The following is a 57,671-nucleotide window of genomic DNA, read 5'->3' as shown; positions in this document are numbered from 1 at the left end:
GGCTGCCTCGTCGTGGTGACCAGCCGCACCCGACTGGTCGGGCTGGTCGCGGCCGAGGGCGCCTGGCCCCTCACCCTCGACCTGCTGTCGGCCCGCGAGGCCCGCGAGTTCCTGGCCCACCGCCTCGGCGCGGCCCGGGTGGCGGCCGAACCGGAGGCCGCCGACCAGCTCGGCGAGGTGTCCGCCCGGCTTCCGCTCGCCCTCGCGGTCGTGGCCGCCCGCGCCGCCACCTGTCCGCACTTCCCGCTCGGCGCCGTGGTCGAGGAGTTGCGGGACGCCTGCGGGGGCCTGGACGCGCTGCACAGCGGAGACCCGGCCACCGACCTGCGCACGGCGTTCGCCCGGTCGTACCGCCTCCTCAGCCCGCAGGCCGCCCGGCTGTTCCGCCTGCTCGGCCTCCACCCGGGGCCGGACATCACCCCGTCCATCGCCGTCGGCCTGCTGGGCGAACCGCTACGGCGGGCCCGCGCGCTGCTCGCGGAGCTGAGCCGGGCCCATCTGGTGTCCGAGGACGCACCGGGCCGGTACCGCAGCCACGACCTGCTCCGCGCGTACGCCCTGGAGCTCACCCTCGTCCACGACACCGACGAGGACCGCCGGGCCGCCCTCCACCGGCTGCTCGACCGCCCTGCGCACCCCGCGCACCGGGCGGCTCTGCCGCTCCCCGCCCCGGGGCCCGCCCCGGCCGAGATCGGCTGCCCCCGTCCGTGACGGGGGCCGGGAGCGTGAGCCTCAGCCGCTCGTCTCCGGGCGGTCGGGGTGGGACCAGTGGGTGTGGAAGGTGCCGGGGCGGTCCGTGCGCCGGTAGGTGTGGGCGCCGAAGTAGTCGCGCTGGCCCTGGAGGAGCGCGGCGGGCAGGCGGTCGGCGCGCAGGGTGTCGTAGTAGGCGAGGGCCGTGGAGAAGGCGGGCACGGGGATGCCGCGGCGGGCGGCGGAGGCCACGATCTCGCGCCAGGGTACCTGGGCGTCGGTGATCTCCGCGGCGAAACTCTCCTCGCCCACCAGGCTGACCAGCTCCGGGTCGGCGGCGTACGCGGCGCGGACGCGGTCCAGGAAGGAGGCGCGGATGATGCAGCCGCCGCGCCAGATCCGGGCGACCGCCCCGAGGTCGATCTTCCAGCCGTACTCGGCCGCCGCGTCCTGGATCATCTTCCAGCCCTGGTCGTACGCGATGACCTTGGAGGCGTACAGGGCGTGCTCGACCTGTGCGGTGAACCGCGCGGCCTCGGTGCGGCTGAGCGGGGGCGTGGTGCCACCGGGCAGACCGCGGTAGGCGGCGCGCAGTTCGGCCTGGCCGGAGGCGGCGCGGGCGAACGTGGCCTGGGCGATGGCGGTGACGGGGGAGGCCAGATCCAGGGCGGTCTGCACGGTCCAGCGGCCGGTGCCCTTCTGGCCCGCGGCGTCGGCGACGATGTCCACGAAGGGGTTGCCGGTGTCGGCGTCGGTGTGGGCGAGGACCTCGGCGGTGATCTCGATCAGGTAGGAGCCGAGCCGGCCCTCGTTCCAGGCGCGGAAGATGTCCGCGATCTCGGCCGGGGTGTATCCGGCGACCTGGCGGAGCAGGTCGTACGCCTCGGCGATGAGCTGCATATCGGCGTACTCGATGCCGTTGTGGACCATCTTGACGAAGTGTCCGGCGCCATCGGTGCCGATGTGGGTGGCGCACGGCTCGCCGTCGATCTTCGCGCTGATGGTCTCGAACATCGGGCCGAGGACGGTGTACGACTCCGCCGATCCGCCGACCATGATGGACGGGCCGTTGAGAGCGCCCTCCTCGCCGCCGGAGATACCGGTGCCGACGAAGTGGAGGCCGCGCTCGCGCAGCGCGGCCTCGCGGCGGCGGGTGTCGGTGAAATGGGCGTTGCCCCCGTCGATGATCATGTCGCCGGATTCCAGCAGTGGCGCGAACTCGTCGATGACGGCGTCGGTGGCCGCACCCGCCTGCACCATGATCACCAGACGGCGGGGGCGCTCCAGGGCGGCCACGACCTCCTCCGCCGTCTCGGCGGCCACGAAGGTGCCCTCGTGGCCGAACTCCTCGATGAGCGCGCGGGTGCGGTTCACGGTGCGGTTGTGGACGGCGACGGGGAAGCCGTGGCGGGCGAAGTTGCGGGCCAGGTTGCGGCCCATGACTCCCAGGCCGGTGACGCCGAGGGAAGCGGAGGTGTTCATGGGGCAGTTCCTTGACTGTGGCGGGTGGTCAGGTTGGGCGCGGGCGATCCCGTGACAGCAGATACGGAGCGGGGGCCGTGACGTTTCAACACCGGCGGCGACGACCGACAGCGCGCCCGGACAGGCGGCGTCCCGCGGTCCGCGGACGGGCACGACCGCGGCGAAGTAGCCGAGCCGGTGTTCGAAGTGATTCCGTATTTTTCTGCCAAATGCGTCTTCTGAAATTTGCGCTGAATCGCTAAAATCTCGGCATGTCGAATCCACATTCCGCGGCCGACCCCAGGGCGCAGGACATCCATGCGGGCCAGGCGTACTACACCAAAGGGCTGCTCACCGTATACGACTTCATGGTGTTAGGTCTGAGCTGCCGCTTCGCCTGGGGCTGCGGCAAGAAGGAAATCATGCGCAACTATGAGAGCGCGCTGGGCGCACGCCATCTGGAAATCGGCGCGGGGACCGGATATTTCCCGGCCAAGGCGCGGTTTCCGGTGGACCGCCCGGAGATCACGCTACTGGATCTCAACCCGAAGACACTGGAGTACGCCGGCCGGCGACTGGCGCGGCTGCACCCTCGAACCGTCCAGGCCAACGCGCTTGACCAGCCCTCTTCGTGGCACGGGGTGACTGAGGGAGGCTTTGACTCCGTGGCGCTGAATCTCCTGCTGCACTGCATTCCCGGCACCATCGCCGAAAAGGCGGACAAGGTCTTCGCGAATGTGGCGGCGATCGGCCGATCGGGTGCCCGGGTGGCGGGGAGCACCGTTCTGGCAAAGGGAGTCCCCGTATCTCGCGCGGCCCGTACCCTGATCCGCGATTACAACAAGCGGGGCTCCTTCCATAACGCCGATGACAGCCTCGGCGATCTGGAGATGATGCTCGGCAAGCATTTCTCCGAGCACCAGATCACCGTGCGCGGCTGTACGGCGCTGTTCTCCGCGGTTGTGCCCTGACAAACAACGAGCAAAAAGGGGAAGCGGGGCGGTGGACCGGACGAGACCGGTCCACCGCCCCCGCTGTTCAAAGGGTCAACCTCGCAGCAGCTCCTTGACGAGGTATTCGGCCAACGCCGCGGGCGTGGGGAAGTCGAAGGCCACGGTGGCCGGCAACGTCAACCCGGTGACGACAGCCAACCGGCGCCGCAACTCGACCGCGGTGACCGACTCAAGCCCCAGTTCCCGTACGCCCTCCTCCGGGCCGATGCTGTCAGGGCTCTCATGGCCGAGCACCGCTGCCAGTTGCTCCCGAACGGCGCCGAGCAGCAAGCCGTACCGCTCCTCGTCGGGCAGCGCGGCAAGCCGCTCCGGCCCTGCCGTCCGCTCCGGCTCCTGTCCGTGCCGCCCGCTCCCCGCGACCGCCGCGCGGCGGTCGCGGATCTCCGGGATACCGTCGAACAGCGCCGTCGAAGGGCGCTCCGCCAGGTAGTCCGCGACATCGCGCCACTGGATGTCGGCGCAGGCGAAGGACTCGCCGCGGCCTTCCACGAACGCGCGCTCCCACACGATTCCGAGCAGTTCCTGGGGCAACGGCCGCTGCCAGCCGCCGAGGACCGCACCGATGCCGTCGATACCGGCAGCGGCAGCGGTACCGGCCGCGGCAGCGTGGGTGGCCAAGAGGCCCAGGGCGAGCAGGGACCCGGCCCGGCCCTGCACACGGCGGCGTTCCACCAGCGCGCTCAGCCACATCGCCGCGGGCGCCTGCCATGCGTGGTCCGGTGCCCCCAGGAACCCGGCCAGCGGCACGCACACCACGAAGGACTTCAGATCCAGGTCCCCGGTGAGCGCGTCGAGGTGGCGCACCGGTGCGGTGAGCGCGTGGGTCGGCTCGTTCGGCTCGTTCGGCCCGTTCGGTCCGGCCGGGACGAAGCACACCACGCGGGTCAGCGGACACTCCACAGGTATTTTGGCCAGGACCTCCGCGACAGCCGCGCGATCGGACAGGTCGCAGGAGAGCACCGTGGCCTCCGCCCCCGCCGCGTCGGCCGCGGCCGTCAGCCGGGAGCGAGCCGCGTCGGCCTCCCCGCCCTCCGGCACCAGAACCATCACGTGCTCCGTGTCCTGACTCGCCAGCCACCGCACGGCCGGCTCGGCGGCCGGGTCCAGACCGTTGACGACCAGCGTGGTGCCGCTCAGCCCCAGGCCATCGCTCAGCCCCGGGCCATCGCTCACCTCCCGGCCGCCGCCTTCCCGGCGGGGCGCCGCGGCCAGCCGCCGCGCGAAGAGACCGCTGTCCCGGACAGCGAGCTGATCCGCGCCGGCACCCCCGGCGAGCACCCGCGCCAGGGCGGCGGCCACGGGCGGGCGAGCCCCCACCGGCAGGTCCACCACCCCACCCCAGCCGGCCGCCCGCTCGAGGCCGAGCCCCTGGGCCAGTCCCCAGAGGGCGGCTTGGTGGGGGTCGGGTGCGGGGTCGCTGGGGGTGGTGGTGACGGCGTTGTGGGTGATGAGCCACAGGGGGGCGGTGATGTGGTGCTGGTCGAGGTCGCGGAGGAGTTGGACGGTTGCGGCGAGGGGGTCTGGGGTGTGGGTGAGGGCGAGGAGGGACAGTACGCCGGTGATGGGTTGGCCCTCCGGGGTGTTGGTGAGCTCGTGTGGGGTGTTGCGGTGGGGGTCGCCGATGGGCAGGGGTACGGCGTGGGCGCCGTGGGTCGTCAGGGCTCGTGCGCACAGTTGTACGAGGGGGTGGTCGAGCCGGTCGTGTGGCGCTGCCACCAGCCAGCGTCCCGACAGCACTGCCGGGCCATCGGCCACCACCGGACTCCACTCGACCCGGTAGCACCAGGAGTCAGCCTCCGCACTCCGGCGCTGCGCTCGCCGCCACGACGCCAGAGCCGACACCATGGGCTGCAGCCCCTCGGGATCGGCGGTGCCGTCCAGACCCAGGGTCCGGGCGAGGGCCGACACGTCACCGGTCTCCAGCATCTCCCACAGCTGAGCATCCATGGACTCCCGCACCGTGCCCTGCTGGGGCGGCATGGTGGCGGGTGTGGTCGGGGGCCAGTAGCGCTGGTGTTGGAAGGCGTAGGTGGGGAGGTCGATCCAGGGGTGGTGGTGGGTGGTGTGCCGGTTGATGGGGGTGCCGTGGACGGCGAGTTCGGCGAGGGAGAGGGTGAGTTGGGTGTGGGTGCCGTGGTCGCGGCGGAGTGATCCGGTGACCACGGCGCGGGTGTTCAGGGCTTCGGCCGTTTCCTGGATGCTGGTGGTGATTACTGGGTGGGGGCTGATTTCGACGTATGCGCCGAAGCCCTGGTGCAGCGCGGTGGTGATCATGGGCGCGAATCGGACGGGTTCGCGGAGGTTGCGGAACCAGTATTCGGCGTTCATGTCCGAGCCGTCGGTGAGGCGTTCGTGGAGGGTGGACCAGATGGGGATGTTGCCGGGGCGTGGCTGTATGGGGGTGAGGCCCTTGAGGAGTTGGTCGTGGACGGTGTCGATGTGGGGGCTATGGGAGGCGTAGTCGACCGCGATCGACCGGGCTCGTATCTGTTGTTCCTCGCATGTGGCCATGACCTGGGTCAGGGCTTCTGGGTCGCCGGAGATGACGGTGGTGGTGGGGCCGTTGACGGCGGCGATGCACACCCGGCCCTCCCATGGCTTGATCAGCTCGTTCGCCTGGTCGGCGTCGGTGGCGAGGGAGGCCATGCCGCCGGCTCCGGTGAGGGTCAGCAGTGTGCGGCTGCGGAGTGCCACGACGCGTGCCGCGTCCTGGAGGCTGAGGGCTCCGGCGACGCAGGCGGCGGCGATCTCTCCTTGGGAGTGGCCGATCACGGCGGCGGGGGTGATCCCTTGGTTCTGCCACCAGGCTGCCAGGGAGACCATGACTGCCCACAGGGCGGGCTGGACGACGTCCACGCGGGTCAGGGCGTCCTCATCGGCCAGCACGTCCCGCAGTGACCACGGCACGAACTGTGAGAGGGCCTGTTCACATTCGGTCAGGCGGGCCGCGAACACCTCGCTGGTTTCGGCGAGTTCCAGTCCCATGCGTACCCATTGGGCACCTTGGCCGGGGAAGACGAACACCACCTGATCGGCGCCTGGTACCGGCGTGCCGTGCACGACACCGGTCGCCGGGCGGCCGGTTGCCAGGGCTTCCAGTCCGGTCAGGAAGCCTTCGCGGTCTTCGGCGACGACCGCTGCGCGGGTGTCCAGGGCGGCGCGACGGGTGGCCAGGGCATGCCCGACCGCGGCCGGGTCGAGGTGGTCTTGCGTGCTTAGCCAGTCCCGCAGGCGTGCGGCCTGGCCTCGTACGCCGCCTTCGCCGCGGCCTGATATCAGCCAGGGCACTGCCCCTGGCACGGGGGCCGTGCCGGCCTCCTCGGCCGGTGTGTGCGGTGCTTGTTCGAGGATGACGTGGGCATTGGTGCCGCTCATACCGAAGGAGGAGACGGCGGCGCGGCGGGGACGATCGGCTGCCGGCCAGGCGCGGTGTTCGGTGAGGAGTGACACGGCGCCCGCCGACCAGTCAACCTCTTCCGAGGGCCGTTCCACATGCAAGGTGCGTGGCAACTCGCCGTGTTGGAGCGCCATCACCATCTTGATCACGCCCGCCACGCCGGAGGCGGCTTGGGCGTGCCCGATGTTCGACTTGAGCGAGCCGAGCCACAGCGGGCGGTCCTCCGCGCGTCCTTGTCCGTAGGTGGCCAGGAGTGCCTGGGCTTCGATGGGGTCGCCGAGTCGGGTGCCGGTGCCGTGTGCTTCGACGGCGTCGATGTCGGTTGCGGTGAGTCCTGCGTTGGTGAGTGCTTGTCGGATGACTCGTTGTTGGGATGGGCCGTTGGGGGCGGTGAGGCCGTTGGAGGCGCCGTCCTGGTTGACGGCGGAGCCCCGTACGACGGCGAGTACCCGGTGGCCGTTGCGCCGGGCGTCCGACAGCCGCTCCAGCAGCAGCAACCCCACGCCCTCGGCCCATCCCGTGCCGTCCGCGTCCGCCGAGAACGCCTTGCACCGGCCGTCCGGGGAGAGCCCCTGCTGCCGCGAGAACTCCACGAAAGCTCCGGAGGTGGACATCACCGCGACGCCGCCCGCGAGCGCGAGTGAGCATTCGCCGGAGCGGAGGGATTGGGTGGCGAGGTGGAGGGCGACGAGGGAGGAGGAGCAGGCGGTGTCGACGGTGACGGCGGGTCCTTCGAAGCCGAAGGTGTAGGCCACGCGGCCGGAGACGACGCTCGCGGCGTTGCCGGTCAGCAGGGTGCCGGTGGTGCCTTCGGGGGTGTTCATGAGCAGTGTGGCGTAGTCCTGGCCGTTGGTGCCGGCGAATACTCCGGTGTCGGTGCCGTGTAGTGAGCGGGGGTCGATGCCGGCGCGTTCGAACACCTCCCATGCCGTTTCCAGGAGCAGTCGCTGCTGTGGGTCCATGGCGGTGGCTTCGCGTGGTGAGATGCCGAAGAAGCCGTTGTCGAAGAGTGGGCTGTCGTAGAGGAAGCCGCCGGAGTGTGCTGTGCTTGTTGCGCTGTTGCCTGCCGCGGTGCCGAGCAGTTCCTTCAGGTTCCAGCCGCGGTCGTCGGGGAAGGGACCGATGGCGTCCACACCGGTCGCCACCAGATCCCACAGTTCCTCCGGGGCGCGTACTCCGCCGGGGTAGCGGCAGCTCATTCCCACGATCACCACGGGATCGACGTCCGCACGAGCGTCACCGGACCGCGCCACCACGCGCCCGGGCTCCTCGTCCTCAGTACCAGTGAGCTCATGACGCAGATGGCGGGCGAGAGCCGTGATCGTCGGCTGGTCGAAGGCGAGGGTCGGCGGCAGCAGAAGGCCGGTGACCTCGGTCAGACGGTCTCGGAGCTCTACGCCGGTCACCGAGCTGAAACCCAGGTCCTGGAAGGCGCGATCGACTTCGACTTCGGCTTCCGGATAGTGGAGCACCTGGGCGGCTTCGGCCCGTATGAGCCTGATCAGGTGGCGCTCCTGTTCGGCCGGGGAGAGCGGGGAGAGCCGGGCCAGCAGCCGTTCGGTGGTCTCGGAGCCCGCTCCGGCCAGTGGTTTGACGGCGTCCTCGGTGGTGGGATCGACGAGGGCATCGACCTCCACGGCCTCGGCATCAGCGCCCGTTCCCGTGCGTGTGTGCGTGTCCGTGCAGGCGACCCAGTAGTGCCTGCCCTGGAAGGCGTAGGTGGGCAGGTCGTGCCAGCCCGCCCAGGTGGCTGCGGCGCTCCCGTAGACGGCGTCCCAGTCCACCGGAACGCCGTGGACGGCCAGCCGGGTCAGGCCGGTGACCAGTGTGGCGGCCTCCGGCCGGTCACGGCGCTGCATGGCGACGGCCAGGATCGGGCCGGAAGCCCCGGGCAGCCGGTCGGCGACCGTCTGCTCCACCATGCCGGACAACACCGCATCCGGACCCAGCTCCACGAAGCCGGTGGCGCCGGACTCAGCGGCTGTGGCGATCGCGTCGGCGAACCGCACGGTGCAGCGGACCTGGCTTACCCAGTACGCGCGGTCATTCCACTCGCCACCCACCGTCGTACCCGTCACGGTGGAGACGACCGGCAGTTTCCGTTCCCGGAAGGAGACATGTGCCAGTGTCTCCGCGAAGGCCCCGGTCATCGGAGCCATGAGCGGAGAGTGGAAGGCATGGCTGCCCCGCAGTCGCTTCACTCTGCGGCCCCGCTCCTGCCAGGCGCGTGCCAACCGCTCCACCGCCGCCTCGTCACCGGAGAGCACCACCGAGTCCGGCCCGTTGACGGCGGCGACGGCGACGCTGTCCTCGTAGCCGGTCAGCCGCTCCCGGGCCTCCTCGGCGTCGGCCTGCACCGCGACCATGGCGCCGCCGGCGGGCAGTTCCTGCATCAGCCGACCGCGGGCGGCCACCATGCGCGCCGCGTCCTCGAGCGACAGCACTCCCGCCACATGCGCGGCGGCGATCTCGCCCACCGAGTGGCCGATCAGGAACCGGGGCCGTACGCCCCAGGACTCCACCAGCCGGTACAGGGCCACTTCAACGGCGAACAGGCCCGTCTGCGCGTAGACGGTCTGGTCCAGCAGCTGCGCCGCGTCGCTCCCCGGCTCGGCCCAGACGACCTGCCGCAGCGGGCGGGGTACGGAGCCGGAGAGCTCCCGGTCCACGGCCGCGCACACCGCGTCGAACGCGTCGGCGAACACGGGATGGCGCCGGTGCAGGCTCCGCCCCATGCCGGGCCACTGCGCGCCCTGGCCCGGGAAGACGAATGCCAGCTGGTGGGCGTCGGCGGCCACGGTCCCGCGTACGAGACCGGGCGCCGGTTCGTCCGCGGCGAGGGCTTCCAGCCCGGCGAGGAAGCCCTCGCGGTCCGCGGCCACTACCGCCGCCCGGGTGTCGAGGCCGGCGCGGCGGGTGGCGAGCGCGTGGCCGACGCCTGCCAGGTCGACGGTGTCCATGCTCTCGTGTGCGGCCAGCCATTCCCGTAGCCGTGCGGCCTGGCCGCGCACACCTGCCGGGCCCCGGCCGGACACCAGCCATGGCACCTCCCCGGCCACCGGGGCGCTTCCGGTGCCGGTGCCGGCCGGGCGGGCAGTGGCCGGCTCGGCCCGGGTTGCGGGAGGCTGTTCCAGGATGACGTGGGCATTGGTGCCGCTGACCCCGAAGGAGGAGACACCGGCGCGGCGGGGACGATCGGCTGCCGGCCAGGCACGGTGTTCGGTGAGGAGCGACACCGCGCCCGCCGACCAGTCGACCTCCGCGGAGGGGCGGTCGATGTGCAGGGTGCGCGGTAGTTCGCCGTGCTGGAGCGCCATCACCATCTTGATGACACCGGCGACGCCTGCGGCGGCCTGGGTGTGGCCGATGTTGGACTTCACCGAGCCGAGCCACAGCGGTCGGTCCGCGGTGTGCTCGCGGCCGTAGGTGGCCAGGAGTGCCTGGGCTTCGATGGGGTCGCCGAGTCGGGTGCCGGTGCCGTGTGCTTCGACGGCGTCGATGTCGGTTGCGGTGAGTCCTGCGTTGGTGAGTGCTTGTCGGATGACTCGTTGTTGGGATGGGCCGTTGGGGGCGGTGAGGCCGTTGGAGGCGCCGTCCTGGTTGACGGCGGAGCCCCGTACGACGGCGAGTACCCGGTGGCCGTTGCGCCGGGCGTCCGACAGCCGCTCCAGCAGCAGCAACCCCACGCCCTCGGCCCACCCGGTGCCGTCGGCGTCGGCGGAGAACGCCTTGCACCGGCCGTCCGCCGCCAGGCCGCCCTGCCGGGAGAACTCCACGAAGGCGCGCGGGGTGGCCATGACGGAGACCCCGCCGGCCAGCGCGAGTGAGCATTCGCCGGAGCGCAGGGATTGGGTGGCGAGGTGGAGGGCGACGAGGGAGGAGGAGCAGGCGGTGTCGACGGTGACGGCGGGTCCTTCGAAGCCGAAGGTGTAGGCCACACGGCCGGAGACGACGCTCGCGGCGTTGCCGGTCAGCACGGCGCCCGTGGCCGCTTCGGGGGCGTCCATCACCAGCGTTGCGTAGTCCTGGCCGTTGGTGCCGGCGAATACTCCGGTGTCGGTGCCCTGGAGCGACCGTGGGTCGATGCCGGCGCGTTCGAACACCTCCCATGCCGTTTCCAGGAGCAGTCGCTGCTGGGGGTCCATGGCGGTGGCTTCGCGTGGTGAGATGCCGAAGAAGCCGCCGTCGAAGAGCGGGCTGTCGTAGAGGAAGCCGCCGGAGTGCGCTGTGCTTGTTGCGCTGTTGCCTGCCGCGGTGCCGAGCAGTTCCTTCAGGTTCCAGCCGCGGTCGTCGGGGAAGGGACCGATGGCGTCCACACCGGTCGCCACCAGATCCCACAGTTCCTCCGGGGCGCGTACTCCGCCGGGGTAGCGGCAGCTCATTCCCACGATCACCACGGGATCGACGTCCGCACGAGCGTCACCGGACCGCGCCACCACGCGCCCGGACCCCTCGTCCTCAGTACCAGTGAGCTCATGACGCAAATGGCGGGCGAGAGCGTCGGGGGTCGGGTAGTCGAAGACCAGAGTGGCGGGCAGCCGCAGCCCGATGGCGCTGTTCAGCCGGTTCCGGAACTCCACCGCGGTCAGCGAGTCGAACCCGAGGGTGTTGAACGCGCGCTTCGGGCCGATGGCCGCGGCCTCGGCGTGGCCGAGCGTCCCCGCGGCAGCGGTCCGGACCAGCTCGAGCAGCACCTCGTCCTGCTCCGCGCCGGGCAGCCCGGCGAGCCGCTGCCGTAGCCCCGCGGTGCCGTCGGCCGACGTGGCCGCCGACGCGGGTGTGTCCGCGTGTTCCATGGCCTGGCGTACGTCAGGGATCTCCGAAAGCAACCGGCCCGGCCTACCGCCGGCCCGCGACACGAAAGCCGCCCAGTCGATGTCGGCGACGGCGAGATACGTCTCGTCGTTGTCCAGGGCCTGCTGCAGGGCGGTGAGCGCCAGCTCCGGGCGCATACCGGGGAACCCGCCGCGCCGCAGCCGCTCGCCACGTCCGGGGTGGTCGGCCAGCCCCTCGCCGGCCCAGGCGCCCCAGGCCACGGAGGTGGCCGGGAGACCGGCGGCGCGGCGCCGGTGGGCCAAGGCGTCGAGGAACGCGTTGGCCGCCGCGTAGTTGCCCTGCCCCGGGCTGCCCAGCGTGCCGGCGGCGGAGGAGAACAGCACGAACGCCGACAGGTCGTGCTCCCTGGTCAGCAGGTCCAAGTTGACCGCGGCACGCGCCTTCGGGCCCAGGACGCGGTCGAAGCGCTCGGGTGTCAGCGACTCGACCACGCCGTCGTCGAGAACCGCCGCCGTGTGCACCACCGCGGTCAGCGGATGCTCGGCCGGAATCCGGTCGAGCAGTGCGCGCAGGGCTTCGCGGTCGGAGACGTCACAGGACGCGACGGTCACCCGGGAGCCGAGCTCGGTCAGCTCGGCCACCAGCTCAGCCGCGCCGGGGGCCGAACCCCCCTGCCTGCTGGTGAGCAGCAGGTGCGGGGCGCCGCTCCGGGCCAGCCAGCGGGCCACATGCCCGCCCAGGGCGCCGGTCCCTCCGGTGATCAGCGCGGTGCCGCGCGGTGCCCAGGCGCCTGCCGGACGGCCGTCCGCCGAGGCACGGACCAGCCGCGGGGCGGACAGTCCGGCACCCCGGACGGCCAGTTGGTCCTCGTCCGCGCGCCCTGCCAAGGCCATGGCGAGCCAGGATTCCGACCGGTCGTCAGGCATCTCGGGCAGGTCGACCATCCCGCCCCAGCGGTGCGGGTGTTCCTGCGCGATGACACGGCCCAGTCCCCAGAGGGCGGCTTGGTGGGGGTCGGGTGCGGGGTCGCTGGGGGTGGTGGTGACGGCGTTGTGGGTGATGAGCCACAGGGGGGCGGTGATGTGGTGCTGGTCGAGGTCGCGGAGGAGTTGGACGGTTGCGGCGAGGGGATCTGGGGCGTGGCTCAGGGCGAGGAGGGACAACACGCCGGTGACGGTGTCGGTCGGGCAGGGGAGTTGTTGGTGGGTCGCTGCGTCGGCGGGGTCGCCGATGGGCAGTGGTACGGCGTCGGCGCCGTGCGTGGTCAGGACTTGTGTGCACAGTTGTACGAGGGGGTGGTCGAGCCGGCCGTGTGGCGCTGCCACCAGCCAGCGTCCCGACAGCACCGCCGGGCCATCGGCCACCACCGGACTCCACACGATCCGGTATCGCCATGAGTCGACCACCGCACGGTCACGCTGTTCCTGCCGCCAGGACGCCAGGGCGGGCAGCACGGTGTCCAGGGAGGGTTCCCCGGAGTCGGTGTCCAGGCCGAGGGTCTCGGTCAGTTCGCCGACGTCACCGGACTCGAGGATCCGCCACAGCCGTGCGTCCGCCGCCTCGCTTCCGCTGTCGGTGGAGGGAAGGGCGGTGGGTGTGGTCGGGGGCCAGTAGCGCTGGTGTTGGAAGGCGTAGGTGGGGAGGTCGATCCAGGGGTGTTGGTGGTGGGTGGTGTGCCGGTTGATGGGGGTGCCGTGGACGGCGAGTTCGGCGAGGGAGACGGTGAGTCGGGTGTGGGTGCCGTGGTCGCGGCGGAGTGATCCGGTGACCACGGCGCGGGTGTTCAGGGCTTCGGCCGTTTCCTGGATGCTGGTGGTGATCACGGGGTGGGGGCTGATCTCGACGTATGCGCCGAAGCCCTGGTGCAGCGCGGCGGTGACCACGGGCGCGAATCGGACGGGTTCGCGGAGGTTGCGGAACCAGTATTCGGCGTCCATGTCCGAGCCGTCGGTGAGGCGTTCGTCCAGTGTGGACCAGATGGGGACTTCGCCCGCCCGGGGCCGTACGGGCGCGAGGTCCTTGAGGAGCCGGTCGTGCACGGCGTCCACGTGGGGGCTGTGGGAGGCGTAGTCCACCGCGATCCACCGGGCTCGCACCCCCCGCCCCTCGCACTCGGCCACCACCTCGGCCAGGGCGTCCTGGTCGCCGGAGATCACGGTGGCCGACGGGCCGTTGACGGCGGCGATGCACACCTGCCCCGACCATGCCTCGATGAGTCCGGCCACGGTGTCGGGGTCGGTGGCGAGGGAGGCCATGCCGCCGGCTCCGGTGAGGGTCAGCAGCGCGCGGCTGCGGAGTGCCACGACGCGTGCCGCGTCCTGGAGGCTGAGGGCTCCGGCGACGCAGGCGGCGGCGATCTCTCCTTGGGAGTGGCCGATCACGGCGGCGGGGGTGATCCCTTGGCTCTGCCACCAGGCTGCCAGGGAGACCATGACTGCCCACAGGGCGGGCTGGACCACATCCACCCGCGCCAGCGCGTCCTCATCGGCCAGCACGTCCCGCAGCGACCACGGCACGAACTCCGACAGGGCCGCTTCACACTCCGCCAGACGCGCTGCGAACACCTCGCTGGTCTCCGCCAGTTCCAGTCCCATCCGCACCCATTGGGCACCCTGGCCGGGGAAGACGAACACCACCCGATCGGCACCCGGCACCACCGCCCCGTTGACGACCCCAGGTGAGGGTTCTCCAGCGGCGATCGCCTCCAGTCCGGTCAGGAAGCCTTCGCGGTCTTCGGCGACGACCGCTGCCCGGGTGTCCAGGGCGGCGCGACGGGTGGCCAGGGCGTGACCGACCGCGGCGGTGTCCACGTCGCTTCGAGCGCTGAGCCAGTCCCGCAGGCGTGCGGCCTGGCCTCGTACGCCGCCTTCGCCGCAGCCTGATATCAGCCAGGGCACTGCCCCCGGCGCGGGGGGCGTGCCGGCCTCGTCGGCCGGTGTCTGTGGTGCCTGTGGTGCCTGTTCGAGGATGACGTGGGCATTGGTGCCACTGGCGCCGAACGAGGAGACCCCCGCGCGGCGGGGCCGGTCCACCTCGGGCCACGCGCGGTGCTCGGTGAGGAGCGACACCGCGCCCGCCGACCAGTCGACCTCACCCGACGGACGTTCCACATGCAACGTGCGCGGCAACTCACCGTGCCGCAGCGCCATCACCATCTTGATGATCCCGGCGACACCGGCCGCGGCCTGCGCATGCCCCATGTTCGACTTCAGCGTCCCCAGCCACAGCGGCCGGTCCTCCGCACGCCCCTGGCCATAGGTGGCCAGGAGCGCCTGGGCCTCGATGGGGTCGCCCAGCCGGGTACCCGTACCGTGCGCCTCGACGGCGTCCACCTCGGCCGGCGACACCCCCGCGTTCGCCAGCGCCTCCCTGATCACCCGCTGCTGCGACGGACCATTGGGCGCCGTCAATCCGTTGGACGCACCGTCCTGGTTCACCGCCGAACCCCGTACGACGGCGAGTACCCGGTGGCCGTTGCGCCGGGCGTCCGACAGCCGCTCCAGCAGCAGCAACCCCACGCCCTCGGCCCATCCCGTGCCGTCCGCGTCCGCCGAGAACGCCTTGCACCGGCCGTCCGGGGAGAGCCCCTGCTGGAGTGAGAACCCCACGAACGTCTGCGGGGTGGACATCACCGTCACCCCGCCCGCCAGCGCGAGCGAGCACTCGCCCGCCCGGAGCGACCGGGCGGCCAGGTGGAGGGCCACCAGCGACGACGAGCACGCGGTGTCCACCGTCACCGCGGGCCCTTCGAAGCCGAAGGTGTACGACACCCGGCCTGATGTGAAGCTGCCTCCGCTGCTGTTGCCGAGGAGTCCTTCGAGCTCCTTCGGCGCGCCGGCCACATCGGTGCCGTAGTCGTGGTACATCAGGCCGGCGAACACGCCGGTGCGGCTGCCCCGCAGCGACTCCGGGGGGATGCCGGCCCGCTCCAGCACCTCCCAGGCGGCCTCCAGCAGCAGCCGCTGCTGGGGGTCCATGATGAGGGCCTCGCGCGGCGAGATGCCGAAGAGGTCGGGGTCGAAGTCGGCGGCCTCGTACAGGAAGCCTCCTTCGGCGGCGTAGGTCTTGCCGGGGACCCCGGGCTCCGGGTCGTACAGCCGGCCGACGTCCCATCCCCGGTCGGTCGGGAAAGGGCCGACCACATCGGCGCCCGAGGCCACCAGACGCCACAGGTCCTCCGGCGAGCGCACCCCGCCGGGGTAGCGGCAGCTCATGCCCACGATCACCACCGGGTCGTCCGCCGGGTCGGGCGCGGTGGGCCGCTCGGGCGGCGCGGCGGGGGCGGGCGGCCCGGCCGGGCCGCCGGTCAGCTGGGTGTCCAGCCAGCGCGCCAGCTCCTCGGGGCTGGGGTAGTCGAAGACCAGCGTGGCGGGCAGCCGCAGCCCGGTGACGGCGTTGAGCCGGTTCCGCAACTCGGTCCCGGTGAGGGAGTCGAAGCCCAGTTCCTTGAACGGCCGGGCGGCCTCCACCGTCCCGGTCGAGTCGTGGCCCAGGATGGCGGCGGTCTCGGCGCGCACCGCGTCCAGCAGGGTCCGGTGCCGCTGGTCGTCGTCGAGGCCGGCCAGCCGCTGTGCCAGTTCACCGGAGGCGCCCGGCCCGGTGTCCGCGCCCGTGCCGGCGCCGGCGCCGGCGCCGGGGCGGACGGTGTCGCGGCGCGGGGCGGGGAGGAGGGGGCGCAGCATGGCGGGTACGTCGGCGGGGTCCAGCGCGCGCAGCGCGCCCAGGTCGATCGAGGCGGTGACCGCGAGCGGGTCCGCGGCTGCCAGGGCGGTGTCGAACAGGTCGAGCGCGGTCTCGGTGGACATCGGCATCATGCCCATACGGGTCAGCCGGGCCAGGTCCTGTTCGGTGAGGTGTGCGGTGAGGCCGCTGCGTTCGGCCCAGAAGCCCCAGGCGAGGGAGAGGGCGGGGTGGCCCTGGGCGGTGCGCCGCTGGGCGAAGGCGTCCAGGAAGGCGTTCGCCGCCGCGTAGTTGCCCTGCCCGGCGCCGCCCAGCACTCCGGAGGCCGAGGAGAAGACCACGAAGGCGGACAGGTCGCGGTCGCGGGTCAGCTCGTCCAGCAGCAGTACCGCGTCCAGCTTGGGGCGCAGTACCCGCTCGAAGTGCCCGCGGGTCAGGGATTCGAGGACCGTGTCGTCCACGGCGCCGGCCGTGTGGACGACGGCCGAGACGGGCCACCGGCCGAGGAGCCGGGTGAGCACGGCCCGGTCGGCCGCGTCACCGGACACGGTGGCGACCTCGGCGCCGAGCCCGGCGAGCTCGGCCGAGTACTCCTCCGCTCCGGGCGCGGCCAGGCCCCGGCGGCTGAGCAGGACCAGCCGCCGCACCCCGTGGGCGGTGACCAGGTGCCGGGCCACGATCCGGCCGAGCGTGCCGCTGGCGCCGGTGACCAGCACGGTGCTGTCGGGGCCGAAGGCCGCGGGGGTGTCCTCGCGGAGTTGGCCGCGCCGCAACTGGGGCGCGTAGGCGGTCCCGGCACGCAGGGCGAGTTGCGGTTCGGTGGCGTCCGTGACGTCACGCAGGGCCGTCCACGAGGCCGGCTCCCCGTCCACGTCCACGGCGAGGAAGCGCCCGGGGTGCTCCGACTGCGCGGCGCGCAGCAGCCCCCACACAGGAGCCTGCACCAGGTCGGGCTCCTCTTCCGGGGACGCCGCCACCGCGCGCCGGGTCAGTACCACGAGGCGCGACGCGGCGAGGCGTCCGTCCGTGGCCCATCGGCCGAGCAGTTCGGCGGTGCGCGTGAGCACATCGCGTACGGCGGCGCCCGTGGACTGCCCGGCCGGTCCTGTTGCTTCCGCGCCCGGAGCGGGGCACGGGGCGAAGACCAGGTCCGGTGCCGGGTGTCCCGCCTCGACCGCGGCGGCGAGCTCCGAGACGTCGGCGTACACCTCCGTTCCGGCCGGCGTCCCGGTCAGTTCCGCGGGCAGTCCGTCCGTGCCCCGGCCGAGGACCGCGGTCCGGATGGCGGGCTTCTCCGCCGTGGTGGCGGCCGAGGTTCGCGGGGTCCACTCGACGCGGAAGAGCGACGGGTGCCCACGGCGGGCGGCGCGCAGCCGGTCGGCGGTCACCGGACGGGAACGCAGCCCCCGGACCTCGGCGACGGACTCTCCCGTCGGCGTCGTCATCGCCACGACCACCTGGTCGCCGCCGTCCGCCACGGTCAGCCGGACGCGGAGGGAGGTGGCTCCCGCGGTGTGTACGGTGACGCCGTGCCAGGCGAACGGCAGCCTGATCCCGTCACGGAGCGCCTCGGGACCGTCTTCGACGGCGGCGAGGACCACCGGATGGAGGGCGGCGTCGAGCAGCGCGGGGTGGATTCCGTATCCGGAGGCGTCCTGGTCCTGTTCCAGCGCCACCTCGGCGAACAGCTCGTCGCCGCGGCGCCAGGCGGTACGCAGCCCCTGGAACGCGGGACCGTATTCATAGCCCTGCTCGGCGCACCGCTGGTAGAAGTCGCCGACGCTCAGCGGCACCGCGTCACGCGGCGGCCAGACGGCGCCGACCGCCGATGGTCCTTCCCCACGCCGGGGCGGCGGTCCCGCGGGGACCAGGTAGCCCGTGGCGTGGCGGGTCCACGGCTCGTCGTCGCCGTCGCCCTCCGCACCGGCGTAGACGTCGACCGGCCTGCGGTCGGCCTCTCCGGCGCCGACCACCACCTGGATCCGCACCGCCCCGTGCTCGGGCAGCACCAGGGGCGCCTCCAGGGTCAGCTCGGCCACCTGCGAGCAGCCGACGTGGTCACCGGCCCGGACGACCATGTCCACGAACGCCGCGCCCGGCAGCAGGACCACGCCGTGCACCGCGTGGTCCCTCAGCCAGGCCTGGGCGCCCAGCGACAACCGGCCCGTGAGCACCACGCCTTCCCCGTCGGCGAGTGTCACCACCGCCCCGAGCAGGGGATGGTGGGCCGAACCCAGGCCCGCGCCGGTGAGGTCGGCGGCGCCGTCGGAGGCATTCGCCCAGTACCGCTCGCCCTGGAAGGCGTAGGTGGGCAGGTTCACCCACGGCTGGTCCTGGCCTCCGTGGACGGCGTGCCAGTCGACGGGCGTGCCGTGGACGGCCAGTTCCGCCAGGGAGAGCGTCAGCTGGTCGCGGGTGCCCCGGTCACGGCGGAGGGACCCGGTGACGACCGCCCGGACCTGCGACGCCTCGGCCGCTTCCTGGATGCTGGTGGTGATCACCGGGTGCGGGCTGATCTCGACGAACGCGCCGAAGCCCTGGTGCAGCGCGGCGGTGACCACGGGCGCGAACCGGACGGGTTCGCGGAGGTTGCGGAACCAGTACTCAGCGTCCATGTCCGAGCCGTCGATGAGGCGTTCGTCCACTGTGGACCAGATGGGGACCTCGCCCGCCCGGGGCCGTACGGGCGCGAGGTCCTTCAGGAGCCGGTCGCGCACGGCGTCCACGTGGGGGCTGTGGGAGGCGTAGTCCACCGCGATCCACCGGGCCCGCACCCCCCGCCCCTCGCACTCGGCCACCACCTCGGCCAGGGCGTCCCGGTCGCCGGAGATCACGGTGGCCGACGGGCCGTTGACCGCCGCCACCGACACCCGGCTCTGCCGGTCTCCGAGCCATCCGGACACCTGCTCGGCCCCGGCGGCGACGGACACCATGCCACCCGCACCCGAGAGGGACAGCAGCGCTCGGCTGCGGAGTGCCACCACCCGGGCCGCGTCCTGAAGGCTCAGCGCACCCGCCGCACACGCGGCGGCGATCTCCCCCTGGGAGTGCCCGACCACCGCGGCAGGAGTGACCCCCTGCGCCTGCCACCAGGCCGCCAGCGACACCATCACCGCCCACAACGCGGGCTGGACCACATCCACCCGCGCCAGCGCGTCCTCATCGGCCAGCACCTCCCGCAGCGACCACGGCACAAACTCCGACAGGGCCGCTTCGCACTCCGCGAGGCGGGCGGCGAACACCTCGCAGGACTCCGCCAGCTCCAGCCCCATCCGCACCCACTGCGCGCCCTGACCGGGGAAGACGAACACCACCCGATCGGAGCCCGGCACCACGGAGCCACGCACCACACCGGCCGCCGGACCACCCGACTCCACAGCCTCCAACCCGGCCAGGAAACCGGTCCTGTCCACCGCCACCACGGCCGCCCGGGTGTCAAGCCCCGCCCTGCGCGTGGCCAGGGCATGCCCCACCGCGGCCACCTCGACCTCACCCCGCGCGCCCAGCCACTCCCGCAACCGCGCGGCCTGTCCCCGCACGCCCCCTTCACCACGGCCCGACACCAGCCACGGCACCGCCCCGGGGGCCGGAGCGCTCGTCGGCCGGGTGGACTCCGGTGCCTGGGGGGCCTGTTCGATGATGACGTGGGCGTTGGTGCCGCTGGCGGCGAACGACGAGACCGCCGCCCGGCGGGGCCGGTCCGCTTCCGGCCACGGCCGGTGCTCGGTCAGCAGCGACACCGCGCCGGACGACCAGTCGACCTCGGCCGACGGCCGCTCCACGTGCAGGGTCCGCGGCAACTCGCCGTGCCGCAGCGCCATCACCATCTTGATGATCCCGGCCACCCCCGCCGCGGCCTGCGCGTGCCCGATGTTCGACTTGAGCGAGCCCAGCCACAGCGGCCGCTCCGCGCTGTGCTCCCGGCCGTAGGTGGCCAGCAGCGCCTGTGCCTCGATCGGGTCTCCCAGCCGCGTCCCGGTGCCGTGCGCCTCGACGACGTCCACCTCGGCCGCCGGCAGCCCCGCGTTCGCCAGAGCCTCCCGGATGACGCGTTCCTGGGCGAGGCCGTTGGGGGCGATGAGCCTGCTCCTGGCGCCGTCCTGGTTGACGGCGGAGCCCCGTACGACGGCGAGTACCCGGTGGCCGTTGCGCCGGGCGTCCGACAGCCGCTCCAGGAGGAGCAGGCCCACGCCCTCGGCCCACCCGGTGCCGTCGGCGTCGGCGGAGAACGCCTTGCACCGACCGTCGGCCGCCAGGCCCCGCTGGCGGGAGAACTCGACGAAGGTCCGCGGGGTGGACATGACCGTCACCCCGCCCGCCAGGGCGAGCGAGCACTCGCCCGCCCGGAGCGACCGGGCGGCCAGGTGGAGGGCCACCAGCGACGACGAGCACGCGGTGTCCACCGTCATGGCCGGGCCCTCGAAGCCGAAGGTGTACGACACCCGCCCGGAGGCGATGCTGCCCGCGGTGCCGCCGCCCAGCAGCCCCTCCAGCTCCGGGGCGGTGCGCTCGGCTCCGGTGGCGTAGTCGTGGTACATCAGGCCCACGAACACGCCGGTGCGGCTGCCGCGCAGGGTTTGTGGGGGGATGCCCGCCCGCTCCAGCGCCTCCCAGGTCAGCTCGAGCAGCAGCCGCTGCTGCGGGTCGGTCGCCAGGGCCTCGCGCGGGGAGACGCCGAAGAAGTCGGCGTCGAACCTGGCGGCGTCCTCGAGGAAGCCGCCCTCGCGGGTGTAGATCTTCCCCGGGCGCTCCGGATCCGGGTCGTACAGGGTGTCGATGTCCCATCCCCGGTCGGTCGGGAACGGGCCGATCACATCGGCGCCCGAGGCCACCAGCCGCCACAGGTCCTCCGGGGAGCGCACCCCGCCGGGAAGGCGGCAGCACATGGAGACTATCGCGATGGGCTCCTGCTGCTGCTCCTCGGCCTCACGCAGCCGTTGCCGGGTCTGGTGCAGTTCGGCTGTGGCCCACTTGAGGTGTTCGAGGAGCTTTTCTTCGTTCGCCATGACGCTGACGCCACCAACCCATTCGGTGTGAAAAGTGATTCAGAAGATCGAGGGGGACCAAGGCCGTCCGGCCGGTCAGGACTTGCCGAACTCGTCCTTGAGGAAGGCGAGGACTTCGTCGGCGGTGGCGTTCTCGAGCCGTTGCGCCACCGAGTCCGCGCCGGCCCGCACGGCGCCGGTCCGCGCGGCGCCGGTCCGCTCCGCATTGGCCCGCTCCGCATCAGCCCGCTCCGCGCCGGCCCGCTGCTCAGCCGCGTTCCACCCGGCCAGAAGGGACTCCAGCCGTCCGCGGACCGTGGCCCGCTCCGCGCTGCCGGAGGCCAGCCGGGACAGACCCGCCACGAGGCGGTCCAGTTCGCCGGCGACATCCTGCTCGCGCGGCTCCGGGGAGGCCGGGGCCAGCCTGGTGCCCAGGTGGGCGGCCAGGGCCTTGGGGGTGGAGTGGTTGAAGAGCGCGGTGACGGGAACACGCTCACCCGTCGCGGCGGCCAGCCGGTTGCGCAGTTCCACGGCGGTCAGCGAGTCGAGCCCCAGGTCCATCACGCCCCGGTCCGGGGCGATCCGGGCGGGGTCCGGGTAACCGAGAACCCCGGCGATCTGGGTGCGGACGAGGTCCAGCAGCAGCCGGTCGCGCTCGTCGGGGGCGGCGGCGCGCAGCTGCCGGGCCAGGTCGGCGTCCGCCGTGGGCAGCGGGCGACCGGTGGTGTGCGCCAGCCCCGTGAGCAGGGCGGGGATCGGAGCCGGTCCCCGCGTGTCGATACGGGCCGGGTCGAGGGCCGTCGGCACCAGCAGGGCACGCGGGGTGGTCAGAGCGGTGTCCAGCAGCCGCAGGGCATCGGGGGTGGGCATCGGCAGGATGCCGAGGGCGGCCATCCGCTGCCGGTCGACCTGGCCGAGCGCGGCGGTCCACTCGCTGTGTTCGGCCCACAGCCCCCAGGCGAGGGAGAGCCCGGGCAGGCCGTCGGCGCGGCGGTGGGCGGCGAGCGCGTCCAGGAAGGTGTTGGCGGCCGCGTAGCTCGCCTGCCCCGCCGCCCCGATGACTCCGGCGAACGAGGAGAACAGCACGAAGGCGGAGAGATCCAGGCCCGCCGTGAGGTGGTGCAGGTGCAGCGCGCCGTCCAGTTTCGGGCGCAGCACGCTCTCCAGCCGGTCGGGGGTCAAGGCGTCGACCACCGCGTCGTCCAGGACGGCGGCGGTGTGCACCACGGCCGTCAGCGGGTGGCCGGCGGGCACGGTGGCCAGGAGGCCGGCCAGCGCCTCCCGGTCGGAGGTGTCGCAGGCGGCGACGGCCACGGTGGCGCCCAGCCCCGACAGTTCGGCGGTGAACTCCGCCGTTCCGGGCGCGGCCGCGCCGCTGCGGCTGGCCAGCAGCAGATGGCGGACGCCGTGCTCGGTGACCAGATGCCGGGCGACCACGCGGCCCAGGGCCCCGGTGCCGCCGGTGATGAGCACGGTGCCGGTGCGGATCGCCGTCGTGGCGGCGGTGGCGGTGTCCGTGGTGGGCAGTGCGCGCGGCCGGGTCGGCGGCCCGGCGGCGGCCGGGGCCAGGCGGGGCACCAGCAGCGCACCGTCGCGCAGCGCGAGCTGGGGCTCCCCGGTGGCCGGCGCGGTGCGCAGCGCCTCCCGCGAGGCGGCCGAGTCGTCGGTGTCCACGAGCACCAGCCGACCCGGGTGTTCGGCCTGTGCGGAGCGGATCAGGCCCCACAGCGGTGCCTGCGCCAGGCGCGGTTTCTCGCCCTCGGCGACCTGCACGGCGCCGTGGGTGAGAATCAGCAGACGGGCGTCGAGCAGCCGCTCGTCCGCCAGCCACTGCCGCAGCAGTTCCAGTGTGCGCCGGGTGGTCTCCCGGGCGACGGCCGCGTCGCGTACGGAATCGGGCTCGCCGATGACGGCACCGTCGCCCGGCAGGTGCGGCCGGAACACCGCCACCGTGTCGGTGGGGACTTCGCCTGCCTCCAGTGCCGCGCCGAGCGCGGCCGGATCGGGGTAGGCGGGCACGGGCCGCCCCGGCGCGCCGAGCCACTCGGTGTGCTCGCCACCGGTCTCACCCAGCCACACATGGCGCGGTTCGTCCGCGGGCGGGGCGGCGGGTACCGGCGGCGCGGTCCAGTCCACCTGGAACAGCGACCGCTGGTGCCGGGAGCGGGCGGCGCGCAGCTGTTCGGCGGAGACGGGGCGCAGTTCCAGCGTGCCGACGGAGAGGATCGGACGGCCCGCCGGATCGGTGATCCGTACCGCCATGCCGTGGTCGCCGGCCGGGGTGATCTCCACGCGGGCTTCGGTGGCCCCCGAGGCGCTGAGGGTCACGTGCTGCCACGAGAACGGCAGCCGCTGCCGACCGCCACCGGCCGGCTGCCCCGCCATCTCCTCGGCCATGGGCAGGCCGCCCGCCTGCAGGGCGGCGTCCAGCAGCGCCGGATGGAGGCCGAAGGCGCCGCCGTCCCCCGCCGGTTCCGGCAGCCGCACCTCGGCGTAGACGGTGTCGCCGTCGCGCCACACGGCGCGCACGCCCTGGAACGCGGGCCCGTAGTGGTAGCCGAGCCCGGTGAACCGGGCGTAGAAGTCGGCGGTGCCGACCTCCCGCGCGCCCGCGGGCGGCCACGCGGCGGCGGGATCGGTGTCGTCCCTCCCGGCGGCGGGTGAGGCATCGAACGCGTCGGTGGTGGGGGAGGCGTCGAGCGTGCCGGTGGCGTGGCGGGTCCAGGGCGCGTCGTGCCGCCCCTCGGGCCGGGCGGAGACGGTGACCTCGCGCCGGCCGCCGTCCTGGGCGGGGCCGACGTTCACCTGGACGACGAGGCCGCCCTCGTCCGGGATGACCAGCGGCGCCTCCAAGGTGAGTTCGGCCAGCCGGCCGCATCCCGTCCCGTGGCCGGCGCGCAGCGCCAGCTCCACGAACGCCGCGCCCGGCAGCAGCACCGTGTCGCCCAGGGCGTGGTCGGCCAGCCAGGGGTGGTCGGCGAGCGACAGCCGCCCGCTGAACACCGCGCCGCGGTCGTCGGCCAGGTCCACGGCCGTGCTCAGCAGCGGGTGCCCGACGTCTCGCAGGCCCGTCCGGGCGGTGGGCACGGTGGAGCCGGGCGCGTCGAGCCAGTAGCGGGTGCGCTGGAAGGGGTAGGTGGGCAGCTCGGCCGGGCGTGTGCGGACGCCGGCGAAGAGGGCCTTCGCGTCCAGTGGGGCGCCGTGGACCTGTGCGGTGGCGAGCGACCGCAGCAGCGTGGCGAAGTCGCCCTCGTCGCGGCGCAGCGACTCCAGGACCGCCGCGTCCTCGCCCGACTCCGCGATGATCTCCTCGATGGCCGTGCCGAGCGTGGGATGCGGGCCGCACTCGATGAACAGGCGGTGCCCATCGGCCAGCAGCTGCCGCACGGCAGCCTCGAACTCGACCGGCTGCCGCATGTTGGCGTACCAGTAGTCGGCGTTCAGCCGCTCCCCGGCGACGACGCCCGAGGCGACGGTGGAGTAGAAGGGGATCGCCCCGTTCTTGGGGGTCAGCGAGGTGAGCGGGGCGGCCAGCCGCTCGCGCAGCCGCTCGACGAGGAACGAGTGCGACGGCGGTGTCGCAGGGACGATCCGGGCCCGCACGCCCTCCGCCTTGACGTCGGCCACCAGCTCGCGCAGGGCGTCCATCTCGCCGGCGACGGCGGTCAGGCTGGGCGCGTTGACGCCGGCGACGTCCAGCCGGCCGGCCCAGCGGGGCAGGAGCTCCCGTACCCGCTGGACCGGCAGGGCCACGGAGGCCACCGCCCCCGCGTCGGCGAGTTCCTGGGCGAACAGCTTGGAGCGGAGCGCGATGATCTTCGCCGCGTCGGAGAGGGAAAGAATTTCCGCGATGTGCGCCGCGGCGATCTCGCCCTGGGAGTGGCCCACCACCGCGGCCGGTTCCACCCCGTACGAGCGCCAGGTGGCGGCCAGCGAAACCATGGTCGCGAACAGGGCGGGCTGCACCACGTCGATCCGGTCGAGGGACGGCGCGCCGGGCGCCTGCCGCAGTACGTCCATCAGCGACCAGTCCACGTACGGGGCGAGCGCGGCGGCGCACTCCTGGAGGCGCTCGGCGAAGACCGGGGAGGAAGCCAGCAGGCCGCGGGCCATCCGAGGCCACTGCCCGCCCTGCCCGGGGAAGACCAGCACGACCTTCGGGTCGGTGCCACCGGCCACCCCCCGCACCAGGCCCGGGTGGTGCCGCCCGGCCGCCAGCGCCGCCAGGCAGCGAAGGCGCTCGGCGGGGTCCGGGGTGGTGACCGCCGCCCGGTGCGGGAAGGGGGCGCGGGTGGTGAGCAGGGAGTGGGCCACGTCGTCGGCGGCAGGGGCCGTATCCCGCCCGAGCCGTTCGAGGAGCAGCCGCGCCTGGTCGCGCAGCGCCGCGTCGGAGTGCGCGGACAGCAGCCACGGCCGCGGCACCCCCGCACCGGCCGCTTCCCCGGCGGACGGTGGCACACCGGTGTCGACATCGGCGCCGGACGGAGTGGTGGCGGGGGCGGCCTCGAGGACGACGTGGGCGTTGGTGCCGCTGATCCCGAAGGCGGAGACGCCGCACCGCCTGGGGGCGCCGGTCTCCGGCCACGGCGTCGACGCGGTCACCAGGCTGACGGAGCCCGCCGACCAGTCGATGTGCGGGGAGGGCTCGCTGACATGGAGGGTCGGGGGCAGCTGCCCGTACCGCATGGCCAGCACCATCTTCATCACCCCGGCGACGCCTGCGGCGGCCTGGGTGTGGCCGATGTTGGACTTCACCGAGCCGAGCCACAGCGGGCGGTCCTCCGCGCGTCCTTGTCCGTAGGTGGCCAGGAGTGCCTGGGCTTCGATGGGGTCGCCGAGTCGGGTGCCGGTGCCGTGTGCTTCGACGGCGTCGATGTCGGTTGCGGTGAGTCCCGCGTTGGTCAGTGCTTGTCGGATGACTCGTTGTTGGGATGGGCCGTTGGGGGCGGTGAGGCCGTTGGAGGCGCCGTCCTGGTTGACGGCGGAGCCCCGTACGACCGCGAGGACGCGGTGGCCGTTGCGCCGGGCGTCCGACAGCCGCTCCAGCACCAGCATCCCGACGCCCTCGGAGAACGCCGTGCCGTCGGCGGTGGCGGAGAAGGCCTTGCAACGTCCGTCCGGCGCCAGCCCCTGCTGCCGGGAGAACTCCACGAAGGTGTCCGGCGTGGGCATCACCGTCACGCCGCCGGTCAGGGCCATGTCGCACTCGCCCTGCCGCAGCGCCTGACAGGCCAGGTGCAGCGCCGTGAGGGAGGAGGAACAGGCGGTGTCCACGGAGACGGCCGCGCCCTCCAGCCCGAGGGTGTAGGCGATACGCCCGGAGGCGACGCTGATCGCGGAACCGGTCCCCACATAGCCTTCCACGTCGGCGGGCGTGCCGCCGTGCCCGTACCGGCTGGGCAGCAGTCCGACGAAGACCCCGGTCCTGCTGCCGCGCAGGGACGCCGGGGCGATCCCGGCCCGCTCCACCGCCTCCCAGGCGGTCTCCAGCAGCAGCCGCTGCTGCGGGTCCATGGCCAGCGCCTCGCGTGGCGAGATGCCGAAGAACTCGGCGTCGAACTCGGCCGCCTCGTGCAGGAACCCGCCCCTGCGCACATAACTGCGGCCGGGGCGGCCCGGGTTCGGGTCGTACAGCTGGTCAAGGTCCCAGCCCCGGTCGGCGGGGAAGTCCGAGAGGGCGTCCCGCCCCTGCGAGACGAGCTGCCAGAAGTCCTCCGGGGAATGGACGCCACCGGGGAAGCGGCAGCTCATCGCGACGATGGCCACCGGGTCGGCGCCCACGGAAGCAGGGCCTGCGGCGGGGGAGAGGGCGGGGGAAAGGGCCGCCGTGTCCCCGGACGCGCCGGACATCTCGGCGAACAGATGCCCGGCCAGCGCGGCCGGCGTGGGGTGGTCGAACACCACGGTGGTGGACAGCCGCAGGCCACACGCGGCCGACAGGCGGTTCCGCAGCTCGACGGCGGTGAGGGAGTCGGCGCCGAGCCTGGCGAAGGGGGTGTCGGGGTCCACCGCGTCCCCCGAGGTATGCCCGAGCACCACGGCCGCCTCGCCCCGGACCAGTTCGGTCAGCGCCCGGCGGCGCTCCTGTGGGGCGAGCGCGGCCAGCCGGGCGGCCGGCGCGCCGCTCCCGGCGGGTCCGGCGGGACCGGCAGCGAAGGCCGCGGGCCGGGCGGCCGGGCCGACGAGTCCGCGGAGCACCGGCGGGAGGGACCGGCCGTCCGCCGCGGCACCGGCCGGCGGCCTCAGCCGCACGGGGGCGAGCAGCGGTTCGCCCTGCCGGAGAGCCAGATCGAACAGGTCCAGCGCGTCCTTCGCCGGAAGGGGCACGATGCCCGTGCCCCGGCTCAGCCGGGCCAGGTCGCCCTCGCCCAGATGCGCCGTCAGGGCGCTGCGGTCCTCCCACAGGCCCCAGGCCAGGGACAGCCCCTCCTGCCCGGTGGCCCGGCGGTGCTCGGCCAGGGCGTCGAGAAAGGCGTTGGCGGCGGCGTAGTTGGCCTGCCCCGGGGTGCCGCAGAGCCCGGCGACCGAGGAGAACAGGACGAACACCGCCGGATCGCGACCGGCGGTCAGCTCATGCAGATTCAGCGCCGCGTCCACCTTGGGCCGCAGCACCGCGTCGAAGTGCCCGGGGGTCAGCGCCTCCAGCGGCGCGTCCGCCAGCGCGCCCGCCGCGTGCACCACCGCCGTCAGCGGCCGGTCGGCCGGGATGGCCTCCAGCACACGCCGCAGATCCGCGCGGTCCGCCGCGTCGCACGCGGCGACGGTGACCCGCGCGCCCGCCGCGGTCAGCTCCTCCTGGAGCGCGGCCGCGCCCGGCGCGTTGGGGCCCCGCCGGCTGAGGAGGACGAGATGGCGCACTCCGTGCGCGGCCACCAGACGGCGGGCGACGGCGCCGCCGAGCGTGCCGGTGCCCCCGGTGATCAGGGCCGTACCGCCCGGATCCAGCGCCGGCGGCACGGTGAACACCACCTTGCCGATGTGCCGGGCCTGGCTGACATGGCGAAACGCCTCCGCCGCCCGGCGGATGTCCCAGCTGCGCGCCGGAAGGGGGCGCAACGCCCCCTGTTCGAACAGGCTCAGGACCTCGGCCAGGATCTCCCGCAGCCGCTCCGGACCCGCCTCCGCGAGGTCGAAGGCCCGGTAGCGCACCCCGGGATGGGCGCCGGCCACCTGCCCGGCGTCCCGCGGATCGGACTTGCCCATCTCCACGAACCGGCCGCCGCGGGGGAGCAGGCGCAAGGAGGCGTCGATGAACTCGCCCGCCAGGGAGTTCAGCACGACATCCGCGCCCCGCCCCTCGGTGACCTCCAGGAACCGCTGCTCGAACTCGGTGGTACGGGAGGAGGCGAGGTGACGGTCGGCCAGGCCGTGGGTCCGCAGCACCTCCCACTTCCCGGGGTGGGCGGTGGCCAGCACCGTGGCCCCCAGATGCCGGGCGAGCTGTACGGCCGCCATGCCGACGCCGCCCGCGGCCGAGTGCACCAGCACCACCGGCTGCCCGGCCCCCTCGCCCAGCCCGCCGAGGTCGACCAGCCCGTAGTACGCGGTCACGAACGCGGCGGGCACCGCCGCCGCCTGCTCGAACGACCAGCCGTCCGGTATCCGAGCCACCAGCCGGTGGTCGGCGCGGGTCACCGGACCGAACGCGCCCTCGAACAGGCCCAGGACCCGGTCCCCCGGCCGCAGACCGGTCACATCCGGGGCCACCTCCAGCACCACACCCGCCCCTTCGCCCCCGATCCGGGCCTCACCGGGGTACATGTCCAGCGCCACCAGGACATCGCGGAAGTTGAGACCGGCCGCGCGCACGCCGATCCGCACCTCACCGGGCGCGAGGGGTTCGGCAGCCTCGGGAGCCGGTACCAACGCCAGGTTCTCCACGGTTCCCCGGGCCGCCGTCTCCAGCCGCCAGCACCGCTCGCCCGCCGGCGGGACGAGCAGCCCCGCGCGGCGGCCGCGGACCAGGCGGGGCACGCGGACCTCACCGGCGCGCACCGCCACCTGCGGTTCACCACTGGCCAACGCCGCCGCGACATCCCGCCACGGGTCTGCGGGGTCTGCTGGGCCTGCTGGGTCTGCCGCGCCGGCTGGGTCTGCGGGGTCTGTCGGGTCTGTCGGGTCTGCCCGGTCGTCGAGGTCGACCAGGACGATCCGGTCCGGGTGCTCGGTCTGCGCGGTGCGCACCAGGCCCCACAGGGGCGCCTGCACCAGGTCGGGCGAGCCTCCGTCGACCGCCACCGCGCCGCGGGTGACCACGACCAGCGGGATCGCGGCCAGCCGGTCCTCTGACAGCCAGCGCTGGAGCAGTGTCACGGTGCGGGCCACCGCGCCGTGGACGGCGGTGGCGGTGGCGGTGGCGTCGGAGAGGTCACCGGGGGCGGCGGTGCCGAGGAATGTGACCGCGGCGTGCGGAGCCCGCTCGCCCTTCAGCGCGTCCAGTTCGCCGCGTTCATCGAGTTCGTCCAGGAGCTCCGCTGGATCGGCGTACGTCAGCGGCCGGATACCGTCCTCGGGAGTGGGCGCCAGCTGCCAGACGAGCCGGGACAGGTCCTGGTGCCCGGCGTTGTCGTCACGGGCGAGCCGCGCCGGGTCGGCGGGGCGCAGCGTCAGCTTCTCGACGGAGAGAACCGGCAGCCCGGCCGGGTCGGTGACGAGTACGGCCAGAGTGTCCGGGCCGGTCGGGGTGGACCGCACCCGCAGCCGCCGGGCGTTCTCCCGGTACAGGGCCACCCCCTGCCAGCTGAACGGCAACCGGACCGCGCCGCCGGCCTCGTCGGCGATGAGTGTGGCGTGCAGGGCCGCGTCCAACAGCGCCGGATGGACACCGAAGTGTTCGTCGCCGGCCGCCGCGTCGGGGGTCTCGGCGCGATCAGGCAGTTCCACCTCGGCCAGGATGTCCTCACCCCGGCGCCACATGGCCCGCAGGCCACGGAAGGCGGTGCCGTATTCGTATCCCCGCCGGGCGAGTGCGGCGTAGGGGTCCTGGAGCGGAACGGGGACGGCATCCGCCGGTGGCCACACCGGCTCGCCGAGCGTCGGCGGGCCGAGGACCTGCGCGAGCACACCGTCGGCGTGGCGCGTCCAGGGCTGGTCCGGCGCGGCGTCCCGCGGCCGGGAGTGGATGACAATGGTCCGCTCGGCGGTGGTTTCCTGCGTGGGGCCCACGGTGACCTGGAGGTCCACGGCGCGCGGGTCGGCGAGCACCAGCGGCTCGTGCAGGGTGAGTTCGGCGATCCGGCCGAACCCGACCTGGTCCCCGGCACGGATCGCCAGCTCCACGAACGCGGTGCCCGGCAGCAGGACCGTTCCCTGGACGGCGTGGTCGGCCAACCAGCTGTGGGCCGCCAGGGAGATCTGCCCGGTGAGCATCACCCCGCCGGTCTCGGCCAGGGGCATGACCGTGGCCAGCAGCGGGTGACGCGGCGAACGCGCCGTACCACCCGGCAGCACGACGGAGGAGCCCGCCGCCTTCGCGTCCAGCCAATAGCGCTGGTGTTGGAAGGCGTAGGTGGGGAGGTCGATCCAGGGGTGGTGGTGGGTGGTGTGCCGGTTGATGGGGGTGCCGTGGACGGCGAGTTCGGCGAGGGAGAGCGTCAGCTGGTCGCGGGTGCCCTGGTCACGGCGGAGGGAACCGGTGACGACCGCCCGGGTCTGTGACGCCTCGGCCGTTTCCTGGATGCTGGTGGTGATCACTGGGTGGGGGCTGATTTCGACGTATGCGCCGAAGCCCTGGTGCAGCGCGGTGGTGATCACGGGCGCGAATCGGACGGGTTCGCGGAGGTTGCGGAACCAGTATTCGGCGTTCATGTCCGAGCCGTTGGTGAGGCGTTCGTGGAGGGTGGACCAGATGGGGATGTTGCCGGGGCGTGGCTGTATGGGGGCGAGGTCCTTGAGGAGTTGGTCGCGGACGGTGTCGATGTGGGGGCTGTGGGAGGCGTAGTCGACCGCGATCGACCGGGCTCGTATCTGTTGTTCCTCGCATGTGGCCATGACCTGGGTCAGGGCTTCTGGGTCGCCGGAGATGACGGTGGTGGTGGGGCCGTTGACGGCGGCGATGCACACCTGCCCCGACCATGCCTCGATGAGTCCGGCCACGGTGTCGGGGTCGGTGGCGAGGGAGGCCATGCCGCCGGCTCCGGTGAGGGTCAGCAGTGTGCGGCTGCGGAGTGCCACGACGCGTGCCGCGTCCTGGAGGCTGAGGGCTCCGGCGACGCAGGCGGCGGCGATCTCTCCTTGGGAGTGGCCGATCACGGCGGCGGGGGTGATCCCTTGGTTCTGCCACCAGGCTGCCAGGGAGACCATGACTGCCCACAGGGCGGGCTGGACCACGTCCACGCGGGTCAGGGCGTCCTCATCGGCCAGCACGTCCCGCAGTGACCACGGCACGAACTGTGAGAGGGCCTGTTCACATTCGGTCAGGCGGGCCGCGAACACCTCGCTGGTTTCGGCGAGTTCCAGTCCCATGCGTACCCATTGGGCGCCTTGGCCGGGGAAGACGAACACCACCTGATCGGCGCCTGGTACCGGTGTGCCGTGCACGACACCGGTCGCCGGGCGGCCGGTTGCCAGGGCTTCCAGTCCGGTCAGGAAGCCTTCGCGGTCTTCGGCGACGACCGCTGCGCGGGTGTCCAGGGCGGCGCGGCGGGTGGCCAGGGCGTGACCGACCGCGGCGGTGTCCACGTCGCTTCGAGTGCTGAGCCAGTTCCGTAGCCGTGCGGCCTGGCCTCGCAGGGCGCTTTCGCCGCAGCCTGATATCAGCCAGGGCACTGCCCCTGGCACGGGGGCCGTGCCGGCCTCCTCGGCCGGTGTCTGTGGTGTCTGTGGTGCCTGTTCGAGGATGACGTGGGCGTTGGTGCCGCTGGCGCCGAACGAGGAGACACCCGCGCGGCGGGGCCGGTCCACCTCGGGCCATGCGCGGTGTTCGGTGAGGAGCGACACCGCGCCCGACGACCAGTCGACCTCACCCGACGGACGTTCCACATGCAATGTGCGCGGCAACTCACCGTGCCGCAGCGCCATCACCATCTTGATCACGCCCGCCACGCCGGAGGCGGCCTGGGCGTGCCCGATGTTCGACTTGAGCGAGCCGAGCCACAGCGGCTGGTCCTCCGCGCGCCCCTGGCCATAGGTGGCCAGGAGCGCCTGGGCCTCGATGGGGTCGCCCAGCCGGGTACCCGTACCGTGCGCCTCGACGGCGTCCACCTCGGCCGGCGACACCCCCGCGTTCGCCAGCGCCTGCCGGATCACCCGCTGCTGCGACGGACCATTGGGAGCGGTGAAGCCGTTGGAGGCGCCGTCCTGGTTGACGGCGGAGCCCCGTACGACCGCGAGTACCCGGTGGCCGTTGCGCCGGGCGTCCGACAGCCGCTCCAGGAGGAGCATTCCGGCGCCTTCGGAGAGACCGAAGCCGTTCGCGTCACTGCCGAAGGCCTTGCAACGGCCGTCGGGGGCCAGCGCCCGCTTGCGACTGAACTCGATGAACATGCCGGGAGTGGCGAACACCATGACGCCGCCGGTCAGGGCGAGGGTGCATTCGCCCTGGCGCAGGGACTGGGCCGCGTAGTGCAAGGCGACCAGGGAGGAGGAGCAGGCCGTGTCGACGCTGATGGTGGGGCCCTCCAGGCCCAGGGTGTAGGCGATGCGGCCCGCGAAGGCGCTGGGGGTGGTGCCCATCAGCAGATACCCCTCCATCGAGGCGGGGGCCTCGTGGAGCCTGGGGCCGTAGTCCATGCCGACGGCCCCGATGAAGACGCCGGTCCTGCTGCCCCGGAGGGAGTCGGGGTCGATCCCCGCGTGTTCGATGCCCTCCCACGCCGTCTCCAGCAGCAGCCGGTGCTGCGGGCCGATGGCGAGCGCCTCGCGGGGGCTGATGCCGAACAGATCGGGGTCGAACTTGTCGGCGTCGGCGAGGAAGCCCGCTTCCCGCTGGTAGTAGGTGCCCGCGTGGCCCGGATCCGGGTCGAAGAGCGCCACCGTGTCCCATCCCCGGTCGGTGGGGAACGGCCCGATGGCGTCCTGGCCGGAGGCCACCAGCCGCCACAGGTCCTCCGGCGAGCGCACCCCGCCCGGGAAGCGCGCGGCCATGCCGACGATCGCGATCGGCTCGTCGTCGGCGGCGCCGGCCCGTTGCGGGGCCACGGCCTCCGCGGTGCCGCCGCTCATCAGCTCGTACAGGTGGGTGGCGAGCGCCTTGGGGGTGGGGTGGTCGAAGAGGACGGTCTCCGGCAGCGGCAGCCCCGTCTCGGCGGCGAGCCGCTCCCGCAGCCGGCGTTCATGGGAGCGGGCGAAGCCCGCGGCGCGAAAAGGACGCCCCGCTTCCATGACGCCGCCGGTCCGCTCCAGGATCTCGGCGGCGAGGCCGGTCACGGTGCGCCGTAAGAGATCGCGCCGCTGGTCGGCGCTCAGTCCGTCCCACTGGCTCCGCACAGTCGCGTCGGTGTCACGGTCACCAGAGCCCAGCATTCGGTGTTCCCCCCCGTTGAAAGACGTGCAGTGGTCAGGTCGTGCTTGCCCATGGAGCGGGCGGGCGTTCAGACATCGGCCAGCAGCGTGATCGGCCGTTCGACGCAGTCGGCCACGTAGCGCAGGAAACCGCCGGCCGTTCCGCCGTCGCACAGGCGGTGGTCGAAGGTGAGGGAGAGCTGTACGACGTCCCGGAGGGCGAGCTCGCCCTCGTGGCACCAGGGCTTTCGGACGATGCGACCGACGCCGAGCATGGCTCCCTCGGGGTGGTTGAGGATCGGGGTGGCGCCGTCCACGCCGAAGACCCCGTAGTTGTTGAGGGTGAAGGTGCCGCCGGTGAGATCGGCCGGTGACAGGGTGCCGGCGCGGGCGTCGGCGGTCAGGCGGGCCACTTCCTCGCCGAGGTGCCGGGCGGTCAGGGTGTGGGCGTCGCGGACGACGGGGACCAGCAGGCCACGGTCGGTCTGGGCGGCGAAGCCCAGATGGACGGCGGACCGGCGCACGATCTCACGGGCCTCGGCGTCCACCGCGGCGTTGAGTTCGGGGTGGCGGGCGAGGGCCGCCACACAGATCCGGCCGAGAAGCGCGAGAAGCGGCAGGCCGGTGTGGTGGCGGGCGGTCATGAGTTCCGTGGCGTCGGCGTCCACCCAGCAGGTGGCGTCGGGGATCTCGGCTCGGCTGCGGGTAAGCTTGTCCGCCATGGCGGCGATGGCCCCGCGCAGCGGGACGCGGGCTTCTTCTGCGGGCGCGTTCGAGCCATGCGCTTTGCCGTCACGGCCACGCCCTTCGCTGTTGTGGCCACGTCCTTCACCGTTGTGGCCCCGCGCTTCGCCGTCGCGGCGGTCCGCGCGGGCGGCGCGTTCCACATCGGCGCGCAGCACCAGGCCGTTCGGGCCGGACCCCGTGATGTCGCGGAGCGCCAGCCCGTGTTCCCGGGCCAGACGGCGGACGAGCGGAGAGATCACCGGCACCGGCACCGACTCGGGGGCGGGACCGGCCGGTACGGTGCCTTCCGCCGCGGAGCCGCCCGGCGCGGCCTTCGTGCCGTGGGCCGGCCGTCGGCGGCGGGGGACCGCGCCCGCGGCCGTTCCGTAGCCGACGAGTACCCGGCCCGAGCCGCGGTCCGGCGGGGCGACGGTCAGGAGCGGGGCTCCCACCGGCAGCTCCTCGCCGGGGGAGCCGTGGCGGGCTGCGACCGTCCCCGCGTACGGGCAGGGGAGCTCCACGCTCGCCTTGGCGGTCTCCACCTCGACCACCGGCTGATCCACCGTGACCACGTCGCCCACCTCGACCAGCCAGCGGACGATCTCGGCCCCGGCGAGCCCCTCTCCCAGGTCGGGCAGGGTGAACTCGCGCACCCGGGTCATGCCGTCCACTCGCTCTCCCACTGAAGACGGGCCACCGCGTCCAGGATCCGGTCCACGCCGGGGAGGTGGTGCCGCTCCAGCATCGGTGGCGGGTAGGGGATGTCGAAGCCCGTCACCCGCAGCACCGGGGCCTGGAGATGGTGGAAGCACCGCTCGGTGACCCGGGCGGCGATCTCGGCGCCCGGGCCGGCGAAGCCGGTGGCCTCGTGGACCACGATCGCCCGCCCGGTCCCGCGCACCGACGCGCACACCGTCTCGTCGTCGAACGGCACCAGCGTGCGCAGGTCGACCACGCCGAGGTCCCAGCCCTCGGCGCGGGCGGCCTCCGCCGCCTCCAGGCACACCGGCACCGACGGCCCGTATGTGATGAGGGTCGCCGAGGTGCCGTCCCGGCGGACCACCGCCCGGCCGACGGGCGGCGCCTGGGGCGGCCGGTCGAGGTCGATGGGCGCCTTGGACCAGTAGAGCCGTTTCGGTTCGAGGAAGACGACCGGGTCGTCGGAGGCGATCGCGGCGCGCAGCAGCCCGTACGCGTCGGCGACGGTGGCCGGGGCGACGACATGGAGGCCCGGTGTGGCCATGTAGTAGGCCTCGGAGGAGTCGCTGTGGTGCTCGACGCCGCCGATGCCGCCGCCGTAGGGCACCCGCACGGTGATGGGCAGCGGCAGGGCGCCCCGGGTCCGGTTGCGCATCCGCGAGACATGGCTGACGAGCTGTTCGAACGCCGGGTACGCGAAGGCGTCGAACTGCATCTCGACCACCGGCCGCAGCCCGTACATCGCCATGCCCACCGCCGCCCCGAGGATGCCGGCCTCCGCCAGCACGGTGTCGGTGCAGCGGTCGTCGCCGAACTCCTTCGCCAGCCCATCGGTGATCCGGAAGACTCCCCCGAGAGCGCCGACGTCCTCGCCCATCACATGGACGGTGGGGTCCGCGGCCATCGCGTCGCGCAGGGCGCGGTTGAGGGACTGGGCCATCGTCACGGTGGCGGCGGTCATCGGGCGTACTCCGGTGTGGTCGCCGTGCGGGCGCGCTCCGCCGCCACTTCCGCTTCCTGTTCCGCGCGCAGCCGGGCGGTCTGTTCGCGCAGTTGCCCCGTGGGCTCGGCGTAGACATGGGAGAACAGCTCGGCGGGTGTGAGCGGGGGATCGGTCCCCAGCTCGTCGCGGATGCGTTGGGCCAGCGCCTCCGCCGCCTCGGCGGCCCTCTGGGCCTCGGCGTCGGTGAGCAGCCCGTGGCGGCGCAGCTCGCGCTCCAGGAGGTCGATCGGATCGTGGGCGCGCCAGGCGGTGACTTCCGCTTCGGAGCGGTAGCGGCTGGCGTCGTCGGCGGTGGTGTGCGCGTCGACGCGGTAGGTGATCGCCTCCACCAGGGTGGGCCCGGCGCCGGAGCGGGCCCTGCCGATCGCCTCGGTGAGCACCTGGTGGACCGCCGGGGCGTCGTTGCCGTCCACCAGCCGCCCGGGCATGCCATAGCCGACGGCCTTGTGGGCGATGCTGGGCGCCGCGGTCTGCTTGGCCAGCGGCACCGAGATCGCGAAGCCGTTGTTCTGCACTAGGAACACCACCGGCGCCCGCGAGACGGCGGCGAAGTTCAGCGCCTCGTGGAAGTCCCCCTCGGAGGTGCCGCCATCGCCCACCAGGGCCAGCGCGACCACGTCGTCGCCCTTCAGCCGTGCCGCGTGTGCCAGGCCTGCCGCGTGGGGCAGTTGGGTGGCCAGCGGGGTGCACAGCGGCGCCACCCGGTGTGCGTGCGGGTCGTAACCGTTGTGCCAGTCGCCGCGCAGCAGCGTCAGCGCCTGGACCGGGTCGACGCCGCGCGCCACCGTGGCGAGCGTGTCCCGGTAGCTGGGGAAGAGCCAGTCGCGCTCGGCCAGCGCCAGCGCGGCGGCGATCTGACAGGCCTCCTGGCCCGCGGACGAAGGGTAGACCGCCAGCCGGCCCTGCCGGGTCACGGCCGTCACCTGCTCGTTGAAGCGCCGGCCGATCACCAGTTGGCGATACAGTTCGAGCCACAGCGGCCGGTCGGGCTCGGCCGTGCCGCCGAGCACCCGGTGGGGTTCGGAGTCCGGCAGCAGGGGCGCGGGGTCCGGGCGGGCCCGGCCCACGTAGGGCGGAACACCATGTCGGCCGGGCTGGTCGAGCACGGTCATGTCTTCGGTACTCCTGTACGGGGATCGGGTTGTCCGGACACCACGGTCTGCGGCGGACCTTGCGTAAACCTTCGGCGTATCTTGAAACGGCTGGTGGACCCGTCACCGGAGGGCGAAGAACCCCCTGGGTGACGCACACAAGCGATTCTTCGGCACGGGAGTTCTCACCGTCATTGACCGATGACGCACGATTCTTGACTTTCCGTGCAAACGCCTCCGAACCCGCCCCGCCGGGCGGCTGGTCGCGCGCGGCGCACGCCCTGTACCGACTCGCCGCGCCGACCTCGGATAGCCTGCCCACTGAGCCATGACCTTGTGGTGCGGGCGGACCGGACCTCAACACCTCGCGTACGGCCAAACAGAGAGGGGCACTGTCCCGGATGAGCTGGTCAGCCAATGAGATCAACACCGGAAGCGCGCATTCCGCGCGCATGTACGACTTCTTCCTCGGCGGGAAGGACAACTACCCGCCGGATCAGGAGGCGGCTGAAAAGGTGTTGGCCGTTCTGCCGCACGCGCGCACCATCGCGCGGAACAACCGGTACTTCATGCGCCGGTCGGCGCGGATGCTGGCCCAAGAGGCCGGGATCCGCCAGTTCTTAGACATCGGGACGGGAATCCCCACCTCGCCCAACCTCCACGAGGTCATCCAGGAAATCGCCCCCGAGGCGCGCATCGTCTACACGGACAACGACCCGATCGTGCTGACGCACGCCCGCGCCCTGCTCACCAGCGCCCCGCAGGGAAAGACCGCCTACGCGGAGGCCGATCTGCGGGATCCGCGCAGCATACTCACCGCCCCGGAGCTCCTCGAGACGCTGGATCTCACCAAGCCGGTGGCGTTGATGATGATCTCGATCCTGCACTTCGTCCCTCCGGAGTACGACCACTACGCCATCCTCGGCGAGCTGGTGGACGCGCTCCCCTCCGGGAGCTATCTGGCGCTGACCTACGGCACCTCGGACTTCGCTCCCGAAGAGATGAAGCGCGCGGCGGAGGTCTACGCGGCATCGCGGGTTCCGGTGCAGCAGCGCCGGAAGGAAGAGATCCAACGGTTCTTCCAGGGGCTGGAACTGGTCGAGCCGGGTCTGGTCCCGATTCACCGCTGGCGTCCCGACGACCCTTCGCTCAGTCAGCTGTCGGACGCGGACGTCTCCATGTTCGGCGGCGTGGCCAGAAAGCCCTGAGTCATCCCTTGCCCGCCCCGCGCGGCCCTCGGCCCTACACGGCGCGTGCCAACCCCTCCCACCGCACGCGCCACCGCCCGTCGGACGGGAAGCCGGGTGCATCGCCCCTGGCGCCGTCCCACCCGGCGGCCATCAGGGCCACCGCGTAGAGCAACCCGCCGGCGCCCGGGAAGTACGGCGTGGCGACCCGGGATCCGCCGAGCGGCATCCCGGCGTCGTCGAACCCGAACTTCTCGTGCAGCAGGAAGTCGATGGCGCGGTCGGGCTCGCCCATCCGCGCCGCGTTCATCGCGAGCATCGGGAAGTCCCAGCCCCAGGCGGCGTCCCAGGCCCATACGTCCCACACCTTGCGGGCGGTGGCACGCATGACGGTCATGTCCACATCGTGGCCCGGCAGCCAGCCGTACAGGCCGGTCAGCGAGGGGTGGTCGTAGATGTACTCGGTCCACATCCCGCGCACACCCTCGTACACCACATACACCCCGTCCTGCACGGGCAGCGGCGCGAGTGTGTCGAGCACCGTCTGCCAGCCGGGGTCCGCGGGCCGCCCCAGCCGCTCGCGCCACCGCTGCGCCAGGCGCAGGCCGAAGCGCCAGTAGGACAGTTCGAAGGCGCCGTTCACGGTGACCTTGGGGTCGCTGTTCTCGGAGACGAGGTGCAGGGGCGGGCCGAGCACATGGCGGCCCGACTCCTCGAAGGCGTACGAGGCCATGAACTCGGCCGTGGCGAAGACGACATCCCGCCACTTGTCCAAGGTGGCGCGGGTCGGATGGGCCCGGTAGTCCAGCTCGGCGAGGAAGATCGGATGCGGCTGCTGCCAGAGCAGCAGCGCGTTGATCTCCCCGGGCGACTGGCGGCCGCCGGGATCGGTCATCTTGGGCCACCGCGCGCCCTGGTAACCCTGCAGCCGGGCGCGTTCCCGGGAGGAGTCGAGGAAACTCTGATAGACGCCGACGCTGCGGTCCAGCTGCGGCCACCGGTTCCACAGCGCGTAGTGCGCGGCGTGCCACCAGTACATCTCCATATGGAACTTGCCGTACCACCCGTTGTTGACCAGCCCGGACTCCTGGGGCGGGGTGCTGCCGGCCTCGTTGACCGCCAGCAGGTACTGGCTGAGCACCACCCGGCGCTCCAGCTCCCGCCACCGGGGATCGGTGCTCTGGGAGAGGTCGAGGGCCCCGCCGGAGCGCCAGAACGCCGGCCAGGCCCTGGCCGCGGCCGCCTCGACCGCCGCGGCGGCGGGCACCTGGGGAGAGGGCCGGGGCGCGAAGAGGAAGGTGGCCTCCAGCCGGGTGCCCGCGCCGCCACCGAGCAGATACCGGTGCGGATGGCCGTCGGCCCGCGACGGCCGTTCCCCGCCGCCCCGCCATGCGAGGCCCACGGTGTAGCGGGTGCCGTCGAGCTCATGGGTGATGTCCGCGCGGTGGGGCCCGCGGGGCCGCAGCCGTGTGGTGTGGGCATCGGGGCGGTCCCAGACGCCGACGAAGGGCGCGGAGAACTTCTCCGCCCATTGGCGTACGGGAAGTCGATGAACACCGCGAGCCGGCCGTCGGCCACCAGCGGCGAGTCGATCCGCACGGCCACCGCGTCCAGATCAGGGCCGCAGCTCGTCCGTACCGTGACGGGGCTGCCCTCCAGGGTGAACCGGCTGTGCAGCGTGCCGGTCCACAGATCCAGCCGCTGGTGGCAGCCGCTCAGATCGGTCTCCACGGCCTCGGTCCCATCGGCGCGCAGCAGCCGCAGACCGATGCGGGCCAGATTGATCCGGTGCGGGTTCGCCCTCAGCCACTCGGAGAGTTCCGGGTGGGCCGGGTCGGGGATGTCGTAACGGACCGGCCGGCCATGGGTGGCCCAGACCTGTCCGGCGAAGTCCGCCGGGGTCTGGCCGTCCGGGAGCGGGTCGCTGTGCCATCCCCAGTCGGACAGGGTGCCGAAGGGCAGAAACGTCTGCAGCCCCGTCACATCGGCGCCGAACGCCAGCTGCCCGTTGCCCACCTGCAGGGGAGTCAGGGGATCGCCGGCCGTACGGACCACGTCATGGCGCGATACGAGCGCGTGCCGGTCGATTCCGCCGGGGCGCCGCGGCGACGGCTGGGCGGCGGCGTCGCCGATCCGCCAGCCCGCGGTGACCGCGGTGGCGACTCCGGTCATGCCGGTGCGTACGAAGGTCCGACGGCTGACTGGCATGAAGGGGCTCCCGCCGTGTCGATGATTGAATCGTTTTTACGGCGGGCGCAAGCTAACAAGCCCTTCGTCCCCGGGGCAATGGTTCTGACAGCACTGACCGTGGGCTAGCCCTGGGCTAGCCCAGCGTCTGGGCCCAGTTCTCGGGCACCCGCCCCGCGGGGCCGGGGACCGGCTGATCGGCCGGGTGGCTCTCGGGCGGGGCAAGCGGCGGCCCCGACTCGTACAACTCGGACGTCTCGTAGTTCCAGAACCAGCTCTCGCCCGGTTCGAAGCTGCGGATCAGCGGATGCCCGGTGGCCGCGGCATGCGCGGTCGCGTGCTTCGAGGGCGAATCGTCGCAGCAGCCGATGTGACCGCACTGCGCGCAGCGCCGCAGATGGAACCACCATCCGTCGACGGCGTCGCATTCGACGCATCCGGTGCCGCTCGGCGGCACCGAGGGGTCTATTCCGTTCTGCGTGGTCATGAGCGCTCCTGCGGGGTGTCGGGCTGTGGGGCGGCATCGGGGGCGGAGGCGGTCAGCGGGAGGCGCACCTGGAAGCGGGTGTCGCCCGGGGTGGACTGCACGCGCAGGTCGCCGTGGTGCTTGTTGACGACGATGCGCCAGGAGATGTCCAGGCCGAGCCCGGTGCCCTCACCCACCGGTTTGGTGGTGAAGAAGGGGTCGAAGACGCGGTCGCGGATGTCCTCGGGAATGCCCGGCCCTGTGTCGCCGAACTCGACGAGCAGATGGTCGCGGTCGCGCGCGGTGCGCACGGTCAGGGTGCCCTGGCCGTCCATGGTGTTCATCGCGCAGACCGCGTTGTCGATCAGGTTTGTCCATACCTGATTGAGCTCGCCGGGGTACGCGGGGATCTTCGGCAGGGTGCGGTCGTAGTCCTTGGCGACGGTGATGTGCGGGCCGATCTTCCCGGAGAGCATCAGCAGGGTGCTGTCCAGCAGTTCGTGCACGTCGGAGACCTGGTAGGGGGCGCGGTCGAGCTGTGAGTACTGCCTGGCCGCGTTGACGAGGGCCGAGACGCGGGTGGTCGAGTCCTCGATCTCGTTCATGAGGAGTTCGGTCTCGACGGTGTAGTTCAGCCACCGCACCGCCCCTGCGAGAGTGTCCTCGCCCACCGCCGCCGCCACGCTGTCCAGCCAGTCGATGTCGAGGCCGGCCTGGACGAACGTCGGCGCGAGCCGCCATCCGTCCTCGATGCCGTGGTCGTCCAGCCAGTCGGAGAGGGCGTCCTCACGGTCCGCGGCCTCCAGTGGGCTCAGGGTGGTGGCCTTGGCCACGCGCTCGGCCGTGCGCTCCTGGATCTCCACCAGGATCTGCAGGGTGTCGCGCCGGTACGGGCCCGCCGCGATGGCGCCGAGCTTGTGGCGCATTCCGGCGACCCGCTCCCTGAGCGCCGAGGTGGCGCGCACCGCCGCGGCGGCCGGGTTGTTCAGCTCATGGGTGAGACCCGCGGTCAGCGAGCCGAGCGCCAGGAGCCGTTCCCGCTGTCCGATGGCCTGCTGGGTGTTCTTGGTGCCGAAGAACAGCCCCTCCAGCAGATGGACAGCCATCGGGAACCAGTCGCGCATGATGGCCGAGAACGTCTCGGCGGGCAGTACGAAGAACCGGGACGGTTCGACGACCCGCAGCGAGCTGGTGTACACCTGCCGGACGCGGTCGCCCAGATAGGCGTGGAAGGCTCCCGCGTACACACCGCGGCTGGAGCTCCGATTCACCTCCACGTCCTGGGAGCCGACCCGGCTGGAGAGCACGAGCGTCCCCTCAAGCAGCACATAGAAGCAGGTGGCCGGGTCGCCTTCGGCGTACACCGGCCCCGGTTCGTAAGCCTGCACCCGGCCGTCGCGGCACAGCCGCGCAAGCTGCTCCGGGGACAGCTTCTCGAACAGGAACAGGGAGCTGATCTCCTGCGGGTCGCAGGGCAGCGCGTTCACGACTGCTCCAGATACCGGTGCACCAGCATGACCGCCATGGCTCCCTCGCCGACGGCGGAGGCGACGCGCTTGGCGGACTCGGCGCGCGCGTCTCCCGCCACGAACACCCCGGGGACGTTGGTCTCCAGGTGGTACGGCGGCCGGTCCAGCTCCCAGCCGGCCGGCGGGCGCCCGTCGGGGGTCAGATCGGGGCCGGTCAGGATGAAGCCGCGGGAGTCCCTGAGCACGGTGTCGCCCAGCCAGTCGGTCAGCGGGGCCGCGCCGATGAACACGAACATCCACTGGGCGTCGATGAGCTCGCAGTGGCCGGTCGTGGTGTCGCGCAGGGTGAGCCGCTCCAACTGGTGCGCGCCATGGGCGGCCTCGACCACCGTGTTCGTCCGCACCGAGATCGTCGGCGCGTCCGTGACCTGCTGGACGAGATAGTGCGACATCGAGTCCGACAGGGACTCCCCGCGCACGACGAGGGTGACCGACTTGGCGCCCCGGGCCAGATACATCGCGGCCTGACCGGCGGAGTTCGCGCCACCGACGATATAGACGTCATGGTTCTGGCAGGCGGTCGCCTCGGTCAGCGCGGAGCCGTAGAACACTCCGCACCCGGTCAGATCGGCCACCCCGGGCGCGTCCAGCTCCCGGTACGACACGCCGGTGGCGAGGATCACGGAGTGCGCGGCGATCGCGGAGCCGTCCGAGAACCGGACGATGCGCGCCGCGCCGTTGACCTCCAGCCCGGTGACCTCGCGCGCGGTCAGTATCTCGGCGCCGAACTTCGCCGCCTGGCGGCGCGCACGGTCCGTGAGCTGCCCCCCGGACACGCCGTCCGGGAAACCGAGGTAGTTCTCGATCCGTGAGCTCTGACCCGCCTGGCCGCCGGTCGCCGACCGCTCCACCAGGACCGTCCGCAGCCCTTCGGAGGCCCCGTACACGGCCGCCCCGAGCCCGGCGGGCCCGCCGCCGATGATGACGAGGTCGTAGAAGTCGGCCGCGGGTGTCGTCGCCAGACCCACGTGGGCGGCGAGGTCCCGGTCCTCGGGCTCGACGAGCGCGGTGCCGTCCGGGGTGATCACGAGCGGCAGCCGCAGCCCGTCCTGGCCCGCCGCGGAGAGCAGCCGCCGCCCTTCCGGTTCGTCGGACGAGTACCAGCGGTACGGCACCTGGTTGCGGGCCAGGAACTCCCGTACGTCCGACGAGCGCGCCGACCAGCGGTGTCCGATGACCTTGGTGATGAACACCGGCCGGTGCTCGCTGGTCCGCCACGCCTCCAGCAGGTCGTCCAGGACCGGGTAGAGCTTCTCCTCGGGCGGGTCCCACGGCTTGAGCAGGTAGTGGTCGAGGTCGACGACGTTGATCGCGTCGATGGCCGCGTCGGTGTCCGCGTAGGCCGTCAGCAGCACACGGCGGGCTCCGGGGTAGATGTCGAGCGCCTGCTCCAGAAACTCGATGCCGTTCATCCGCGGCATGCGGTAGTCGGCGAGGATCACCGCCACCGCGTCCCCCCGCAGCTTCAGCTCCCGCAGTGCGTCGAGGGCGGACTCCCCGCACTCCGAGCGCACCACGCGATACTCTGCGCCATAGCGTCGCCGCAGGTCGCGGGCTACGGAACGGGACACTCCAGGGTCGTCGTCCACGGTCAGGATGATGGTCCGCGCTGTGTCTGCGGCCTGTGCCATGCGTCTCCCACCCCGGTCTGATCGGCGCCACCCTGGCGCCGCCGGTCCGTGTGCGTCTGTCCGGTCCATATGCGTGCGCTGGTGACCCCCATCATATGGAGGATCATCCTGCTTCGCTATGAAAAATCCCGTTGTATGCATTCCTCGACCACCGGGGGCCGGGGATGGCCTCATGGGTGATCCACCCTGGGCTCCGGGCCATGCTAAGCGGCTGGTGGACGCGCGATTGACTGTCCGCGCACGGTATCGCGTCCGGCAGTGCACTTCTCGCGGCCGGGGTGTACGCGCCGCGGCCGGGGTGTACGCACCGCGGTCGGGGTGTACGCGCCGCGGTCGCCGGGCCGACGGCCCGGCGACCGGTGATGGGTGATCGTGACGGTCAGGACGGGTTGTCCGCGTGGGTGAGGGTCGTCCACGCGTTGAAGTAGTTGTCCGTGCCGGACGGCCGGTGTCCCTCGGTGTACTTCTGGGTGTTGGACATGGCGATGCCGAGGCGGTTGTGGAGGGCGTTGTAGCCGACCTCGGTGATCTCCGCCAGACCCTTCTTGACCGAGCCACCGCACAGCCAGGACGGCACGGCGGTGCCGTTCTCATAGGAGGTGTGGAAGCCCAGCGCCTGGCGCAGCCGGTCCTGGATCTTCGGGTACAGGTCCTGGCCCTGGATGCGGCTGGTCTCCGCGACGTCCGCGACGGAGGCGATGCCCCAGCCGGTGTGCCCGAAGTCGCGGCAGGTCTCCTGGGCGAGGCCGTCGGCGAAGGTGCTCTGACCCTGCCAGTACTTGATGATCTCGGCGCTGGTGTCGATGCTGCTGCCCGCGGGCGGCTTGGGTAGAGCGCCGTCGCTGGTCAGATATATGTACGCGGGGACGCGGGCGAGGTAGGTGGCGACCGCCTTGTCGTAACTGGCGCGGTCCTCGATGAAGACCGAGATGCCGATCGCCGCCTCGGTCATGACGAGTTCCCAGTTGCCGTTCTTGGTCGCAGCGCCGTTGATCACTTCGGGGAGGTAGACATCGCGCAGCATGGTCGCGAAGCGGCCGGCCCCCGGCCAGCCGCCGTCGTAGGTGTACTTGATGATCTCGGCGGCCCGCGGCCAGGTGGATCCGGACCAGCCGGTCTGCAGGGGGGCGTTGCTGTTGGTGTGATCGGTGATGGTTCCCGACCAGGCGTCCATGATCTCGATCGACTTCTTGGCGTATCTGCTGTCCCGGGTGAAGTACCAGGCGAGCGCGTCGGTATAGGCGGCGATGGCGTCCTGGCGCTCGTCGGTGCAGCCGTAGTTGGGGTTGGAGGAGGAGCCGCACTCCACGACGGCCCGTGGTTTGGCGGTGCGCGAGAGCGAGGCGTAGGAGCTGGCCATCATCTCGTCGTACGCGGCCTTCCAGGGCTGCTGCCCGGACTGGACCTTCGACCGGGCGTAGTCGAGTTGGGCGCGGCTCACCAGGACGCCGGGGTGGGCGAAGGTGGTCGGCGCGGCTGTCGCTCGTGGGGCCGGGCCGGCGAACTGAAGGCTCAGCAGGCCGGCCAGCAGGGCGAGAACGGTGCACAGGGCGGTTCTGGTTCGTGCCATCCGATGACCTCTTCTGTTCACGAATGGGAACGCAGTTCCGAATACGGACAGGAATGGCCTGGACCATAAGAGTCCTGCGTGAACATGTCAATGTTCGGGGCCGGCCGCGGCGCCCTGAGCACACGGGCCCGACGGTCAGTAGTCCAGCCCGGGATACCAGTCGTCGCGGCCGCCCGGCGTCAGGTCGAGCAGATGCCAGACGGGGCTGAGGAGGTCGATGCCGCGCTCCTTGATGTCCTCGGCCATGCGCGGATGGGCGGAGTAGCGGTGGCGGACCGTGCCATCGGCGTCCCGGGTGAAGACGGAGAGGGTGGAGTCCTGCTCGCCGTCCTTGTCCTCGCTGCCGAGGTCGTATTTGAAGGTGCTGTCCCCGCAGCTCAGCAGGCGCAGCCGGGACCAGCCCCGGCTGCGGGCGTGCTGCCGCAGGGCGGGGGGATCGGCGGCCGCGGCGATGACGAAGTCGGCGTTTCGGGCGATGTGGTGGGCGACGCCGTTGTAGCCGTCGGTCCACAGGGTGCACATCGGGCACGGCTCGGTCTGCAGCTTGCCGTACATGAAGTGGTAGACGATCAGCGGCCGGTCCGGGGCGGTGAACAGCTCGCTCAGGGTGGTCCGGCGGACCGGGGAGTCGCCCGCGTCGAGGTCGGCGGGGGCTTCGAGGAAGACGTAGTCGTCGACGGGCGGCCCCGGGGGGAGCGCCCGCCGCTGGGCCGCGACCCGTTCGCGGTGGCGCATGAGCTCGATCTCGGCGAGCCGGAGTTCTTCGCGGGCGGCGAGGTAGTCCGCGGACTCATCGGGCAGTCGGGTCTGCCGCAACATCGCATCCTCCTGGGTGGGAAGCCCCCGAGGGGATTCGAGTCTATGGCGATCCCGGGGCACACAGACGACTGGAAATAGTGTGCCAAGCGAGAAAAGTGCAGGTCGGGAGGGCAGCGGCCCAGGCGGTGGGCTTGCTCCAGCAGGGAGCCCCGTCAGGTGTGGTCGGCGCAGCAGGGCGTGGGATCGGGGACTTCGAACGGTGCCAGCGCCCCGCCGGCGGCCGGCACCAGGGCGAGGGTGAGCCGCCCGTTCCGCCACTCGGGCCGTACGTGGTCGCGGGTGAGCACCGGCGTGGCGGGATCGGGGCCCTGGCCGTCCGCCGCCGGAGCGCCGACCACGGTGACCCGCTCGATGGCGGTCAGGGCGAGCAGGCCGGCCACGGTGACGGTGCCGGTGAGATGTTCCACTCCGGGGTAGACCACGGCCCGCCCGCCGCCGCGGTGGGCGTGCTCCGCGACGGCCAGCGCGGCCGTACGGGCGGCCCGCCCCGAGCCGTACGAGCGCTCATGCAGGACCGCGCCCACCTCCGGGCTCTCCCATCCGGCGATGCGCTCCCACACGGCCTCGGCCGCGGCGGCGTCGGGCAGCGCGAGCGAGACGGCGGTGCCGCGGCGCTCGGCGGTGCGGATCAGGTGGGTGCAGGCGATCGTGCCCGGTGCGAGGCCGAGGTGGTCCAGCAGATCGTGGATCAGGTGGTCGGCCTCGCGCAGGTTCGCCGACCCGGCGTCCACTCCCACCAGGGAGCGGACGCCGGACACGTCGTGTGGTGCGGTCATGCGGGCAGGACCCACATGGGGTTGGAGTAGAACCACAGGTCCTTCCACGGATCGGCGTCCCCGATCACGTCCATGGCCGGGCCCGCCGGGTCGACGGCGGCACCGCGCAGGCCGACCGCGGTGCGGTTGCCATCGGTGCCGCGCAGCCGCACGTACACCGGCTTGTCCACACGGCCCAGGGAGTAGGTCAGGCGCACCGAGCCGGCCGACTTGTTCACCTCGAAGGACTTCACGACCTTGGTGTCAGGGGCGGTGAAGACGTCCTTGTCGGAGACCGGGCCGGTGACAGCGCCCTGGATGACGTCCACCCGGGCCAGCTTCGGCACGAACTGGGCCCAGTTGGGCCCGTTGGCCAGGCTGATCTCGACGACCAGGTCGACCTGGCCGCCGCGGCGCACATGCAGGGTGTCGCCGAGGGTGACCGCGCGTCCGCCGGAGCGCAGCTGGGCGTTCAGGCCGCTGATGAGTCCGCCGTGGTCCACCCACACCCGGCCGGCGCGGATGCCGTCCATGACCGCCTTGTAGGAGAAGGAGGCGGCGCCCACATGGGTGCGGGAGTACTGGCCGGGCCAGAAGTCGGTGTCCGAGAGGTTCAGACCGCCGCCGTAGACGGGGGCCTCGTAGCGGCCGTTGGCGTTGAAGTCGCTGTTCGGGCCGCGCACGGCGGTGTCGGCGTAGACGTTGTGGGAGTCGGAGTTGGCGGTGATCCACCAGGGCTTGCCCTCGGCGAGCAGGCTGTCCCACAGGCCGCCGACGGTGGCGGTCATCCAGTCGAAGCCGCCCCAGGTGCGGTAGCTCTCCAGCGGGTAGCCGGCGAATGAGTCGGCGCCGGGGCTGTTGTCGTAGATGCCACGGGCCCCGCCGGGGCCGTTCGGGGCGGGCAGGCCGGCGGCCTGGTGGCCGGGGGCGCCCTCCATGCCGACGGCGATGGTCGGCTGGGCGTCGCGCCAGGCGCGGATCTCGTGCGGGGAGTCGATGCCCTTGCGCGCCGGGTGGTTGGCCAGGAACAGGATGTCCTGCACCCGGCGGCGCTGGACCTGCTCGGCGAGGAAGTTGACTCCCGCGATGGCCAGCGCCTCGTTCGCGGGGGTGTTGGAGGTGGCCTTCTTCACCGAGCCGTCGAAGGAGTTCTCGAACTCCTTCAGCACCGCCACCTCGTTCCGGCCGGGGTGCACGAACACGGTGCCGTGCTCGGCGGCCGGGATGTTCCACTCCAGGCCCTGGAAGACGAGCGTGTCGTCGATCTGGTCGCGGGCGGCGACGATGTCCGGGTTGACCTTCTCCACGCCGATCTTGGCGTGCGTCTCGCTGCCGTGGTCGGTGATGACCATCCAGTCGAGGCCGTGGGCGTTCGCCTGCCGTACGTGGTCGATGACCCGGTACTTGGCGTCGGAGCTGTACTGGGTGTGGATGTGGTGGTCGCCGGCCAGCCACAGATACCCGCCGGGCCGCGCGCTCCGGGATTCCGCCGGCGCGGAGGCCGCTGCCGCGGGCGCCGCGGCCGCGGCCTGGCCCGCGCCACCGAGGACGCCGCCGGCCGCGAGGCCCGCGCCGAGCAGGCCGGTGCGGCGCAGCATGGAGCGCCGTGAGAGCTGGCTGGGGGTCAGCGCCTGGTCGGGCACGGACATGTCGAGGGCGGGCGGCAGGGACGATGCGTCGCCGCTCGCGTGGTGGTGGTGATGGTGGTGACCGTGGCCGTGTCTGTGACCGTGGCTCATGTTCAACTCCCGCCGGCGCAGGGACGTGCATGCTTGTGACGTGCAGATTCTGGGAAGCCGGTGTGAACGGGAGAGGTCCGACCGGCGGTGCGGTGAGGAACGGCTGATGTGCGGTGGGCGCACAAAGGGTGCGGGTACGGCCGTCGCCGCGATCGCGAGTGCCGCCCGGGATTCCGGACGGCACTCGCGATCGCGGCCCTGACGCGTCAGCCGGAGGGCTCGTGCGCGCCTTGCTCGACTACGACCACGCGCCGGCCGCGGCGGCCCGGGCGACGTAGGTGTCGAAGTCGATGGGGTCGCGTCCGAGCACGCGCCGCACCCCGTCGGCGGGCTCGGCGAAGTGTCCGGCGCGCATCCCGGCGAACAGCGCGTCGAGCTCCGCGGCGGCCTCCTCGGACACGCCCTCGGCCAGGAGCTCGGCCCGGTACTCCTCCGGTGTGAGCTCCACGTAGCGGATGGGCCGGCCCGCCGCTTCGGCGATCCTCGCCACCGCCGCGGAGAAGGTGAGCGCCCGGGGCCCCGAGAGGTCGTACACCTGCCCATGGTGGCCGTCCTCGGTCAGCACGGCCGCAGCGACATCGGCGATGTCCTGGGCGTCGATGAACGGCTCGGGTACGGAGCCGATGGGCAGGGCCAGTCGGCCGTCCCGCAGCGGAGCGCGCCAGACGTCGTCGTCGAAGTTCTGGTTGAAGTTGTTCGGGCGGATGATGGTCCACTGCACACCGGAGTGGCGTACGGCGCGCTCCGCGGCGGTCATGCCCTGGAAGAAGTCCGTGGGGAACTGGTCGATCGCGCGTGCGGACAGGGCCACGAAACGAGCGACGCCCGCCTCGGTGGCCTGCTTGACGAAGATCTGGGCCAGTGCCGGGTCCGCGGGGGCCATGAGATACACCGCCGACGCCCCCTCCAGGGCGGACGGCCAGGTGTCCTGGTCGGACCAGTCGAACCGGACCTCGCCGGAGCGGGACGCGGCCCGGACGGTCCTGCCCGCCGCCCGCAGGGTGTTGACCAGCCGGCGGCCGGTCTTGCCCGTCGCCCCGAGGACCAAAATCGCGCTGTTGCTGTGTGTCGTCATGCCGGCCAGTCAACTGGCCGCGGCACAGGCGGGGCATGGCCCGTCGTCCGCGGATCATGTCCCATCGTCCGGACGGCTATCGTGAGGCCCATGGATCCGTTCGACGAATTGCTGCGAGGTGTCCGCTCGGACGGGGCCGGCTTCAGCCGGACGGAGCTGACGCCGCCGTGGACGCTGCCGTTCACCGAGGAGGCCTCGCTGACGCTGTGTACGCCGCTGCGGGGTGAGGGCTGGATTTCCTGTGGCGAGGGCGAGCGACCGCGGCCGGTGCGGGTCGGGGACACCGCGATCGTGCGTGGGCCGGGGCCGTTCGTCCTCTCCGACCGGCCCCGGTCGCAGGGGCCGGGCGGGGCGGCGCCGGCCGATCGTACGGTGCTGGTCGTCGGGACGTTCCAGGTGCGGACCCAGGTGGCGAAGCGGCTGCTCGGAGTGGTGCCGCCTGTGCTGGTGATGCCCGGCAACGACGGGTGCGCGTCGCTGCTCGACTTCCTGGACGCGCAGGCCACCTCGTGCCCGCCGGGGCAGCAGGTCGTGGTGGACCGCCTGCTCGACTGGCTGCTGGTGTGCGCGCTGCGGGGTTGGCTCGACCAGCCCGGGGCCGTGCCTGTCGGCTGGTTCCGCGCGCTGGGCGACGAGGCGGTCGGCCCGGTGCTGCGGGCCATGCACGCGGCGCCGGAGCGGCCCTGGACGCTGGCGGCGCTGGCCGGCGAGGCGGGGGTGTCGCGGACGACGCTGGCCGGTCGGTTCGCCAAGCTGGTGGGCAAGCCGCCGTTGACGTACCTGACCGACTGGCGGATGACCCTGGCCGCGGATCTGCTGCTGGAGTCCACCGCGACGATTGCCGCGGTGGCGCACCAGGTCGGATACGCGGACGCGTTCGGCTTCAGCGCGGCCTTCAAGCGCATACACGGGGTGAGTCCCAGCGAATACCGCACGGCATGCCGCACCGGCGCCGAGTGCACCGGTGCCGCATGCTCCCCGGCCTGACGAGTCGCCTTCCGCGGCTCAGGGCGCGAACGCCGGCTTCGGGCTGAGCACCAGCCGGCGGCCGAGGGCGGAGAGCCACTTGCCCGCGGTCTCCAGCGCCGTGGGCATGGCGGAGGCCCGTGCGGCGAGGGCGGTCGCGCCCACCTCCCCGACCTCGGCCGCCGCGCCCACCCCCGCCCCCGCCCCCGCCTCGGCCAGGCCCGTCCCGACCGCCGCCGCGCCGAGTTCCAGGCCCGCGACCACCGGAAGCAGCTCGATGGCGAGCAGCGCCAGCAGCCCGACGCCCATGACCGCGGCGGCCAACCGCAGGGCGTCCCGGTCACGCGGCATCCGATTGAGGTATTCCTCGTTCAGCCACGGGGTGAGGGTCACGCCGTACGGGGTCCGGGCGGCCGCTCGGCGGCGTTTCTCCTCGTCGACCAGCTTGCGGACGACCGCCAGATCCGAGTTGTAGGGCATGCGGTGGATCTCGTACAGCAGCAGCCCGTCGATTCCGTAGGGCCAGTTGCGGTTGAACGTCGGCTGGAAGCAGATCCACTCGACGTACTTGTTGCCCTGCTCGTCGGTGTACGGCGGCAGCGGGACGATCCGCTGGTACATCGGGATCGGCCGCCACTTGGAGGCACCGGCCTGGACGCTGTACGAGGTCAGGCTGAAGCCCTCCTTGATGTCGGGATCGAGCCTGCTGATGATCTGCTGGAACTTGTTCAGCTTGTAGCCGATGTCGTCTCTGAGGGTGGGCACCGCCTGATTCGCGGTGGAGACCTCCAGCAGTTCCAGCACGATCGGGCCGGCCTGCGGGGGCCTGGCACAGAACCCGAGAATGTCGGGACGCAGCTGCCCGCCGGCCTTGAAGTCCCTGCGGAACTCCTTGACGAGCCGCCCCAGCAACCGGTCCGGGCCCGTCAGGTTGGTGAGCAGCCGGGTGTACTCGTTCTCGGCCAGCACGAAGGACGCTTCGGGATAGCGGCCTTTGAAGTCGGGATAGAAGTAGCCGAACATGGCCCCTTGGGCCCACTGCCACTCCATGGTGTTCTGCTCACCCTTCTCCGTGCCGCGTACCCGCCCCGCGCCCCGGGTGAAGTTGCCCTCGCCAGGGCAGATGGTGATCTGCTGGGTGTCGAGCCGGGAGGCCATGAGGCACCAACGCCCTTCAGGAGATGGCCGAGAGATTGCTGGTGACCGCGATGTCCGTGCCCGATGTCGGGGTGTATTCGTTCCATTCGGCGATCAGTTCGCCCTTCTCGCCCGGCTGCATGACCGGGAACGGCGCGGACGGGGACCCGGTGTGCGTGTTGTCCAGCCTGGCGACCTCGATATGGGTGCCGTCGGGAATCCTGGTGATCTTCTGCGCCTCCTGGCTGTGTTCCAGGCCGTGGACCGCGTCGATGACGACCTGGGCGCCGACCACGAACCCGGCGCTGGAGGCGACCGGAATGGACACCGGCCGGGTGGACGGGCCCACCGCGGCGGTCGAGGTGGTGAACACCGCGTCCTCCAGCCGGGTCGCGGCCCTGCCGGGGTTGGCGGGCGGGATCCCCGGATAGTTGCGGTCGTCGTAGGCGGCGATCTCCTGGGCGATGGTCCAGTACTGCGAGGGGTTCTCGGGGGCGTTCGGGTCGTCGATGACGCCGTGCTCGACGAAGTTCACCCACCGCGTCTCCCAGCCCCTGCGGATGGTGAGCACGACGCGCGCGCTGCCCGCGCGCAGAAACGCCTGCCGGTTGGCGTCGGGGTGCTCGATCTCGCGGATGAAGCGCCAGCTCTCGGGGAGGTCCCAGAAGTACGAGTAGAGGAAGCTCACCACGTTCTCCCACTCGATGGCCTGGTTGACGAAGCGCACGACGTCCTCGTACTGGCGCACCGTCGTCCACAGCGTCGAGTCGGGGCCGATGGTGTTTCCCTCGAAGCCCGTGCCGTGTGCCACGTCCACTTTTGCCGCGGCGAACGCGTCGAGGACTTCCTTCGGCATGCTGGGGAACCTGCCGCCAAGCAGATAGCGCAGCACGTTCTTCATGATCTCGTCGCTCTCTTCACGGCGCAGGGTGAGCGTGTCCACGTCGTTCAGCCGCGCCTCCAGCGCCGCGATCCGGCCGGCGATGTCCTGCTGCTGTGCGTAGTACGCCGTCTGCGCGGCCGTGTAGAGCGCGTTCCACACATCGAACTGCCAGCGTTCCATGGCGGCTCGGGTGGGCCGCACCTCGGCGGTCAGCAGCAGGGACTGGGTGGACACCTGGTCGAAGACCAGGACGAGCACCGGTGTCCCGGTGGCGCCGGCCATGAAGTCGCCGCCGTCGGTGCCCCGCTTGAGCACGGTGTCCGGATCGAAGACCTTCTCCGCGAAGGGGTCGAAGGTGAGGGTGGTGCCCTCGATGGTGAACTGGCCCAGGTGGCCGGCGAAGCTCGTCATCCGGCCGCTGATGGTGATCCGCACGATCTCGTACCCGGCGGGGATGTTGAGGGGCATCCTGGTGACGCCTCGGCCCTGCGGAAGCGGCCCGGTCTCCACCGCGTACGTCTGCGGGGGCAGGTCCGGGGGCGGCGGCGGGACCTGCGCGTCGTACTGGTCGGCGAGCACCAGGTAGTGCGGGGACTTGGGGGTGGGCGGGTCCGTCTTCGGCGGTTCCGGGTCGCCCTTGCGGACCTCGGCGGTGATGTCGTTGTGCGGGATGTTGAAGACGAACGGCCCGAGCTGGGCCTTCAGCGCCTCGAGCTCCGCGTACGGGCGGCGCATCGTGGCGGCGGGCTCCGGCAGGACGACGTCATAGGTCTGCCGCATGCCGTACCGGTAGAGGCGGACCCGCCACTTGCGCATGAGGCTGAAGTAGTCGATGCGGATCGGGTTGGTCGCGCTGGGGTTCTTCAGCGTCCTGGTGGTGGTCTGCGAGGTCCCGGTGACCGTGGTCGTGGTGATGGTGACCTTGTGCTCCTGCCGGGCGCGGGTGGACGCCTTCTGGGTCAGGGTGGTGGCGTGCTTCCTGCTGTCGGTCGCCGACTGGGAGGAGGAGTCCTGGCCGGTGTATCCCGAGGTGACCGAGCCGGAGATGACGGGGATGCCGCCGGAGACGGTCCCGGTGATGTTGAACTGGTTGGAGTGCTGCTGCTGCGAGGACGTCGACTGCGCCAGCTCGGTGTTGTCCGTCACCCCGGTCTCGCTGAAGGTCTCCAGGGAGTCGGTGACGATCGAGGTGAACTCCTTCTTCTGGACCGACCATTCCTTGTAGGTGACGGCGGTCTCTTCCTGCGGGGCCAGAGGGATGGTGGCGACGAGTTCGCCGCGCTCGATCCCGGCCGGGGTCATCTCCAGCCGTTCCAGGTTCATCAGGCCCATGCGGGGAGCGGCGGTGTTGGCTTCGAGGCCCTTGACCGCCACCACGGCGGTCTGCAGCGCCTGGAGCGCCGCGCCGCGCGCCGACCCCTCGGTCTCCTCCGCTCGCTCGTGGCGCAGGGCGACAACGGCATGGCCGAATTCCTCGAGCGTGGGGGCGGGGACCGCGGCGAAGGCGGAGAGCGGAGCGGGGGAGAAGGAGGGCGGGGTGAGCAGGTCCCGCAGGGGCGCGGCGAGTTCGGGGTGGCGGTCCCGTATCGCGTCCGCCTCCTCCGGCCGGAGCTGGAGCCCGCGCACGAACGCGGCCTTGGCAAGGGCCTGTCCGATGGGCGGGGTGGCCACATCCAGGGGGACGAAGGTCGCTTTGTCGATCTCGCGGGTCGACTGGTCGAGTACGGGTGCTGTGACCGGCGGGGTCGTCGGCGGAGTCGTCGGAAGGGTCGTCGGCGGCACCGGTGAGGGGATGCTCGGCGTGTCGGCTCCGGACCTGGATTCCGATCCGGACTCGGCGACATGGGTCATGATGATCTCCACAGAGGGTGACGAGGGCCGCACTCCGGGCCACTGGCCCCGACCTTCGCACAGCGGGTCACTCCGGGACATCTGTTGTGCCGCTGAGCGGATCAGCGCCCCGGGCGCCCTTGCATCGCGGCGCTGATGACCCTCCCCGTCCGCACCACCGAGGCCGTCAGCGGGGACAGCGGCTGGGAGGGGTCGACCAGGGCACACAGGGCCGCGACGGCCGTGCCGCTTCGGCCGCGCAAGGGGACGGCGACACAACACACCCCCTCCGCGACCTCCTGACGGTCGACGGCGAACCCGGCCTCCCGGATCCGTGCCGCCTCCCGCGACCACGCCTTGGACGGCGGATCCACGGGCAGGCCGGCGGGCGCGCCCGCCACCAGCACCTTTCCCGCGGCGGTCGTCCAGGGGAAGGACGTCCCCGCGCGCATCGACGCGAAGGCCTCCCATTCGCCCGGGACCGCGGCGGCCGTCAGCGCCCGGCCCTCGCGCAGTACGAAGATCCCCACCGTCGCACCGGTGGCTCTCGCCAACTCGTGGACCGGTCTGCGGGCGAGGGTCAGCATGCCGGGGTGCGGCTGCCAGCCGAGGCCGAGCCGGAACATGCGCGAACCCATGCGGAAAAGGCCGCCCGAGCGCTCCACCGCGCCCAATTCGACGAGTTGTTCGAGAAGTCGGCGCGCCGTCGTCTTCGGTAATCCGCTCTCCGCGGCCAATGCCGTCAGCCGGGATTCCCCGGCCCTTTCCACGGCCTCCAGCAAGGCGAACGCACCTTCGAGAACCCCGCGCCCGCCGCCTGGCATATTCGTATCCACCACCGCCGAGCCCGCCCTTCCGTCACCGCTTTGCACTCCCTCAGGAAAAGGAAAGCATTCTCGGATGGACGGGGGATAAATTCCCACGTGAAATACCCGATGCGATGACAAGTGGAGGCACGGAACGCCGCGTATGCCGTGCCGTTGGGCGTGCTGCGCTCCGGGAACGGAACGGGACGGTGGCCCGTCCCCCCGGCCGGGCGAGGTGACCTCGCCCGGCCGGGGCAGTGCGTTACGCGGTCACCCGAGCACGCCCTGCCCGGCGGTCGGCAGGTCCTCCGGCAGCAGGGTCGTCAGGTCCTCCACGCTCGGCTGGCGCAGCGCCGTCAGCCGCCGGGCCTGGTACGTGATCATGGTTTCGAGCAGCTGCCGGGCCAGCCGCGCATTGCCGAAGGAGCGGTCGCGGGGAATGGCCGCGATATGGGAGCGCAGCGCGTCCAGCGTGGCTGCCGGGCAGGCGTAGCCGGACTCCTCCGCGTGCCGTTCCAGGATCGTGAGGAGTTCGTCGGTGGTGTAGTTCTCGAACTCCACGAAGCGGGAGAAGCGCGAGGCGAGGCCGGGGTTGGAATCCAGGAAGCGCCGCATCTCCGCGGTGTAGCCGGCGACGATCACCACGACCTGGTCACGGTGGTCCTCCATCAGCTTCAGCAGCGTGTCCACGGCCTCGCGGCCGAAGTCGCTGGAATTGCCCTCGGGGGTGAGGGTGTACGCCTCGTCGATGAACAGCACACCGCCCATCGCGCTCTCGAACACCTCCTTGGTGAGCTGCGCCGTGTGGCCGACGTAGCGCCCCACCAGGTCGGCGCGGGCCACCTCCACCAACTGGCCGCGGGGCAGTACGCCCAGGGAGTGCAGCAGCCCGGCGTACAGGCGGGCCACGGTGGTCTTGCCGGTGCCGGGCGGGCCGGAGAACACCAGATGCTGGCTGATCCGCGGGGCGGGCAGCCCCGCCGCCTCCCGCTGCTTGGCCGTGGTGAGCAGGGAGACCAGATCGGTGACCTCGCGCTTGACCGCGCCGAGGCCCACCATGGCTTCCAGCCGGGCCAGCATCGCCTCCCGGTCCTCGCCGGTGTTCTGCTCGGTGCCGCTGTCTTCGCTGACGTCCTCGGGCAGCAGCAGGGTGAGGTCGCGTTCGGCGGGTTCGGCCATGGTGGCGAGGCGGAAGGCCTGACGGTCCACCATCTCCTCGAACACCCGGCGCGCGGCACGGCCGTTGCCGAACGTGGCGCCCCGGTCCATGGCCTCGAAGTGGGCGGCCAGCGCCTCGGTGGTGCCGGGGCCCAGTTCGTACTGGTGGGAGGCGCACATGCTCTCGGTGATGGTCACCAGGTCCGTGACGGAGTAGTTGGTGAACTCGATGGTGCGGGTGAAGCGCGAGGCCAGGCCCGGGTTGGACTCCAGGAAGGAGGTCATTTCCGCCGAGTAGCCCGCGGCGATGACCACGACGTCCTCGCGGTGGTCCTCCATCAGCTTCAGCAGCGTGTCCACGGCCTCGCGGCCGAAGTCGTTGGAGCTGCCGCCCTCGGGGGTGAGGGTGTAGGCCTCGTCGATGAACAGCACACCGCCGATGGCCTCGTTGAACGCTTCGGTGGTCTTGATGGCCGTGCCGCCGATGACCTGGGCCACCAGATCCGCGCGGGACACCTCGACCAGATGGCCCGAGGGCAGGACGCCCAGCTGGGCGAGGATGGAGCCGTAGAGGCGGGCCACGGTGGTCTTGCCGGTGCCGGGCGGACCGGCGAACACCAGATGGCGGCTCATGGACGGCACCGGCATGCCAAGACGCTGGCGCCGCTGGGAGAGCTGGTTGAGGTTGACCAGGGTGCGCACCTGGTGTTTGACGCCGCCCAGACCGATCAGGGCCTCCAGCTCGTCCAGCGGCTCCTTGTTCTCGCTGGTGCCGGAGCCGGAGCCCTTCCCCGAGGCGCGCCCGGTGGTGTTCGCGGCCACCTCGGCGCCCCAGATGTCGGGCGTGGCGTTGTCGGCGCTGGTCAGCTCCAGCACCTCCAGGCGCTCGCTCACCCGGGTCTGGGTGAGCCCGGCGCCCCGGTTCTCGCGTACGGTGCAGCCGGTGACGGTGACCGGCTCGGCGCTGTCGA

General features: G+C 72.3%; 24 protein-coding genes (2 of these 24 cut by a window edge). 5 read left to right on the top strand and 19 right to left on the bottom strand.

Going from position 1 to position 57,671, the window contains the following annotated elements; genetic code table 11:
- Positions 1-711 carry the 3' end of a BTAD domain-containing putative transcriptional regulator gene (locus ACFZDL_RS10220; RefSeq protein WP_353596247.1) on the top strand. The gene continues 1,269 nt to the left of window position 1, outside the view, so the window shows 711 of its 1,980 coding nt (coding positions 1,270-1,980); the start codon falls outside the window, past its left edge; it ends in the stop codon at positions 709-711.
- Positions 712-732: 21 nt separating this feature from the next.
- On the opposite strand, the gene gndA is transcribed toward ACFZDL_RS10220, so the two are convergent.
- Positions 733-2,172, bottom strand: coding sequence for an NADP-dependent phosphogluconate dehydrogenase (gene gndA / locus ACFZDL_RS10215; protein ID WP_353596248.1), 1,440 nt, complete (start codon positions 2,170-2,172; stop codon positions 733-735).
- 251 nt (positions 2,173-2,423) lie between these two features.
- On the opposite strand from gndA, the gene ACFZDL_RS10210 reads away from it, so the two are divergent.
- The gene (locus tag ACFZDL_RS10210) at positions 2,424-3,122 is read left to right on the top strand and encodes a class I SAM-dependent methyltransferase (RefSeq protein WP_353596249.1); all 699 of its coding nucleotides are present in this window, start codon (positions 2,424-2,426) and stop codon (positions 3,120-3,122) included.
- Positions 3,123-3,197: 75 nt separating this feature from the next.
- On the opposite strand, the gene ACFZDL_RS10205 is transcribed toward ACFZDL_RS10210, so the two are convergent.
- The 5 genes from ACFZDL_RS10205 to pdhA all read right to left on the bottom strand — a co-directional run bounded on the left by ACFZDL_RS10205 (position 3,198) and on the right by pdhA (position 36,983).
- Positions 3,198-21,023, bottom strand: a complete 17,826-nt coding sequence (locus tag ACFZDL_RS10205; protein WP_391190844.1) for a type I polyketide synthase — start codon at positions 21,021-21,023, stop codon at positions 3,198-3,200.
- A 75-nt stretch (positions 21,024-21,098) separates the two neighbouring features.
- On the bottom strand, positions 21,099-33,464 hold the full coding sequence (locus ACFZDL_RS10200) for an SDR family NAD(P)-dependent oxidoreductase (protein ID WP_391190842.1): 12,366 nt from the start codon (positions 33,462-33,464) through the stop codon (positions 21,099-21,101).
- A 68-nt stretch (positions 33,465-33,532) separates the two neighbouring features.
- Positions 33,533-34,831, bottom strand: a complete 1,299-nt coding sequence (locus ACFZDL_RS10195; protein WP_353590108.1) for a dihydrolipoamide acetyltransferase family protein — start codon at positions 34,829-34,831, stop codon at positions 33,533-33,535.
- Complete coding sequence (locus ACFZDL_RS10190; protein WP_353590087.1) at positions 34,828-35,829, bottom strand: alpha-ketoacid dehydrogenase subunit beta; 1,002 nt, start codon at positions 35,827-35,829, stop codon at positions 34,828-34,830. Before ACFZDL_RS10190 ends, ACFZDL_RS10195 begins: the two co-directional genes overlap by 4 nt.
- On the bottom strand, positions 35,826-36,983 hold the full coding sequence (pdhA, locus tag ACFZDL_RS10185) for a pyruvate dehydrogenase (acetyl-transferring) E1 component subunit alpha (protein ID WP_353590086.1): 1,158 nt from the start codon (positions 36,981-36,983) through the stop codon (positions 35,826-35,828). The genes ACFZDL_RS10190 and pdhA overlap by 4 nt, the downstream gene beginning before the upstream one ends.
- 380 nt (positions 36,984-37,363) lie before the next feature.
- Here pdhA and ACFZDL_RS10180 point away from each other — a divergent pair, with 380 nt between their 5' ends.
- A complete protein-coding gene (locus ACFZDL_RS10180; protein WP_353590085.1) occupies positions 37,364-38,170 on the top strand; it encodes an SAM-dependent methyltransferase in 807 nt (268 codons plus the stop codon).
- A gap of 34 nt (positions 38,171-38,204) precedes the next feature.
- On the opposite strand, the gene ACFZDL_RS10175 is transcribed toward ACFZDL_RS10180, so the two are convergent.
- On the bottom strand, positions 38,205-39,551 hold the full coding sequence (locus ACFZDL_RS10175; protein ID WP_353590084.1) for a hypothetical protein: 1,347 nt from the start codon (positions 39,549-39,551) through the stop codon (positions 38,205-38,207).
- A 269-nt stretch (positions 39,552-39,820) separates the two neighbouring features.
- On the opposite strand from ACFZDL_RS10175, the gene ACFZDL_RS10170 reads away from it, so the two are divergent.
- A complete protein-coding gene (locus ACFZDL_RS10170) occupies positions 39,821-40,465 on the top strand; it encodes a hypothetical protein (protein WP_353590083.1) in 645 nt (214 codons plus the stop codon).
- A gap of 7 nt (positions 40,466-40,472) precedes the next feature.
- On the opposite strand, the gene ACFZDL_RS10165 is transcribed toward ACFZDL_RS10170, so the two are convergent.
- The 8 genes from ACFZDL_RS10165 to ACFZDL_RS10130 all read right to left on the bottom strand — a co-directional run bounded on the left by ACFZDL_RS10165 (position 40,473) and on the right by ACFZDL_RS10130 (position 49,920).
- A complete protein-coding gene (locus ACFZDL_RS10165) occupies positions 40,473-40,823 on the bottom strand; it encodes a UBP-type zinc finger domain-containing protein (protein WP_353590082.1) in 351 nt (116 codons plus the stop codon).
- The gene (locus ACFZDL_RS10160) at positions 40,820-42,280 is read right to left on the bottom strand and encodes an ATP-binding protein (RefSeq protein ID WP_353590107.1); all 1,461 of its coding nucleotides are present in this window, start codon (positions 42,278-42,280) and stop codon (positions 40,820-40,822) included. Before ACFZDL_RS10160 ends, ACFZDL_RS10165 begins: the two co-directional genes overlap by 4 nt.
- 5 nt (positions 42,281-42,285) lie before the next feature.
- The gene (locus ACFZDL_RS10155) at positions 42,286-43,962 is read right to left on the bottom strand and encodes an FAD-dependent oxidoreductase (RefSeq protein ID WP_353590081.1); all 1,677 of its coding nucleotides are present in this window, start codon (positions 43,960-43,962) and stop codon (positions 42,286-42,288) included.
- Positions 43,963-44,341: 379 nt separating this feature from the next.
- The gene (locus ACFZDL_RS10150; RefSeq protein WP_353590080.1) at positions 44,342-45,532 is read right to left on the bottom strand and encodes an alginate lyase family protein; all 1,191 of its coding nucleotides are present in this window, start codon (positions 45,530-45,532) and stop codon (positions 44,342-44,344) included.
- Between the two features lie 135 nt (positions 45,533-45,667).
- Positions 45,668-46,351, bottom strand: coding sequence for a DUF899 family protein (locus tag ACFZDL_RS10145; protein ID WP_353590079.1), 684 nt, complete (start codon positions 46,349-46,351; stop codon positions 45,668-45,670).
- A gap of 152 nt (positions 46,352-46,503) precedes the next feature.
- Entirely contained in the window at positions 46,504-47,127 is a 624-nt protein-coding gene (locus ACFZDL_RS10140) for a hypothetical protein (protein ID WP_353590078.1), read from the bottom strand.
- Positions 47,124-48,845, bottom strand: coding sequence for a PHP domain-containing protein (locus ACFZDL_RS10135; RefSeq protein ID WP_353590077.1), 1,722 nt, complete (start codon positions 48,843-48,845; stop codon positions 47,124-47,126). Before ACFZDL_RS10135 ends, ACFZDL_RS10140 begins: the two co-directional genes overlap by 4 nt.
- Before the next feature lie 238 nt (positions 48,846-49,083).
- Positions 49,084-49,920 carry an NAD(P)H-binding protein gene (locus ACFZDL_RS10130; protein WP_353590076.1) on the bottom strand — a complete coding sequence of 279 codons (837 nt, stop codon included), beginning with the start codon at positions 49,918-49,920 and terminating at the stop codon, positions 49,084-49,086.
- Between the two features lie 90 nt (positions 49,921-50,010).
- Here ACFZDL_RS10130 and ACFZDL_RS10125 point away from each other — a divergent pair, with 90 nt between their 5' ends.
- Positions 50,011-50,907 carry an AraC family transcriptional regulator gene (locus tag ACFZDL_RS10125; RefSeq protein WP_353590075.1) on the top strand — a complete coding sequence of 299 codons (897 nt, stop codon included), beginning with the start codon at positions 50,011-50,013 and terminating at the stop codon, positions 50,905-50,907.
- Between the two features lie 18 nt (positions 50,908-50,925).
- Here the strand turns inward: ACFZDL_RS10125 and ACFZDL_RS10120 are convergent, their stop codons facing one another.
- The 4 genes from ACFZDL_RS10120 to ACFZDL_RS10105 form a co-directional block, all read right to left on the bottom strand.
- Complete coding sequence (locus ACFZDL_RS10120; RefSeq protein WP_353590074.1) at positions 50,926-52,044, bottom strand: hypothetical protein; 1,119 nt, start codon at positions 52,042-52,044, stop codon at positions 50,926-50,928.
- 16 nt (positions 52,045-52,060) lie between these two features.
- Positions 52,061-54,757 carry a hypothetical protein gene (locus ACFZDL_RS10115; RefSeq protein ID WP_353590073.1) on the bottom strand — a complete coding sequence of 899 codons (2,697 nt, stop codon included), beginning with the start codon at positions 54,755-54,757 and terminating at the stop codon, positions 52,061-52,063.
- A 101-nt stretch (positions 54,758-54,858) separates the two neighbouring features.
- Complete coding sequence (locus tag ACFZDL_RS10110) at positions 54,859-55,518, bottom strand: helix-turn-helix domain-containing protein (RefSeq protein WP_353590072.1); 660 nt, start codon at positions 55,516-55,518, stop codon at positions 54,859-54,861.
- Between the two features lie 294 nt (positions 55,519-55,812).
- Positions 55,813-57,671, bottom strand: partial view of a right-handed parallel beta-helix repeat-containing protein gene (locus ACFZDL_RS10105; RefSeq protein ID WP_353590071.1) — the 3' portion only. It continues 1,459 nt past the right edge of the window; 1,859 of the gene's 3,318 nt are visible here — the last part of the coding sequence; its start codon lies beyond the right edge, outside the window; it ends in the stop codon at positions 55,813-55,815.

This window comes from Streptomyces sp. NPDC007917 (assembly GCF_042959105.1).
In the GTDB taxonomy this organism is placed as follows: domain Bacteria; phylum Actinomycetota; class Actinomycetes; order Streptomycetales; family Streptomycetaceae; genus Streptomyces.
This window is presented reverse-complemented; position numbering and strand designations above follow the sequence as displayed.

Excerpts from the sequence above, each read along its gene's own strand:
- gndA (WP_353596248.1), bottom strand. The coding sequence starts at position 2,172 with ATGAACACCTCCGCTTCCCTCGGCGTCACCGGCCTGGGAGTCATGGGC.
- ACFZDL_RS10210 (WP_353596249.1), top strand. The coding sequence starts at position 2,424 with ATGTCGAATCCACATTCCGCGGCCGACCCCAGGGCGCAGGACATCCAT.
- ACFZDL_RS10205 (WP_391190844.1), bottom strand. The coding sequence starts at position 21,023 with ATGGCGAACGAAGAAAAGCTCCTCGAACACCTCAAGTGGGCCACAGCC.
- ACFZDL_RS10200 (WP_391190842.1), bottom strand. The coding sequence starts at position 33,464 with ATGCTGGGCTCTGGTGACCGTGACACCGACGCGACTGTGCGGAGCCAG.
- ACFZDL_RS10195 (WP_353590108.1), bottom strand. The coding sequence starts at position 34,831 with ATGACCCGGGTGCGCGAGTTCACCCTGCCCGACCTGGGAGAGGGGCTC.
- ACFZDL_RS10190 (WP_353590087.1), bottom strand. The coding sequence starts at position 35,829 with ATGACCGCCGCCACCGTGACGATGGCCCAGTCCCTCAACCGCGCCCTG.
- pdhA (WP_353590086.1), bottom strand. The coding sequence starts at position 36,983 with ATGACCGTGCTCGACCAGCCCGGCCGACATGGTGTTCCGCCCTACGTG.
- ACFZDL_RS10180 (WP_353590085.1), top strand. The coding sequence starts at position 37,364 with ATGAGCTGGTCAGCCAATGAGATCAACACCGGAAGCGCGCATTCCGCG.
- ACFZDL_RS10165 (WP_353590082.1), bottom strand. The coding sequence starts at position 40,823 with ATGACCACGCAGAACGGAATAGACCCCTCGGTGCCGCCGAGCGGCACC.
- ACFZDL_RS10155 (WP_353590081.1), bottom strand. The coding sequence starts at position 43,962 with ATGGCACAGGCCGCAGACACAGCGCGGACCATCATCCTGACCGTGGAC.
- ACFZDL_RS10150 (WP_353590080.1), bottom strand. The coding sequence starts at position 45,532 with ATGGCACGAACCAGAACCGCCCTGTGCACCGTTCTCGCCCTGCTGGCC.
- ACFZDL_RS10145 (WP_353590079.1), bottom strand. The coding sequence starts at position 46,351 with ATGTTGCGGCAGACCCGACTGCCCGATGAGTCCGCGGACTACCTCGCC.
- ACFZDL_RS10140 (WP_353590078.1), bottom strand. The coding sequence starts at position 47,127 with ATGACCGCACCACACGACGTGTCCGGCGTCCGCTCCCTGGTGGGAGTG.
- ACFZDL_RS10135 (WP_353590077.1), bottom strand. The coding sequence starts at position 48,845 with ATGAGCCACGGTCACAGACACGGCCACGGTCACCACCATCACCACCAC.
- ACFZDL_RS10130 (WP_353590076.1), bottom strand. The coding sequence starts at position 49,920 with ATGACGACACACAGCAACAGCGCGATTTTGGTCCTCGGGGCGACGGGC.
- ACFZDL_RS10125 (WP_353590075.1), top strand. The coding sequence starts at position 50,011 with ATGGATCCGTTCGACGAATTGCTGCGAGGTGTCCGCTCGGACGGGGCC.
- ACFZDL_RS10120 (WP_353590074.1), bottom strand. The coding sequence starts at position 52,044 with ATGGCCTCCCGGCTCGACACCCAGCAGATCACCATCTGCCCTGGCGAG.
- ACFZDL_RS10115 (WP_353590073.1), bottom strand. The coding sequence starts at position 54,757 with ATGACCCATGTCGCCGAGTCCGGATCGGAATCCAGGTCCGGAGCCGAC.